The sequence below is a fragment of the Butyricimonas muris genome (assembly GCF_046365375.1).
Classification (GTDB): domain Bacteria; phylum Bacteroidota; class Bacteroidia; order Bacteroidales; family Marinifilaceae; genus Butyricimonas; species Butyricimonas muris.
Map to the genome: position 1 here is coordinate 115344 of NZ_JBKEIT010000014.1, position 44977 is coordinate 160320.

Genomic DNA, 44977 nt, shown 5'->3' on the forward strand with positions numbered 1-44977 from the left:
TCCATTTCATGATATCCCGGTTGGAAACACCCGGGTATTTTTTAGCTATACTCCACAAATTATCTCCCCGTCGAATCGTGTAATAAAAGAACTCTCCTTCAGCCAACGATTGGGTTTCCACTTCCGAGTTAGCGGCAACCCCCGCGTACCGGGTATTAACCTTTGACTGATAATGTGCCACTTTATCTTTAGGCACGTAAACCGTCAATTTCTGTCCTATATTAATACGGTCTTTTGTCATCCCGTTCCAATACTTCAAATCGGACAACCGTACGTTGAATCTCTCGGCAATCTTCCCGATAACATCCCCACTCTTCACAGTGTATATCAGTTTGGCTTTATTACTCGGGGCTGCATGAGCGTGAGCGTATTTCTTGAAACGGCTCTTCGGGTCGGCAGTACGGTCACTGTCATTAAAATAAGAATTACGGTTATAAGCAAAAATCGTATCCTGTTTGTCGATAAAATTCGCCACGTGATTATAAGGCATTCGCAAACTATAACTTTTCCCGAATCCGGCAGGTACAATATCCGAACGGTATTGTGGATTCAAATCCCGAATCTGCTCCACGGAAACATCCATCAACTTTGCCATTTGCTCAAAATGCAAGGCGTCGGAAATCATTATCGTGTCACACATGGTCGGCAACTCGTTCTCCAGAGGGAATATATTATGCTCCTTGTGATAATTAAACGTGTACATCGCCGCTATAAAAGCCGGCACGTATCCGCGAGTTTCCCTAGGCAAGTGGAAATAAATATCCCAATAATTCTTCTTGCTACCGGAACGGCGGATAGCCTTATTCACGTTGCCCGGTCCGCAATTGTAAGCGGCAATTACCAGAATCCAGTCCTCGTATATCTTGTACAAATCTTTCAAAAAACAAACAGCCGCCTCGGTCGACTTCACCGGGTCCCGACGCTCGTCAATAAAAGAATTGATTTCCAACTTGTACATCTTTCCAGTCCCGTACATGAATTGCCATAGTCCGCAAGCCCCTGCCCTTGAAAAAGCCCTCGGGTTCAAGGCACTCTCTATCACGGGCAAATATTTCAATTCTTGAGGTAACCCCTCCCGATCCAAAACTTCCTCGAAAATAGGAAAATAATAAGAACTCAAACCTAACATGGCACCCACTTGAGCCCTACGCCTCACGGTATAAAGTTCTATATAATTACGCACGATATCATTATATGACAACTTAATCGCGGAATTCAAAGCATCCAACCGGTTCAAGTAAACCGAATCGGGAACAGCCGGACCGCTCTCGTACCCCATAAGATAAACGGAATCCACGTAATTACCTTCCTCCAACCGTGTCACATACCATTTACCATACAAATCATCCAATCGCTCGATAAACGCTCCCGGGATAGAATCCACGAGTAAAACAGGAGCCGATAATTTCAATCGTGACGGCGGTTCAAGACGCACTTTCAATGAATCGCGATCACTTTCACCAAATACCGTGTTACAACATAAAATAGCACATACCCACAAAAATAAACAACGCATGTTTTTTCCTTTAAAAATTAAATGTTAGTGTTAATCCCACGGTACCCCCGCTGACAGGCGAGAATCCGGTAGAAGGTCGGACATTAAAAGATATATCATCATTTACCTCGAAATCATAGAAATGCGCGAATACCGTCGCATCAATAATCTGAATCAGATATATACCTCCCGAAACGATATATAGCAAATCCCGATTTCGTTTATAATTATCTTTCTTCGTTTTCAACTGTTCCTGCAAACGCTTCCGCTGACTGGAATTAAATGCCTCTGCCGTGCTACCGGGCCTCATTAATTTATCCCAACTGGCGTTCGCCGGATAGGGTGTTTCAGGATCTTTCTCCAGAGCATTCAAGTAATCCGTGTAATCCACGAAAGCATTCCGGTACTTTTTAAAATACTTCATGTTCCACGACAAACCGTAAACAGTAGCTCCAATACCCCCGTACAAGATTGGCACTTTCCACCACTGACCGTTATACACCTGAGCCGAACCCGGGAGTATCATTGCCATAATGGTTGCCTTCTTGGGAGAATGTGGCTTCTTATCTTCCTTCAACGAGGATTTTAAAATCTCCGTTCCCTCGAATGATAAAGAATCCGTCTGAACAATCGTATCTCGCGAAGTTGCAGGAAACTCCACGCGATAATACTCCGACGCTTTTATTCCCGTACCAATCAGCAAAACCGGGATGATCAAAACTATGTTCTTTAAAATCCTTCTCACTACAAATTCTATTTCTTATCCATCTTATCCAGTAACTCCACGATACGTTCCAGTTCGCTGTCGGACTTAAAAGATATAACTATTTTTCCCCGCCCTTTCTCGTTACGTTTCAAATCCACCTTCGTGTCAAAATAACGTGCCAAATGAGATTGCAACGCCATATAGTCGCCTATCGGTTCACGCTTCCGTTCAACCTTTTTCTCTTTCGCTTCCTCCGGTTGCATCAGTTCCCGAACAATCTCTTCCACCTTCCGGACGGAAAAATCATATTTCAGGATTTGCTCGAAAATCATATTTTGCGTTTCCGGGTCCTCGATATTAATAATGGCACGGGCATGTCCCATGCTGATCTTCCGGTCTTTAATAGCCAACTGTATCGGGGCAGGAAGTCTCAACAAACGCAAGTAATTGGAAATTGTAGTTCTCTTTTTACCCACGCGCTCGCTCAAGGCGTCTTGTGTCAAATTGCACTCGTCAATCAAACGCTGGTATGAAATAGCTATCTCGATAGCATTCAAATCCTCGCGTTGGATATTCTCTATCAACGCCAATTCCAACATCGACTCCTCTTCCACTTTCCGGATATACGCGGGGATAGTTTCCAACCCCGCTAATTTGGAAGCCCGGAAACGACGTTCTCCGGCAACAATTTCATATTTCCCTTCCTCGACCTCTCTCACGGTGATCGGTTGCACGATGCCGATAGCTTTTATAGAAGCGGCAAGCTCCTGTAAAGCCTCTTCATCAAAAATAGTTCTCGGCTGGTTCGGGTTCGGACGGATATCACTCAGTCTCAACTCTTCCTGTAAAGCAGAAGAACCGCCCCTCGGTTTAGCCTCCTCGGCAGCATCCTGCAACAACGCACCCAATCCCTTACCTAATGCACTCTTTTTCGCCATAACCTTTATAATTTTAGATTTATGATTTATGATTTTAGATTCATTCATTATCTCGCATTTTCAATCATAAATCGCAAATCATAAATCATCAATCTCTTAGTTTTTTTTATTCTTTTCCAGTAACTCGTTTGCCAAACTCAGGTAATTTACCGACCCGCGACATTCTGCATCGTACAGGATGACAGGCTGCCCGTAACTCGGGGCCTCGGCAAGCTTCACGTTCTGTTGAATCAAGGTCTCGAACACCATATCTTCAAAATGCTTTCTTACCTCTGCCACCACTTGATTGGACAAACGCACGCGACCGTCATACATGGTCAGCACGAATCCCTCGATTTCCAAAGCCGTGTTCAAACGTTTCTGGATAATCTTGATCGTGTTCAACAATTTACCCAACCCTTCCAACGCGAAATATTGACATTGCACCGGAATCATCACGGAATTAGCCGCCGCTAAAGAATTGACAGTCAACAATCCCAAAGAAGGAGAACAGTCTATTAATATATAATCATACTGATCTTTTATCCCGGCAAGCATCTTCGCCATAACGCTCTCTTTCTCGTCGAAATTCAGCATCTCCAATTCGGCACCGACCAAATCAATATTTGACGGTAATAAAAATAAATTCTCGATATCTGTTTTTAGAACGGCTTCCTTCGGGTCCAACCCGTCAACCAGACACTCGTAAATGGTCGCCTTCAGTTCTTTCAAATCATACCCAACACCCGTTGTCGCGTTTCCTTGAGGGTCTGCATCTACCAACAAAACTTTCTGTTCCAAGACAGCCAAACTAGCTGCCAGATTCACAGACGTCGTTGTCTTTCCCACCCCTCCTTTTTGATTCGCGATAGCTATTATTTTGGACATAAAATTCACTTTTTACGATTATGTGGTAAAAATACAATTAAAAAGAATACACACCCCTTTTTTCGTCAATTTTTTAATAACAACGGGCGCTTTTTTACTAACATTAATTACCTTTACACCGAGAATTAAAGACGAAGAGGGAAAATGAGAAATACCACGGAAGAAATTATAAATGAAATAAATAAATACCGGGATGAAGAGAAAGCAGCTTTCCTGCCTCGTTTCTTCAAAACGGGAAAAGGGCAATACGGGGAAGGCGATCAATTTATCGGGGTTGTCGTGCCCAACGTCCGCATCGTGGCGAAAAAGTACATGGACACAGATCACGATACACTCCGGGAACTACTGGCATCCCCCGTGCACGAGTATCGTTTGGCGGCTCTCCTGATATTGACTTATTATTACGCGAAACATAAAGACGATGCATCCAGAAAAGCGTGCGTCGACTTCTATTTAAGCCAAGTCGATGCCATCAACAACTGGGACCTCGTTGATTTGAGTTGTTACAAAATATTGGGACACTGGCTGCACAACAAAGACAAACAGCTCCTGTACGATTGGGCGCACACCGACCACCTCTGGAAACAACGCATTGCCATGATATCATGCATGCACTTCGTGAAACACGGTGAATTCAAAGACGCACTGGCTATCGCCGACATTCTCCAACACCATTCTCACGATCTCATTCACAAGGCGGTCGGGTGGATATTACGGGAAACAGGCAAGGAAAACGAACAACTATTGACGGATTACCTTATTCCCCGCTACAAGAGGATGCCCCGCACCATGTTGCGCTACGCCATCGAACGTTTTGAAGAACCCAAGCGCAAAGCCTTTCTCCTAGGGGAATACAAATGACAATCTCATTTTCAATCTTAAATCTAAAATCATTAAATCTAAAATTAATTCATGGTTAGTTTTTTACAAGTTGATAGTCTGAGTAAACGTTTCGGAGAACATCTATTATTTGAAAATATAACGTTTAGTATTGCCCAAAATCAAAAAGTTGCCCTAATCGCTAAAAACGGTATGGGTAAATCCACCTTGTTACGCATCATCTTCGGTCAGGAAACCCCGGACACGGGTACGGTTATTTTTAGGAATGATGTTTCACTCGGATTCTTGGAGCAAGATCCCGAATTAAATCCCGAGAATTATGTTTTCGAGGAAGTTTTCAACACGGAAAATACCACGCTAAAACTGATCAAAGCATACGAACAAGCTGTAAAAGATAACGACACATCAATACTGGAAGAATTAATTCCACAAATGGATGCTTTACAGGCATGGGATTATGACTCCCAGATCAAACAAATATTATCGGAATTAAAAGTTGACAAATACACCCAACGCATCAAGGAACTTTCCGGCGGACAAAAGAAAAGAGTCGGTCTGGCAAAAGTACTGATAAGCAACCCGGACTTCTTGATTCTGGACGAGCCCACCAACCATCTGGACGTGGAGATGACCGAATGGTTGGAAGACTATCTGGATAAGACCAAAGCCACCCTTCTCATGGTAACGCACGACCGTTATTTTCTGGATAGAGTGTGTGACAAAATTGTCGAGATTGATGATTTCGGTATCTTCTCGTATGACGGCAACTACTCGTACTACCTCGAAAAAAGAGAAGAACGCATTGAAGCCCGCAACGCGTCAATCGACAAAGCCAAGAACCTTCTGCGCACCGAACAGGAATGGATGCGCCGTATGCCGCAAGCAAGAAGCCACAAGGCAAAATACAGAATCGACAATTTCTATAAAATCAAAGAAGTCGCCTCGCAGAACATCTCCGAACAACAATTGGAACTGGACATCAAGGGGCAACGGCTAGGCAAGAAAATTCTGGAACTGGAACACGTCAATAAAAGCTACGGGAACCTAAGCGTACTGAAAGATTTCACGTACAAATTCGTGCGGGGTGAAAAAATCGGTATTATCGGTAGAAACGGCGTCGGGAAATCCACGTTCCTCGACATCATAACCCGCCAGATAGAACCGGACAGCGGAACCATCGAGATCGGGGAAACCGTGGTCTACGGGTATTACAAACAAGCGGGTATTACCTTTAAAGAAGACGATCGCCCTATTGACATCGTCAAAAACATATCCGAGAAAATTGACCTCGGCAACGGACGTATCATGTCAGCCTCCCAATTCCTCGAATATTTCCTGTTCCCGGACAAACTGCAATATTCACTCGTTGCCAAGCTCAGCGGGGGTGAACGCAGGCGGTTATACCTTTTGACCGTGCTTATGAGTAACCCGAACTTCTTGATTCTGGACGAGCCTACCAACGACCTCGACATCATGACCTTGAACGTGTTGGAAGAATATTTGCAATCATTCCAAGGCTGCCTGATCATCGTGTCGCACGACCGATTCTTTACCGACAAAGTGGTTGACCGGGTATTCGCTTTCGAGGGTGACGGTGTCGTGAAAGACTTCCCCGGGAATTATACCCAATATAAAAACAAAAAAGAAGAAGAAGAACTCCTTCGCAAACAAGCCGAAAAGAAAATCCCCGCCGCCCCCAAGCCCGTTCGGGAAAAAGAAAAAGTACGTAAACTGACCTTCAAGGAAAGGCAAGAAATGCAACAACTGGAAACCGATATGGAAAACTTGAACGCCGAGAAATCCAAACTGGAAGATGCTTTAAATTCCGGTACGCTAGGTGCGGATGAACTGGTCAAATCCTCCCAACGCATCGCCGAAATTATTGATATTCTTGACGAAAAAGAAATGCGCTGGCTGGAATTGAGCGAAATTGAATCGTAAATGTTTTCCCAATAGCTAAAAAAGGCTGTTCATTTTATTTTGAACAGCCTTTTTGTTTCCATGATTAAAACTATTTACTAACTTGCTTAACAGCCTCCGCCATAGATATCAAACTTTCATAGTGTACTCTATCATCGCGATTAGCAGCCCCCACTTTACTCTTCAATAAAGTAACTACCCGCTTCAACATCGCTTGATTGTAACCGAAAGTTTCATCAATCACACCTATTTCCACCTCTTCCTGGAAAGGACTGGCAGCCTGCCCGAACTGAACAGGTAACAATTGCCTAGCTACAGTTCCCAATCCACTCTCTTGTTCCATTTCCTGTAAATGACGATACATCTCATCCATGAAACTTTTGGAGAATAAATTGTATGCCATCATCTCCTCTAAAGAAGGATGTAAACTTTTAATTGCCCGCGTATTCTTAATATAGTCAGTGCAGGTAACACCCATTCTATTAAAAATATTCTTCTGCAACAATTTTTCCTCTTGATTCAATTTCTTTCCTTGTATAGTCGGAGCGAAAACACCGGCATACAAATCATCGTAATAATCGCCAATCGTGTAAAGATTCTTATCTTGTGAAACATGAGAAGAGAGAAGAACCATCGCCCTTTTGCTTTCAATCACCTTGCTCACGGCAGCAATAATCTTTGCAGACGGGTACACGGCTAACTTTGTTTTATTAATCAATTCCGGACGATCGATCCACGAGCTGTTTCTCAACTCTTTCAACACCCATGCCAACGCTTCTTTTTGTTTTGCGCGTGCTACCGATTTCACGGCTTCACCGGCTGTTCCGTCTTTCACTTGCGACAAGTAAATACCACCTACCTGATACAACGCGTTCAACAAGTAACGCATGTATTGCTCTTGAATTCCAGAATAAAGTTGCATCCGGTGAGAGAAATCCGGGTCATCTGAAATCCACTCGTTCAAGTGGTTCAAGATATACTTCAAGTTCTTTATCCCGTAGGTTCCTGCCTTTACGGGATCATCACCTAAATCTTCCTCCAACGCACTCGGGTCTATACGGAAAGCCAACTGTTGACGCCCGTAACGATAGCGAGGATCTCCGGCTTTCTCGTCAATCCATTTCTCGGCGATTTTAGATTCCTCCCACATATCCTTGGCTTCCGGAACAGGAGAATACAACCATTTAATCACGTAATAATCATACACGCCAAGATCAGGAGGAGTCAACTTCACCCCTTTATCTCCCGGTTGCGCTACATAATTGAAACGAGCGTAGTCCATGATAGAAGGAGTAGTCCCGTATTTTTGAGTGAAAGAAACGGAACGCAAAGAATCCACCGGAACGGAAGCCGAAGCAGACATGTTATGCAACATACCTAAGGTATGACCTATCTCGTGCGTGATAACATACGTGAGCGATTCATCAAAAACATCTTTCGGCATCTTAACGGCACGCACACGAGGATCTACTTGTGCCGTCTGAACGAAACGCCAGTTATTAATCAACTGAACAACATTATTATAAACAATCACCGAAGCGTTAATAATCTCCCCGGTAGTCGGGTCCACCCAAGACGGTCCCATGGCATTTGCCTCCGCGTTAGGACAATAACGGATACAAGAATATTTCAAGTTATCGGGATCAAAATTCGGGTCATCCTTCGGGAAATCCTTTGCCACCATCACGTTCTTGAAGCCGATTTTCTCGAAAGCTTTATTCCAATTCAAAACAGCCGCTTTAATCGGACCTCTCCACTCGTCCGGGAATGCGTCATCCACGTACCACACGATCGGTTTCACGGGTTCTACAAGCTCTCCGCGCTTCCACGCTTCCATGTCTTTCGGTTCTACCCTCCAGCGATTAGCCAAAACATAAGTATCGAAACCGTCTTTTTCTTGGGATATCTTCCGGATAGGGAACTGCATTCTTGCGCTCGCCGAATTCAACGAGTAAAAAATTCCAACACGGGAATCCTGCACACGAGGGCGCATTTTAGAATCCGGCAACAAAAGAAAAGTAATCACGGAACGAGTCGACACCTGTCCTAAAGGTATAGATCCGAACAACGTCATATATTGAGCCTCCACAGGCTGAGCCACTTCCAACGATGCGTTATCTTCAAACGCTTTCACGCCTTCAAAAGTAAATTTACTTGAAACCGGAGAAGAAGTGAGCAATCCGCCACTAACTTTCGGGGCAAGCTCCTTACTATCTTTTATAAATGAAGTCACTTCAATCACCACGGCAGAACTATCCGCATTATACGAGTGAACGGAGAACGATTTTGCCGGAATATCGATATAACTTTTCTCCATGGCTTTCTTCACCCACTCTTTATCCTCTCCCATCGTGGCAGCCAAATTAGGCTTGTTGAACACGATAGACGAATCTTTCTTCACCACGCGATAAAGAACAGGCTCATTGTATTTATACCCCACGTTAAGCAACAATGGTTCAGAGGTGGCAGACAATGTTCCTCCCACTAATATATCACGCCCCATGTACTTCAACGGGTATTCCAAATAAATCTTCTGATCTATTTTATGAATGGTCAAGAAATCACCTTTCGCGGTAACGATTCCCGGACTTTCCATCAACTTTTCGTACTTACTTTTCCTCTTAACAGGCTCTTTCACCTCTTCGGTTGACGCTTTTTTCTTCTTCTTTTTGAACAATTCCCCTGCATAACTCTCTCCGGTTGCAAGCACAAGCAAAGCCAACAACAATAAAAATGAAGACAATCTTCTCATTTTTAATAATTTTAAATTAAACATTATGATTACATAAAATACAAACTTCCATACTTCAAGACGCTATAAACAATCATCGCTTCTATTCAGATTCAGCATTCAACAACTCTTGCACTTTCTTACGCAACACATTTCGATGCAATTCTTTAGCCGCGAACTTACCCTCTCTGTCCAGAACCACCAGATAAGGTATCCCCTCAATTCCCAAATCTGTACGGATACCATCTTTTTTATAACCGCACGGATTCCGGTAACTCTTCCACGGGAGCTGTTCTTCCCGACAGGCTTTCAACCATTTCTCTCTAGAATCATCCATGGAAATACTCACGACACGTAACCCCATATGAGCGAAATCTTTATACAATCGCCGCAAACTTTTCATCTCACTCCGGCAAGGTCCACACCACGATGCCCAACAATCAATAACCGTAATGTATCCTTTCAAAGAATCCAGTCGAATTGTATCACCCGCTTCATTCTCCAAAAGATAATCCGGGAAATCTTGACCGATAGCACTCACGGAAACTCTTTCCAACTTGTCTTTTAAAGTTTTCCCGATACTCAACTGCTGTATTTCCGGCGACAGCAAATCATACATCTCTTTTCCCCACTCGTAATGCGACTTCATTTCTTCGCTGACTAAATAAGCGGCATACACGTTATCGGAATACTTTTTCACCAAATCACGAGCAATAGAAAAACGTAAATCATCAAACCACAACCTCTCAGACATCAAACTATCGAGCAACACCTGATCGTTCCTCGTGGAAGCCTGAAAAATACTTAACCCGGAGGCATTCTCTTCTACCACCTTATCGTAAAGGTCATTAAATGTCGCCAAACACGCTTTTCTTACCTCGTTGGCTCTCGAGCCTCTTAAACTATCACCACGAATTCCCTGCTGCGAAGAAACGGTTATACTCATCTCATTCCCATCTAAAAACAGATCTGCTTGCCGTTCGTTGATTTTCAAACGATATAACCCGGGCTCCTGAAGAATCCCTTCAAAAGCATATTGCCCGTCTACCAATTTTCCCGAATACAGCACTCTCGAGTTCTCCCCGGTAACAGCCAGAGTAACCTGTCCCGTATCCACGTCAGTAACATTTACTTTTAACCGGAACGATTTTCCTTCTTGAGAGGAACACCCCATCATTCCGGTCAATAACACGAATAAAACAAGTACTTTCATTTTTTTATTCACTTTCTCGCAGCCAAATCCTCTTTAACCGAAGCGACCAACTTTTTCATATACTCATATTTACTCAATATGATTGAATGCTCGGCATGAGTCTTTTGAAAGTTTACCTCATCATCTTTCAACACCTCCATAACAAAATCAAGTACATCCGCAGATTCTGTCGGGCAGACATAAGCTTCCCCCCAATATGAAGAAGGAGTAGAACTTAAAAAACCATATTCTTCTTTAGATTTCCAAGCAAATGTCGCACCCCATAAAGAATTTCGAATATCTTGACGGTGCATAGCTTTTAACTCTCCATTCAAATTAAAATTATCCGAAAGCCTATAAAAATCTTCCAACTGCTCCGGATAACTATTCACTAAAGCATGCGCCCATTCAGACCCCCGAACTCTCAAACCAAAAGCTTCTTTATCTTCCCGTGTCATATCCTTTAATTCTGCGATACGAGAGATTGCCGCTCCCGACATTCCATAATAAAGATCTACCGGCTCATCACTAAGTATCATATCTTCCACAAGCAAAAAGCATCTAGGTTTCATACCTGCTTGCTGGAAAGGAATAACATACTCTTCCAAAAACTTCACACCCTCCAGTATATCTTGACGCTGTTTCGAAAGAGTGTATTTCAAACTGGTCACATCTTCCTCTATAGAGTAACCTAACATCATGGTCTTATAATAAATAATCGAATCCCCGTTCGCATCCAAGCCTCTATACTCCTTTCCGATCGTGTCATTATAATAAACAGGCATTTGGTATTTACTATAAATTTCATAAATCAAATGATCCAATTCATCATTGGGATTATCCTTTATCACGTACCAATCCACATCCACGTTTGACGGAGATAACGTACTATTTTCATCATCATGACAACTTGCCAAAGCAAACAATGACAACAATAATATTCCAATTAAATTTTTCATCATCAATCACTTTTTCGATTACTATTCATATTCCACATACACGGGAGCAGGTCTTTCATTATTTACCATATTACCATCCGTAAACTGTAATTCATACGTAGGGATTGGCAAAACCCACCCACCGTTAGGATAGGCTTCCAGTTCATAATATCCATATGCTATACCAGAATCCTTAACGCGTACCTCATGTCTTATCGGCTTTGTTTCCGGGTATTTGGGACTCACTGAATAACGACGCAAATCGAACCAACGATGTCCCTCGAAACACAATTCCAAACGACGCTCATTCCAGATGAAATTCACCAAATCTTTCCCCGTTTTTGTTGCAATATCCGGCACACCACCAGCGCGATAACGAGTTGCTAGAAAAGAATGCATAACCTCTCTCGCACCCTTATCATCATCCAACATCGCTAACGCCTCAGCCTTATTCAAACAAACCTCCGCGTACCGCACCAAGTTACAATCAGACACTCCTCCATCCGACCATTTTTTAAATTTCGAAGGGTAATTCCCGTAGGAATTAATCTCAATCCCAAATTGATAACGCAAATCATTTGCTTGATTAGAAAAAGCATCTTCCAAATCGGCAGACATCGCATACGTCGGCTTCGAATTCCATCCCACCATAGCATTTAAACGATATTCTCCCATGGAAAAAATCGTTTCCGGAGATTTGGAAGAAAGCATGCTGGAACCCGATGCCAATGCATTCAAGTCCTGTAAACGATAAGCTGCCTGCATAATGGTATCGCATTGTTTATCACACTTTTCCCATTCTCCCATGTAAAGATACACCCTGCTCAACAAAGCTCTAGCCGCCGATTCATTAGCCCGATAAACCGAAGGTTGCACGACACCTTTTAAATTCGAGATAGCCTCTGATAAATCCTCCACCATCAAACCATAAACCTCTGCCACCGGATCACGGACAAAATCTTTGTCTTCCACCTCCGCGCTCACTTTAATAGGAACACCCAAATCCGTGGCGGCACTCCCCGCCACATAAGGTTCGGCATACAAATTCACCAACCAGAAATAGTAAGTAGCTCTCAAAAACAAGGCTTCCCCCTTAACCCGATGGTAGTCCGCACCGGCATCCTGAAAGGCTTCCACCTCATCCAATATCACGTTCAAAGAAGCTATATGCTCGTACAACCCACTCCACACTTCGTCATTCTCAACAGTTCCATTTTCACTCGTACTCGGTAACTTCAACCACTCGTAATACCCCAGATAAAGCGCATTCCCCATACTTCCCCAATAACTTGGTCTAGATGATAACTGCACATCATCATCCATCAAGTGAATCCACGAAGCTATCGTTGTTTCACCTTCATCTTCGTATTGACCTGTTTCTCGAGAGATCATGTAACCGTCTCCTACCAGCAACTCGCTTAAATCCGAAATTGAATTTACATATTGCAAATCTCTAGGATACTCTTCTAAAAAATCCCCACAAGCCACTAACAGTACACTCCACAGAATACCAAATATATTTATTATCTTTTTCATACGCTACAATTTAAAACGTTACATTTAAATTCATTGAAAAAGTCGGACAAAGCGACATATTAATCGACGGGGCAGAACCCGATTGAACAGCTGGATCCTGTCCCTTTAACTTCTTGTCACAAATCATAAATAAGTTCGTGCAAGAGAAACCGATATACGCCGACTTCATATACATTTTCTTCGCGAAAGCCTCCGGGACATTGTAACGTAATGACAAAGATTGCAACTTGAGATAATCACCGCTAACCACCCGAATATTGGAATTATCCCACATATTCCACAGGTTCTTCCCGAAATTATAAGGTTTTTCCACGCACCACATTCCCATCGTCTGTCCAAACCTTGCACCGGAAACGATACCCGGAATCGTCGTTTTGCGTTCATCACCGGGATATCTCCAACGATTTATAAACTCTTTCCTCGCGTTCGCTGTTGGCTGGGGAGCTATCGTTCCGTAAGTAGTTTCCAAATCCGGGTACATCTTTAACAAACGAACTTTAGAACCCAAACTATAAGCCAGATTAAACGATAAAGTAAATCGACGATAAGTAAAACTATTGGTCAATCCACCCTGAATAACGGGCACACGAGTACCGGAATGTTCTAACACGGTGGTAAACACATCATCACGATCCATTGCATCGTACAAAGCCCCCCTATCCAACACAACATTTCCCTCCTCGTCATAATCATACTGGTCTACATCATAAAACATCGGACACCCGTCAGTCGGATCCAACCCTTTAAACTTGTACGAATAGAAAGTATTCAAGGGACGTCCCACGATTTGGGCACTACCGTTCAAGTAATCTTCATAAGTATACCGGTCATGCATGGATTTATCTTTCACCTTCCGTCCTTTCGTCAACTGATTCAATACCTGCCCCAACTGAGGATCAAAAATCCACCGGAAACCATTAGGATTCTCCGCGGAAAGCGTGTTCACGGGAATAACTCTCAACGAGAACTCGAATCCCTTATTTTCCAAGGTTCCCTTGTTCAGCACGTAATCTTCTCGCCCGTTAACACGTGAAATTGTTTTCGTCAAGAATGTGTCATTCGTCTTCTTATAATAATAACTTACACTGGCAGATAATCTTCCTTTAAATAAATCAAAATCCAACTGCACATTGGTAGAAGCCGTTTTTTCCCATTTCAACGAGGGATTCGGGAACGTCTCAACAAAAGAAGCGTATTCACCCAAAGTAGAATTCATATCTCCCTTGCGTATAACCAACTTCGAACTTTCGGACTCTAACATATTTCCTTGATAACCAAAAGAAGCACGTAAAGATAAACTTCCCAACCAATTTACATCCTCGAACAAATCATTCTTAATATTCCAACGTCCGGATACAGACCATATAGGAGTAATTTTATCATTCGCCTTCGTTCCGAATTTATTAGACGTATCAAAACGCATATTCGCGTTAAACATATACAGCCCTTTGTAATCGTATGACAATGATGCGTAACCGGAAACCAAATTCGTTTTGGAATCAGAAAACACACCTCTAGCCTCACTCGTTTGACTCCATCTACGGAACGCTTGATAATAAGCCAAATCTATCTCCGCTACCAACAGACCTCGCTCCGGAGTATATCCCCTATACGTTTTACGCGCACTCGTGTAATGACTGGAAGAAGCCTCCGCACCGACTGTAGCCACAATCTGATGATTCCTCTCCGTATCCAAATACTTGTTGAAATCCAACTGGGCACGCAAAGTCCAAGACTCACTGTCGGAATTTTCTTTCTTCAACTCTCCTCCCACCGGACACTCGTTCACCTGATCCTCGTCTTTATCGGGATCTTTAAGTAAACTATCCGTCTGTCTTAACTTTCTCACGTAAAAAGACTCCTGACCATACCAAGTATCCACGTCCGTCGAAGAAGTGGAATACGAGAATGTCAAACCTAATTTCAAAGGCTCAATCATACGCCAATCAACAGTAGCGTTCACACTCATACTCTTGGAATCTACATCATAAGAGCTATTATTCATCTCATTAATAATACTATATGGACACCAATCATTAGAATAACCTCTACGTTTATAAAACCACAAACTTCCATCTTCATTAAAAGCGGGAAGAGCTCGGCTCGTGTTATATGCATATCCCAACACATTTACCTCGGAAGGAGTATAAGAGCGATCGGACACATTTCCATTCATACCAAAACGCAAAGTCACGTTATTCAAATTAGCCGTCAGATTCACACTTGTCGTGTAATTCTTCATTCCTTCCCCTTTCGTCGTTCCTTGGCTATCATTATATCCCAAAGAAGCGTAATATTTTAACGAAGACGATCCCCCGGAAATACCCAAAGTATGCCTATGAGACCAAGAATTCTGCAACAGCAAATCCAACCAATCCGTGTTCATCGACTCGTATCTGCCTACCTCTTTTTGGAACTGATTGAAATCAATCTTGTCATTCCAATAATCACGTAAAGCCCCCTCGTATCCGACCCACGAGTCAACCGTGTTATATACAATTCCTTTCTCTACCAATTCCCTCGACAAAGCGATTCTCTCCTTCGAATTCATCATATTCACACTTTTATCCCCGTAATGCGGACGACGCGTAAAAGTTCCCGCTACTGAATAATTAATCGTCGGGGGACCCTCCTTACCCTTTTTAGTCGTGATCACGATAACACCGTTTGCCGCACGAGCACCGTAAATAGCGGTAGCCGAAGCATCTTTCAAAACATCTATCTGCTCAATATCCTCCGGGTTCAATCCGGAAATCGCATTACCCAACAAATTCACGAAATCCAAATCATTAAGCTGCGAGGGATCAATATCCACCGGATCCTGTTGAATAATTCCGTCTACCACCCAAACAGGTTCCTGATTCCCTAAAATAGTAGAAGTCCCCCGGATTCTCAAACGTGGAACAGCACCCACTTGTCCCGAATTCTGCATAAAAATCATTCCCGGCACATGCCCTTCCAACATCTGGTCGATACTATTCAATCCCGGCACGATAATATCCTCCGCCTTGATCGAAGTCACGGCACTTGTCAGTTTCCGCTTGTCAATCGTCTGATACCCCGTACTCACGACAACCACCTCATCCAAGGCTACCTCCGATTCCTTCATCACCACGTTAATCGTATCCTTACCCGTGTAAGCTACTTCACGATTCTCCATTCCCACGAAAGAAAACAACAAGGTAAACTTTTCCATCGCCGGCAAATTCAAGACATACCGTCCCTCCACGTTCGTCACCGTTCCGAGCGTTAAACCCTTCACCAGCACTGTCACACCCGGAAGAGGAAGTTTCTTCTCGTCCGTTACCCTACCCACGATACGGATACTTTTCTTTTGTTCATCATCCGCGACTTTCACCTCACGCTTCACCACGATAATATTCCCCCTGAAATTGTAGACCAAATCCGTCCCTTCAAAAATTCGCTTCAACACGCTCTCCACTGTTTCACTCTCCACCTTGATTGATAACCTCCCCAATTGGTTTGTCTGCTCCGTGTTAAACAGGAAATGTAAATCCGTCTGTCGTTGAATCTCATCAAACAACATTTTCACCGTTACATTTTTCATGTCCAAACTCACTCTCTCCTGTTGGGCAAAACTACTTGCCGAAAGAGAAAATGTAAATCCAATCATTAAAACGAGAAACACTCTCATAATTTTCCAAAATTTGTGTCCACATCCCCGTAAGAATGGCGGACAATTTCCATTTTTTTGCATACATTTGTAGTTGAATAATTAACAATTATCAATAAGCTTCACGCCAATAAAGCTCAATGATGATTAAAACACACGGGAGGTGCTTCCAACGCCTTCCGTTTTTTATTATCGTGAAATCACTATTGTACGCCCCTTCACCGAGAACAACACACCAGTAGCCTCGGTTATAACATCAAAAATATTTTGTATCTCTTTATACCTTCCCAGATACCCGGAAAAATGCAATTGCTTCACGGATTCCGTCTGATAGAATACTTCCACGTCATACCACAAAGAAAGAGTAGTCATGATATTCTCCAAAGTTTCATCCTCGAAAGCAAAAACACCTTTCACCCAAGCCAAATACTGCCGGGGATCCACCTGTCGAATCGCCATCGAACCGTCTTTCGGATCAAAACAAGCAAGCTCTCCCGGCTTCAAAACACATTCATTCCCGGAACGGATAGCCTTTATCCCGACTTTTCCACTTTCCAAAACCGTTTGAATCCCTTCCGGTCGCCGTGTATTCACGTTAAACGAAGTCCCGTACACTTGCACCTGCACCTCGTCCGTCATCACGTAAAACGGTCGGGTAGAATCCGTTGCCACCTCAAAATAAGCCTCCCCGGAAAGAAAAACCCGACGTTCATTCTCGTCAAATATCACCGGGTATCTCAAATCCGTGGCTGAATTTAACGTAACCCGGGTCCCGTCGGATAAAGTTAAATGAAACTCCCCGCCCTTGGGAATTTGCAAGGTATTATATTTCAACTCAATTTTTTTCCCGTTCCCGCCGTCCTCGTACACCAAACCACCATCCGTCCTGCGTACCCTTCTCCCCTCTTCCAACCTTATCTCACTTTCTTCGAGCTTGCCCAAAGACACTTTCACTCCATCGGAAAGAATCAACGTCGCCTTATTCATCCCGGGATAAATCACCCCGCCAATCTGCTGTGGATCCAAAGTAACATCTTTACCCGCCAGCCAAACCGCCAAACCGATCGCAACCGGTATAACTACCGCCGCCACGTACTTCAATACACGTGTAAACAACTTAGATTTTCTCGCTTGAGTCCGATTCAAGAAACAACTCCACCCTTTTTCCATATCAATATCACGAAATTCCGGAAATTCCGAAGCAAAACGATTATCCCGCAACATCTCCTTGAAAAAACACCGATTTTCTTCCCGTTCCTCCACCCACGATTCCAACACGGCCTTCTCCTCATCCGAAATCGAACCTGCCAAGTAAAGACGGATCAATCGAACAATATTTTCATTATACACATTCATTATACATCTCTTTTTACTCCCTATACGACAAGAGTACCCAAAAGAGGTAAAAGAAAAATCACTTTTTTTACCGGAAAAACATCAACCAATTGATTTCAAGCAAGAAAAAAAAAAAAAAATTAAATCAACTTAAATAACAGAACCCAGAAAAACACATTCCCTAAACGCTCCTTCAAAAAACATACCGCATTTCTTTTATGCGCTTTCACGGTTTGAACAGACAATGACAACAACTCGGCAATCTCGTCATTCTTTTTGCCTTTTAAATGCAACTCGAACACCTCCCGACAACGTTCAGGCAACTCACTAACAGCTATATACAACTCCCGGTAAATTTCCTCCCTCATCAAGCCGAACTCACCATCTTCCCCCTCTTGTTGATTCTCCATCATGTAAACGACATACCGCTCCTCCACCGCCTTGTGTTTCAAATAATCCAAACACTTGTTATTCACTAAATCATATAAATACGCCCGAAATCCACGATAGGAATTAAACACCTTACTCCCCTCCCATATAGCGATAAAAACCTCCTGCACGATATCTTCGGCAACCTCCCTCTGTTGTACCCGACGCATCGCATACAACACCATGTAGCTGTAGAATCGTTTAAACAACTCCCGGTAAGCCGAAACTTGCTTCACATTAATTTGCCGAATAAATTCTCCGTCAACATTACACATACCAACAACTTATTCTGAATCAGTCCGTACAAAAATAATACATAATTCTATCTTTTTGAAGGGAAACTTAAAAAAAAGCATCCTCCCGATCATTACCGAGAGTATAACACCCGTGATTCTTATTTCTTTTTCTTCTCCAAATCATCCTCCAGCTCCGTTCCCAACGCTTCGGATTCCTCCTTGATTTCGTCCATGTAATTTGCCAGATTATCCCGTGCGTCGTCATCATCGTTTTCCAAAATCTCACCCAAAGCGTCAACATACGCTTCCCGTAATTTCTCATCCTCCTCCGGAGTCAAATGTTTTTTTACATCTACCTCTTCTTTCCCGGAAGAACCTTTTTTATTTTCTTTCTTTTCCATAATGCTTTATCTTTAATCTATATAGCATTGAAACGAAAGGAAAAGAAAAAAGTTCGGTACCCCAAATCTACCCCCGTACACGAGCTTTGAGTGATTTTTAGGCGGGTTTTAGGCGGCATCGCCTGATATTCGCCTACTGTTCGCCCACACTTAGCCCACGTTTTAACAGGAATTAAGTACCCCGGGTACACGTCAACAACCCTTTACCCGGGTGATTCGGCGGGTAAAAGATAATGTATTTTCACCCCACAACATAGTTTAAAGTTAGCACGGGGGATGATATTCCCTTGCTCATCCCCGTGCAGCACGGTTAATCACGCGGGCATTGCTTCATTGACAAACCTATCCGTTTCCGGGCTTTATCCACTTGCGTGATTTTCACCGTCACGTACTGATTCAACGAAAGCACATCCGCCGGGTTAGAAATATATTTATCCGCGATCTCCGAGATATGCACCAACCCGTCCTGCTTCACGCCTATATCCACGAATGCCCCGAAATTCGTCAGGTTCGTCACAATACCCGGAACCACCATTCCCAATTCCAAATCATCAATCGTGTGAATATTCTCGGCAAAGCTGAATACTTTCGCCACGGAACGAGGGTCACGCCCCGGCTTTTTCAATTCATCTATGATATCCTTCAAGGTAGGCAACCCGATCCTGTCGTCCACGTAACGGGACAAGTCTATTTTATTGCAAGCCTCCTCGTTACCGATCAACGAGGTCAACGGCAACCCTAAATCTTTCGCCATACGTTCCACCACCGCATAAGACTCCGGATGCACGGACGAGTTATCCAACGGGTTCGCCGCCCCCTCTATCCGCAAGAACCCGGCACATTGCTCGAAAGCCTTCTCACCCATTCGCTTCACCTTCTTCAACTCGTTACGACTCTTGAACGCACCGTTTTCCTTGATATAGGCTACCACGTTTTCGGCCAATGTCGGCCCCAAGCCCGAAACGTACGTCAACAGATATTTGCTTGCCGTGTTGACATTTACCCCAACACGGTTCACGCAGGACTCCACCACCCGGTCAAGACTCCCCTTCAATTTCGTCTGATCGACATCATGCTGGTATTGTCCCACCCCGATAGACTTGGGGTCGATCTTTACCAACTCGGCAAGCGGGTCCATTAACCGACGCCCGATAGACACGGCACCCCGTACCGTCACATCATATTGCGGAAATTCATCCCGGGCAATCTTCGAGGCGGAATAAATAGACGCCCCGCTCTCGCTGACCACGAAGACTTGTATCTCCCGATCATAACGCAGATTTTGTATGAAACGCTCCGTTTCCCGTCCCGCCGTTCCGTTCCCGATCGCGATAGCCTCTATCCGGTAAGAATTTACCAAATTCGCGATCTTATTGGCGGCTTGTTTCACCTCGTTCTGGGGCGGATGCGGGAATATCGTTTCGTTATGCACCAAATTACCTGTTTCATCCAGACAGACCACCTTGCACCCCGTGCGGAACCCGGGATCAATACCCAACACCCGTTTGTTGCCCAACGGCGGTGCCAAAAGCAATTGCCGCAGATTCTCGGCAAACACTTTTATAGCCTCCTCGTCCGCCTTTTGCTTACCCGACTGCAAATATTCCGTTTCTATCGACGACAGCAATAAACGCTTGTAACCGTCTTTCACTGCCATCGCCACCTGTTCGGCACTATCATTACGAGCTTTCACGAAAATCCGCTCCAACGACTCCAAGGCCTCGTCTTCCGGTATCCCGATGCTTACCTTTAACACGCCTTCCGCCTCACCCCGGCGTATAGCCAACATACGATGCGAAGGCACACGCCGCAACGGTTCGGAATAATCGAAATAATCGGCAAACTTCTCGCCCTCCTCCTCTTTGCCCTTCACCACTTTCGCTTCCACGACAGCTACCCGGTCAAAGAAACGGCGAATCGTGTTGCGGGCTCGCTCGTTCTCGCTCACCCGTTCGGCAATAATATCTCTTGCCCCTTGCAAAGCATCCTCCTCGCTCGCCACGTCGCCTTTCACGAAACGGGCTGCTTTTGTCCACACGTCCCCGTGTTCCTGACGTGTCAAAATATCCGCCAACGGCTCCAAGCCCTTCGCTTTCGCCTTCAACGCACGGGTCTGCTTTTTCGGCTTATAAGGCAAATAAATATCTTCCAATACCCGAAGTTCAGTACAATTCTCGATTTGCCCTTTCAGTTCCGGGGTTAATTTATCTTGTTGTTCGACACTTTCCAATACCGTTTTCTTCCGTTTTTCCAGTTCTTTGAACTGCTCGTACATCTCCTGCACCTGTCCGACCTGTACCTCATCCATACTTCCGGTCATCTCTTTCCGGTACCGGGATATAAAAGGAATCGTGGCTCCTTCGTCCAATAATCCTAACAAATTTCTTACAAATCTACTCTCGAAACCACTCTTCCGGGTCACGAAAGCTATCGGATCCATGTAATACTCCATACGTCATTTATTTTAGACGGCTAATATACGCACACTTTATTTTAATCACTATCTTTATCCGCGAAATTTATAATTTACGATTCGCGATTCACGATTAAAAAAGCGTTGATTGGCGGGAAGGAATCATGTAATCTGAAATCATAAATCAAAAATTAAAATGGAAAGATGATAGAGATTAAAAATATAGTCAAAAGCTACGGGGAACTAAAAGTACTGAAAGGTATCAATCTCTCGATAAAAGAAAAAGAGATTGTCACGATTGTTGGGGCAAGCGGTGCCGGTAAAAGTACATTGTTGCATATTCTAGGTACACTTGACAGCCCGGACGAGGGAGAAATCCTTTACGATTCCGTCAACGTGGCTCGCCTCGCCCCGAACAAACTATCCGTGTTCCGCAACAGTAACATCGGGTTCGTGTTCCAATTTCACCATTTATTACCGGAATTCACCGCTCTTGAAAATGTATGTATCCCGGCATGGATAAAGGGAACAGGCAAAAAGGAAGCCGAGAAACAAGCACTGGAATTACTGAAAATGCTTGGACTGGGTGACCGTACGACACACAAGCCCAATCAACTGTCCGGCGGGGAACAACAACGGGTGTCCGTGGCACGTGCCCTCGTCAACCACCCCCGCGTGATACTTGCCGACGAACCCTCGGGTAATCTCGATACCCGCACGAAAAGCGAGTTGCACCAACTCTTTTTTACCCTGCGTGAAGAACTCGGGCAAACCTTCGTCATCGTCACGCATGACACGGAACTCGCGACCATGTCGGACAGGCAAATAAAATTAAATGACGGTATGATTTGAGATTTCGCTCAATGTTCTTACATTTGCATCTTAATGAACAAAATATTTATTTATTAATTAAACCTTTCAATGAAATATACTGAAGAGTTAGACAAAGTGAGTTACTGTTTAGGACTAAGTTTCGCTAGCAACCTCCTTTCATCAGGTGTCAACACCATCAATCCGGAAGCCCTTCTCGACGCGCTGAAAACAGTTTATGCCGGTCAAATGCCGGAAATCAAACCGGAAGAAGCAAATAACATCTTGCAAGAATTCTTTACCAAGTTACAAGACGACAGAGGTAAAGCCGCTAAAGAAGCCGGAGAAAAATTCTTGAACGACAATAAAGGACAAAGTGGTGTAATCACCCTGCCTAGCGGGTTACAATACAAGGTAATCTCCGAGGGTAAAGGAGCTACCCCGAAAGCAAGCGATACCGTGAAATGTCATTACGAGGGACGCTTGATTAACGGTGCCGTGTTCGACTCTTCATATCGCCGCGGAGAGCCTGCCGAATTCCCAGTGAACGGGGTGATTCCCGGTTGGGTAGAGGCATTGCAATTGATGCCCGTGGGTTCAAAATGGCAATTATTCATTCCCTCCGATTTGGCTTATGGTGCCCATGGAGCCGGACAAGCTATCGGACCGAACGAAACGCTGATTTTTGATATAGAATTATTAGATATAGTATAATTTAATTCACGAAAAACTATGAACGCAAAAAATTTATTTTTTACTTTAGCAATAGCCACTTTAGGCTTATCCAGTTGCTGCAATTCCAATACCCAAACCAGTGTTTCCATGAAAACCGAAAAAGACACGGCTAGTTTCTACATGGGATGTTTCTACGGGAGAAACATGGTACAAAGCGGAATGGAAGATTTGGATATGAAGGCCGTTATCGCCGGAATGAACGCGATTCTTCAAAAGAAAGATGCTCCCAATGACATGGAAATTCGCATGTACTTGAATAAATACGCTCAAAAAGCGATGATGGCTAAAGCGGAAAAAACATTGAAAGAGGGACAAAAATTCTTGGAAGAAAACGCTAAAAAAAGTGGTGTAAAAACTACCGAAAGCGGTTTGCAATACAAGATCGAGAAAGAAGGTACAGGACCCATGCCTGCTGATACCAGCGTGGTGAAAGTACATTATAGAGGAACCTTACTTGACGGAACCCAATTCGATTCCTCGTATGACAGAGGCGAACCCGCTGAATTCCCCTTGAACCGAGTGATCAAAGGTTGGACGGAAGCATTGCAATTGATGCCCGTGGGATCAAAATGGACACTTTACATCCCGTCAAACTTGGCTTACGGACCTCAAGGCACCAGAAGCGGTATCGGACCGAATGAAACGTTGATTTTCGAGGTTGAACTACTTGAGATCGTAGACCCGAACGCACAAAAATAATTTATCTATTTGATATATAAACAGCTAACAAGCCCAAGGTTTCTTGGGCTTGTTCTTAATCAAAATAAAAATGAATTACGAAGTTACCGGTAAACTAATTTACAAAGAAGCCACCCAAAAGATCAGCGATCGTTTCCAGAAGAGAGAATTCGTGATAGAAGTTGAAAACGAGAAAAATCCGCAATGGAACGACTTCGTGAAAGTTCAACTAATCCAAGACAGATGCGATTTACTGGAAAACATCCAGTTGGAAGAAAATATTAAAGTGTATTTCAACTTGCGCGGAAGAAAATGGGAAAACAACGGACAAGTTTCCTATTTCACAAACCTCGAAGGTTGGAGAATAGAAAAAATACAGGAACAAGCAGCAGCAGGAGCTCCGGTTCCCGAATACCGGGTAGAGGACATCCCTCCCATGCCGGAAGCGGACGATCTGCCGTTCTAAGAAAAAAGCTAACCGAATTGGTTAGCTTTTTTCTTTATTATTTGCCAAGAATCTGTCCAAATCCCAATAACAAGGTAAGTAATAACGTGGTAATAGAAAGAAATTTCAACTGTGAATCCAACTCACGCCCCTCCCCCCTGTACACGTTTTTCAAATGAATGCCTAGCAAGGGTAAGACAATAACAAAAAGGTAAGCCGTCCACCCGGCAGGATGCAGGAAAGTGTAAATAAACAAACAGATCACAGCCGCGAGAATCAAGACGTAGTGATATATTTTAGCTCTTTTCACTCCAAGTATCACGGGTAAAGTACGTTTCCCACAAGCTGAATCATTCTCGATATCCCGGATATTATTCATATTCAACACTCCGGCAGATAGTAAACCGATAGCCGAAGCGGGAAACACGTATATCCACGGCAAGACTCCTGCCATGGCAAAATAACTTCCCATCACGCTGACCAACCCGAAAAAGATAAACACGAAAAGATCACCTAGTCCCCTGTAACCGTACGCGTTATCTCCAACGGTATATTTAATTGCCGCCACGATAGAAGCACCTCCGGCGACAAACAAACTGATACTCTTCCAATTCAGTAAATCCCGAAATGCCTCGTGAATCAATAAACTCCCGGTAATCACGGCTATTCCCCCGACAACGATCATTGCCCGAATCATCTCTCTCCCGCTTAAAGCTCCGCTTTGCGCACTTCGGATAGGTCCCAGACGATGCTCGTTATCAGTCCCCTTGCTCAAGTCCCCGACTTCATTTGCTAAATTTGACAGTATTTGCAAAGCGGTAGCAGTCAACATCACCCACGCGAAAGTACTTGTCTTAAAGTACCCGTCACTCGCCGCCAACAACGATCCTAACAGCACCCCGGACAAGGACAGCGGCAATGTTCTCAACCGAAAACTTGTAATATACGCCCGAACCTTAAACATGATTTTAGATTCCACAAAAAACACTTTTAATCGTAAATCATAAATCGTAATTCATAAATTATTTTAGTTTCAGTTCCTTCTCCCCGATCATCACTTTATGTTGCTTGAACAATCCCCCGACGGCTTTCTTGTAATTTTTCTTGCTACAACCGAAAAGTTGATAAATCTCCGCCGGATCGCTTTTATCGGACACTTGAAGTACTCCGCCATTCTCTTCCAGTTTCTTCAAGATTATCGCTGACAAACGATCGACCTGCTCGTGCCCGTCATTTTTCTGCAATATACAGTCGATCTTACCGTCTTCCCGAACTTGCTTGATATATCCCGTCACGTGTTGTCCGATAGACAAGGGTTGGAATATCTCGTTCCGGTAAATAACAGCTTCATGGCTTCCGTTCACGATCACGTTATATCCTAAATCCGTTCGGCGGGCAATGATCAACTGCACTTCCTCGCCGGGTTTATAATCTGCCGGAGTTTTATCCAGAAACCGATTCAATCGCGTCGAAGCCACGATACGATCCGTCGTCTTATCCACGTACACGTAGACCAGATACTCTCTTCCCATTTGCATTTCTTCCCGTTGTTCACGGAACGGCACCAATAAATCCTTGCGTAATCCCCAATCGAGAAAAGCACCCACACGGCTGGTTCCCACAACTTTCATCAAGGCAAAATCCCCCACGACAGCTTTAGGCTCCGTCATCGTGGCAATCACCCGATCTTCCGAATCAAAGTAAATAAATACCTTCAACTCGTCCCCCTCCTTGCACTCGGCGGGGGCTGTTTCTTTCGGTAATAAAATCTCGCCCCAGTAATCTCCACCATCCAGATACACCCCGAAATCAACCGTCTTCACGACTCGCAATATATTATATTCTCCTAACTTTATCATATTCTGTAATTTTGCTGCAAAGATAAAGAATATATCCGAAACAATATGTTCTCTATACAAAACAATCTTCACCAAATTAACTCATCAAGAGGCGAAATGAACTTACGATATTCCATAATACATGTAAAACGATAACGTAACCAAATCCCAACCGGATTCTTGTATATCCAAATATTACGGCTCCTGCAAAAATGGATAAAAAAAACAATACCGACATATTATAAACATGATATATTGTAAAAAGAACAGCTGATAGGTAAAAAATTACCATCGGATGTGTATTCCATTTATTTTCAAACATCGCAAGCTGTTTATTAAACAAACTCATGATTAAAAAAAGTACTATCGCAACGAAAAAAATAGTTCCATATAAAGAGAGAACATGTAAGACGAGATTAACTTCGCAAAGTTGATGAAATTTATAAAAATATAAAAGATAGGAGATATGGAACGAGAGTATCAGACTCAGTGAAATTTTAATTCTAGTGATATTAAACGAGCTAAGCGCATAACGATAGCTAAATTCTTCAAGAATCGGGGATAATAGAATTACATGAAATATGTTCCATGTTTTCCATTCGCTAGTAAGATAGATTAATCGGTTTATTGGGTTTGACATGATTGGCTTACTGACAATAACAGTTTGCAACATCATTACCAAAATGTTTGTACCAATTACTATCAAAAATAACCACAAAAATATAGTGAAAAATTTCTTTACCTTACTCCCGGAAACATCTTGAAAAGATTCGAAATTAGGCTTTTGCAGAAATTGTAAGATGTCTGTTATGGTATTCATATTTTTATAGCATATACGATTTATCAAATATAAAAATAGATTTTGAATTATAATAATAAAAAAAATAAAACTCACTATTTTGACACAAAGAGAAGAGTATTTATTCGTTTTTTATTACATTTCAATCAAATCTTCATCTTCTCGAGAGTAATATCGGCTATCTTTTCGATACCAGCTAAATCGAGCACTTTCGCAAAATTTTACAGTAGCAATACCGTTTCTTACGGCAACATATTGTTCTCTATTACCGGGAGAAGGATATAAACCATTAGGTAAATTAGTACGAAACTCCATACCAACAGCTAATGGGGGAACATTACAATATGGATCATCTTCAGGAGATATTATAATACCCGGACCGAAAAAAGGCATACAAACATAATCTATAACAGTCAATACTGACGCACCAATTACAACACAAAAAAAATTAACCATGGCTTCGTTAACTGATTGCCATGTACCAATAATCTCATTCCACAAATAATTTAGTTGCCCATATACCCATTGGTCATAATTACCGGAAGGAAAAGTTCTTGTTAATGGCAATTTTTCATCACCACTATTAATTTCCATATTTATTACTTTATTTTCAAACAGTTTTAGTTGTTCTCGATATTTTAATGATTGAGCAAGAACACTAAAGATGTTTTCACCAATTCCTATATCAGCACCTTTATTGATAGAGATTTTGTACACATTATTTTCATCCAAATAAACATATTCACTAAAACGCTTGGCTGCTTCAATAAAAAGTTGTAAATCTTCATTATTCAAATTATTAAAATCAATATTAATATAGCTTCCATAATGGTTATCAACTTCTTGTTTATCATCACATCTCACACTAAGCAAGTAAATTAGAACTAAACAAATAATTTTAGGTTTCATAGTTAGGCTTTTTTAAGTTAAATAACAAACAACTCTCCTCTTCATGTTTTATGTATCAAACCCAAAATTAAACAAAAAAAACACAACACACACTAATTAACAACAAATAAAATACCTTTACCTAAAAACTCCAGTTACACGATAGAATATATTTGAAAGAAGAATAGAAAATGTATATCCAACACAGTGATTAGAATCTGCAAAAGATTTATAAAAAAAACTTTCTCTACTCTTATTTCTGCATTTTATACACGGTCGGCGACACACCCGCCTGCTTTTTAAAATACTTCCCGAAAAACGATTGATCCGAAAAGTTCAAGTAATAAGCGATCTGTTGGACGCTCATATCCGAATATTTAAGCAAAGCCTTAGCCTCCAACACCACGTACTCGTCAATCCAGTCAGCAGCCGAACGACCGCTGACTTTCTTGATCAACGTCGTCAAGTACTTGGGGGTCAAGTTCAATTTGGAGGCGTAGAAACCGACGGAACGCTCGGACTTGTAATGCTGCATAAGCAAAGAGATAAACATCTTGAAATATTCCTCCCCGTGATTCAGACTCATCCGGTTGGCAGACAATTGAGCCAAGAAAAAATCTATAAAGATATTCAATATTTTATAAGCGAGCGAATGAATAAGTGCCTTCACCATATCGTGATAATAAGGCTTGGCGGATGAATGAACGATCTCCAAGGCAGCCTTATCCAGCAAATCTTTTATAAACGTACTTTCGTCTTGAGGTAGATCTATTAAAACCATTTCCTGCATGTACGGGTAGTATGGAAGAATCCGTTTCACGTCGATGTTCAGGTTTTTCAAGAACTCCTCCTCGAGAATAATAACTTGCAACTGGCAGGCTGTATATGATTTCAATTGAATGATAGCGCCGGAATGACAGAAAAACAAGGTATTCTTTTTGATCTCGCAGGAATTCAAATTACACGTCAATGATATTTCCCCCTCCGAACAAATGACCAGAATAAAGGCATTGATTTTACACGGGTATTTGAACAGCTCGATTTCCTTCCCCGGGTCGCAGGAAATAATAAAACACTCCCGATTATACACGGCTCCCACTTGACTCAAATCATTCATCGCGAACAATTTCTCCAAAGAGAAACTGCCAAAACGCTCTTGTTCCATCATTCAATTCTTTTTCTGACAAAAATAACAGATTTATTCAAAGAACCGGAACAAACCCGACAAAAATACCACGGCAAACGCATCAAAACGCTTTTTGCCCGGTTCATAAAGTTGAGCTTTTCAGCTCTTAAAGTTTATAAAGTTCATAAAGTAACGGGCGTCCTTCGGACAAGGTTTACCGGCAGCCATGCTGCCGTGGACAAAGCGCCCGCTAGGGTCCATAAACCTTATGAACTTTATAGACTTTATAAACTTTTGACTAAAAGGGCGAAAAGCGTTTTGACGCATTCGCACCGACAAAAAGACAAATAGACCAATCAAGACATAAAAACGACCTTTACAATGCGAAAGTAAAAGAAGATTTTTGTACCGGAAATTAAACGAAAAAATCATGAAACAACTCATCAGACAAACCTCACGATGCTACCTGCTTGTCATTATCATCGTTTTCACGGGCTGTTCAACACGAAAAGCCCCTACAAGTGTAACCCCTAAAAAAGTAACGACAGAAATCGTTACCCGTTCCGAAAATATCGTGCAACGCTCTTACGTGGGCGTGATAGAAGAGGAAGCCGGTGCCGCTATCAGTTTCGGGATAGCCGGAAAAATAGAAAAGATACATGTACGGGAAGGAGAACCCGTGCGCAAAGGGCAACTTCTGGCACAACTGGACGACGCTTCCGCCCGCGATCTTCTGGATGCAGCTTCTGCCACGCTGGAGCAAGCCAAAGACGCACATTCCCGTTTAAAACAAATGTACGACGGGGAGAGCCTTCCGGAAATAAAGATGGTAGAGATAAACACCAAACTGCAACAGGCTCTATCGACGTACAACATCGCCCGCAAGAACTATGACGATTGCATGATTTACGCACCTTTTGACGGGGTAGTCGGGAAAAAAAACTTATCAGCGGGAGAAACCGCAATCCCCGGACAACCTGTCTTGACGCTGGTGCAAATCAACCAAGTGAAAGCCAAATTTACCGTATCCGAAATGGAAATATCGAACTTGACTCCCGCCTGCCATTCCTATATACGGGTGGCAGCATTAAATAACCGGATATACGAGGGCGGCAACTTGGAAAAAGGAGTCGTGGCTAATCCCGTGACACGCACTTATGATGCCCGTGTCGTACTCGCGAATCCGGACAAAGAACTATTACCGGGCATGGTATGCTCCGTCACCGTGACGCCGGGTAGCGATACCCGAATAACACTCCCGTTGACAGCCGTGCAACGGGATGCCCGAGGACAACTGTTCGTGTGGAAAGTCGCAGCCGACAGCACTGCCTTCCGCGCACCGGTGACAACCGCGACAACCGCGGGCAACCGTATAGCGATCACCAAAGGGCTGACACCGGGAGAACGCGTGATTACCGAGGGATATCAAAAAATAAGTGAAGGCAATAAAATCATATTCTAATGAAAAAGAAATTTAATTTTGTTCATTGGACCATGGTGAATTACCGGATCTCCATGCTGATCGTTATCCTCATGTTTATTTTCGGAATCCTCGGGATCAACCGGATGCCTAAACAGGAATTTCCGGAATTTACCGTCCGGCAGGGCGTCGTGGTCGGGGTATACCCGGGTGCATCCGTCAATGAGGTGGAAGAACAATTGACCAAACCGCTGGAACGTTTTCTATTCACTTACAAAGAAGTAAAACGGGCTAAAACGATCTCCACGTCCCAACACGGGATGTGCTACATCATGGTAGAACTGAACGACAACGTGAATAACAAAGACGAAGTCTGGTCTAAAATCAAACACGGACTCTCCCTGTTCAAGTCGCAATTGCCCTCGGGAGTAGTGGCTGTCATTGCCAACGACGATTTCGGGGATACTTCCGCCCTGCTAATCGCTGTCGAATCAGACAAACGCTCTTACCGGGAATTACAGACCTATACCGATGAACTGGGTGACCGGCTGCGGCAAGTAGAATCCGTTTCAAATATCCGTTCATACGGTGCCATAAAAGAACAGATCACCATTTACACGGATCAGGAACGTATGGCAGTGTACGGTATCAACGAAAAGTTATTATCGGGCATCCTGTTTTCGCAAGGCTTCACGACAAGCGGCGGTTCTGTTGAAAACGAGGAAATAAATATACCTTTGCACATCTCTCCCGCCTTGTGTAGCGAAGAAGAGATAGCAAACCAGATTATCTATTCTGACCCGCGCAACAACGTGGTACGGATAAAAGATATTGCCCGTGTCACGCGGGAATACGATATGTCGGAAAGTTACATCAAAAACAACGGACATCCCTGTGTCATTCTATCCCTCGAAATGCGCGGCGGGTACGATATCGTGGAATACGGCAGAAACGTGGACAAAGTACTTGATGATTACCGGGAACACGTGCTGCCCGCCGACGTGTCCATCAGCCGTATCGCCGATCAGGCAAAAGTGGTCGGGGACTCCGTTTCCTCGTTCCTGCACGAGTTGATCATTGCCATGATTATCATTATTCTCGTGATGATGATTTTATTTCCATTCCGTTCCGCGCTCGTCGCCGCAATTACAATACCCTTTGCAACTTTTATTTCCGTGGGAATCATGTATTTGTGCGGCATACCACTCAACACGGTGACTCTCGCCGCACTTATCGTGGTGCTGGGAATGATTGTTGACGACTCCATTGTCATCATCGACGGTTATCTGGACTACCTCAATAAAGGATATTCACGCTGGTACGCCGCTATCACGAGTGCCAACCGGTATTTCCTGCCGATGCTGTTAGCCACGGCATGTATCTGTGCTATATTCTTCCCCATACTATTCACGCTGACCGGTCAGATAGGGGACTTTGTCACCTATTTCCCTTGGACAATCACGATTAATCTTATGGTTTCACTCGTGCTTGCCGTGACGACCATTCCGTTATTAAACACATGGATTATCCGAAAAAGATACATCAAAACCGACAAGAAAAGACTCACGGATCATGTACAGAGACTTTATGAACGTATTCTGGGATGGACATTCCGTCACCCGTGGTTGACTATCGGTTCGGGAATCGCCTCTGTCCTTGTTGCAATAATGATCATTCCCCTACTGCAATATCGTATGTTTCCCGTTGCCGATCGGGATCAGTTTGCCGTGGAGATCTATCTGGCTGAAGGTACTCCTTTGTCCCGCACGGAACAGGTGGCAGACTCGGTCTACGCTCTATTGAAAGAAGACGGGCGGGTTACTTCCATCACCTCTTTTATCGGTTGCTCCTCCCCGCGTTTCCAAACGTCATATGCGCCGCAGATGCCAGCAAAAAACTACGCTCAATTCATCGTGAACACGACTTCCATTGAAGATACCGAAGATATTTTGGATAAATACACGAACCGGTATGCCGATCTATTCCCCGATGCCCACGTGAAATTCAAACAACTGGATTTCCAACTGGTTCCGGAACTGGAATTCCGGTTCCAAGGGGAGAATATCGACTCTCTACATCGTGCTGCCGACCTGTTGATGTCCCGCATGCGCCTTATGCCGGAATTGGCTCGCGTCTACACGAACTACGACGTACCCCGTCCGGTAATGGAAATCACGCTCGATCCGGTTGCCGCGTCACAACTCGGGCTTACTCGTACCGCAATGGCTCTCAACTTGTCGATAGCAACCACCGGTATTCCCGTCGGTTCCGTTTGGGAAGGAGATTACGCCCTCCCGGTCATCATGAAAAATGCCCGCAAAGACAGCTTGACGACACAAAACATCAAGGATCTTTATCTCCCGGCAACGACCTCCCCAACCTCCGTTCCCGTGCGGCAAATCGCAGATGTAAAACCCGCGTGGCACGAGAGTAAAATCGTCCACCGCAACGGGATGCGCTGTCTTTCCGTGATAGCCGATTTACGCAGGGGAGAAAACACACTGGAGACCCTGTCCAAAATAAACAAGATGATTGACGGGGAATTGCAGGGGCAATTCCCGGCAGGCCTGTCCCCGGAAGTTGGCGGGGAATACGAATACGACATGGAAACACTCCCGCCCATCATGTCCGGTCTGGGGATAGCGATGGTCATTATATTCTTCTTTATTCTAACCAGCTTCAGGAAATTCGGGATTACCGCCGTTGCCATGCTCGCCATGTCGTTATGCCTGTTCGGCGCCATGATAGGACTATGGATTGCCGGGAAGACGATTAGTATCACTTCCGTGTTCGGTTTCATCACCCTGCTGGGAATGATCGTGCGAAATGTCATACTCATGTACCAGCACGCGGACGACCGCCGCGTAAATCACCGGGAAACAGCACGGGAAGCCGCTTACGACGCGGGCAAACGCCGTATGGTTCCCATTTTCTTGACAACGGCAACGACAGCCGTGGGAGTTATCCCGATGATCTTCAGCAACAGTACGTTCTGGACGCCTGTCGGTGTCACGATCTTTGCCGGGGGTATCGGTTCGCTGCTGCTGGTAATCACGATTCTCCCCGTGGTATATTGGAAACTCTATTCAAAAAACGATAAACGATTGAAATCATGAAACATATTTACCTTTTCCTGTTTTGTATGGTATTCCTGCCTTTCATCACGCGTGGGCAGGTGTACACGCTGGAAGAATGTCTGGCGGCAGCCCTAGAAAAGAACAATAGCATCAAAAACAGCTTGTTGGAAGTTGAAATGGCTCGCCAAACCCGTAAAGAGGCTTTCACCTTTTACTTCCCGCAAGTATCGGCCTCGGGTATGGTATTTCAAGGCAGCGAGAAATTATTGCAAGCCGATCTCGATCTGTTCGGTCTGGCGGAAATTCCCCTGTCTTTCATAAAAAAAGGGGCATTCGCGACAGCCACTGCCGTACAACCCGTTTTTGCCGGATTACAGATCATCAACGGCAACAAGCTGGCAAAACTGGGCGAAGAAGTCCGTGTTTTGCAACATCGCTTGACCGAAAATGACGTGAAACAAAAAACCACCGAATACTACTGGCTGATTGCCACGTTAAACAATCATCATTCCACGCTTGACGTGGTAGACAAATTGCTGGCGGAGATTTACCGTCAAGTAGAATTGGCCGTAAAAACCGGACTCACTACCCGTAATGATTTGTTACGGGTTGAACTCCGGCAACAAGAAATAGCCGGCCAACGCCTGAAAGTTGAAAACGGGCTGCGTGTCACCAAAATGGTATTGGCACAATATATCGGGGCTGATTTCACGTCATTTGATATCGCCACGAGTGAATTTACCCAACCTGAATCACCCCTTAATTATTATATCACCCCCCAAGATGCCGTACAACAAAGGATCGAATACCTGTTGGCACAGAAGAACGTGGATGCCCAAGGGTATCAAGTCCGGATGGAACGAAGCAAACATCTTCCGAAGGTAGGCGTCGGCGTGGGACACATCTATTACAACATCATGAAAAAAGACGTGAACACAGAACTCGCTTTCGCCAGCGTATCCGTCCCGATCTCTTCATGGTGGGGCGGCTCGCACGTGATAAAAAAAGCCCGCATAAAAAAAGAACAGGCAGAGAATGATCGTAAAAACGCGGAAGAATTACTCGCCGTAGAGATCGAACAATTGTGGAGCGAACTCACGGAATCCTACGCACAAATCGAACTGGCACGCAAATCCATCGCATCCTCGACCGAGAACCTGCGATTGAACAAACAACATTTCAATGCCGGAGCATCCTCGTTAAGTGACTTACTAACCGCAGAAACACTGTACACGGAAAGTTGCAACAACTACACGTCCGCCTGTGCCGACTACCAAACAAAGCTATCCAACTACTTGACACATACCAGACCATGAAATTTGCCTTCAGCAAAGTTGCAGGTTGCATTTGCCTGCGGCAAGTTGCAAGTTACTTTTCTAGCGTTTTAGACTGTATTCCAGCTCCTCCTCCGTTTATAGAGGAGGTGCTGTCACCCTCATCCTTATTTAAATGCTTTCTCCGATAATCCCGGACCATTCAGTTTCAACTTGTCAAAATATTCCGGTACCGGGCGTCCCATTAACTTATCGACATACATCTTGGCAAGATATTGCGACAGCATGAACCCATGTCCTCTCATTCCAACGAACAATCCCAATTCGGGATCAATGATATAACGGGGTTCCGTGTAATAACCGGACCACGTGGCTTGTATACTCACACCCGCCAACTTAGGCATCCAGTCCACGAAGAACTCACTGATAATCTCTATAAACTCCTTCGTGTTTAAGATCAGATTCTTGTCTGTCCGCAAGGCATCCACCCGCGGGGAAGCACATCCGATAATTTGTCCCGTGTGTACCAATTGTTGCCCGTACACGGCAGAGAATCCCTTGTACTCCTGACGGTCAATCAACATATCCAAACTATCGCCGTTCTTGCCCAACATCGGCAGACGGCGGGTAATAAACGCTTGGTGGCGCACAGGATACAATCCGGCGTGCATACCCAATCCCTCGCATATCTTCCCCGCTCCCGCACCCAAGGCGTTCACGAATACATCCGTGCGAAATTCCACGTATTTCTTATCATGCGTCAGCACCAGAATACTGTATGTCGATCCCTCTTTCATCACTTCGAGCACCTTGCAATCCTCCGCTACACGACCTCCGGCGTGGATACCCATGTTGCGAATCAAATCGACCACCTTACCCGGCGTCGCCTGCCAACAATCATTCGTGATCAAAGCCCCGAGATAACGTTTGGATTTCGTGTCAAAATAAGGAGAAATTTCTTTCTGGAAATTCTTCGGTTCGACCATATAGGCATCCGACCAAGCACGGCTGGCATCCAAAGCGTTGAAGGTAGCCTCGTCATGTGCCAGATTAATATATCGTGTTGTCTTGTAGTCAATATTGGAAAGTCCTTGCAACTCCTTAAATATCGCGTGATTATGCTCTGCAATTTCTGCCAGCTCCGGCAACGAGAATGCCGTCCGGCCTCCGCCGATGTTTCTCCACGAGGACCCCCTGTCCGCATTCACGAGCACGGGATTCAACCCCGCCTCTGCCATATAACGGAACAAAGCGCTACCCGCGATCCCCCCTCCGGCAATCAAAGCACCCACTTCAACTTTCTTGAAATCGGAACGATTGGCAACCCGGTATTCTTCCCCTCGCTTCGGCGGGTATAATTCACCAAGGTTCAATTGATTCGACAACGGGGCTCTCGGTGTGGCATCTCCCACGACTTCGATTCCTTTTGCCCGCAAAGCCGTTTTCAAACGAGGGATACAACGTTTGCCGCGGCACGGTCCCATCCCCAAACGAGTCGTGTGCTTGATCTCGTCGATAGAAATAAAGGTACGATCGCCCACGATCTGCATTACGTCGTCCAACATCACATCGTCACAATGGCAAATAAAAGTAGCACCCTTCTCGTCTTTCAGCAAAGGCTCCAATTCCAGACATTCCGGGTAATTCTCTTTCACCACGAAACCTCTTACTTTCACCAGCTCTTCACCGTGAATATCCAACGCTTTCACCCGCGCGATATTCGTCTTGTTCGGTTTATGCAACACTTTCTCGACGATACCTTCTCCCAACTTCTCCCCGTAATTGTTCACGAGATAAACCGTTTCTTTTTCTTTTACCTCGTACTCGATCGGCAGGAACAAACTGTCTTTCCGCAAGTCGTAACCGAATATGGCCAAACCCGGACACTGGTAAACACATTCCATACAACCGATACACTTATCGTAATCCACGTGCGGAACCGTTGAAGTAGAACTCTTCGTGATTGCCCCGTGCGGACACGCGAATGAACAAGGATTACAAGCAAAACCGTACAGGCAATCCATTTGCACGAAACCTCTCTTCTTCATACGCTCCGCGTCCGGCAGACGGGGAGCCTCCAGTATCCGGACCGGATGTTGTTGCGAGTCGATATATTCTTTGGACAAGACCAAATAATCATCATAACTCACCCGGGTACCCATATCCAACATGATCTCCGCGGCAGCCTGTTTCCCGCGTAACACGGCACTTGTTCCCTCGCCGATACGCACGGCATCCCCCGCCGCGTAACAACGTTCGCCAAACACGGCACGCCCTTTCGTCAACAATTGATTGTCAGGAATCAATCCCGTGCATATATTAATCACATCAATACCTTCCAGTATCTTTTCCGTACCCGGTACCGCTTTAAAATTCTCGCACTCGGCAATAACCGCACCCTTGATTCCGGTATGATCTTCATTCGGAATAGCCTTCAACAACATGTGCGAAGTCATGATCGGGATAGCCAAACGACGTACCCGGTTCGCCTGCACGGGGAATCCACCCTCTTTCGGCATCGCCTCAATGATCGCCTTCACGTGGGCACCCGCCTGCATCAACTGGTAAGAAGTCAGATACCCGATATTACCGGCTCCCACGGTCAACACGTTCTTACCCAACAACGTCAATTCATTGTTCATCATTTTCTGAACCACCGCTGCCGTGTACACACCCGGAAGGTCGTCATTCTCGAAAGCGGGCATAAACGGAACCGCACCCGTGGCAACCACCAGATAGTCGGCATCCACGAAAAAGACGGTATCCGTGTCCAGATTCTTCACGGCAATCCGCTTTCCCTCCAGCACATCCCATACCGTGGAATTCAAATATATACCCTCCATACTCTCCCCCGCCAAAGTTTTGGCTATATCGAAACCGCGCATGCCGCCAAACCGCTTCTCTTTCTCGAAAAAGAAAAACTGGTGCGTCTGCATATTAAACTGTCCCCCGATCTTGTCGTTATTATCGATCACGATGTTATCCACACCGTATTTATTGAACTCTTCCCGCACGGCTAAGCCCGCCGGACCGGCACCAACGATAACTACCGTGGTGCGAAGTATTTTCCGGGTATCCTGCCCGTGCGCGTCACAACGTTCGGGCATTTCCCCCTGTGCAAGCTCCCTCACCTCTTTCACCCCGTCCACCTTCGTCACGCAAATACGCCGCACCTTGCCGTCTACCAGCATTTCACAAGCACCGCATTTACCGATACCACAAGCTAACGAACGTCCGCGCCCGTCAATGCTATGGCTATGCACGGGATAACCCGCTTGATGCAACGCAGCCGCGATAGTATAACCACTTTCTCCCTCTATTTTTTTCCCGTTAAAAGTGAAAACCACTTTATCCCGCTTCGGTACATCCAGAATTGGATGCGAATTAATTTTCGACATAAGTATATTATTAGTTAGGTTATTAGATTCTTCTGCAATATAGAATATCGAACAAAAAAAAAAGCTGACTTTTGTCAGCTTTTCCAATTTATTGTTTTTTTAACATCTAATTCTTCTCTCGTGCGAACGTAAATTTACCCTCGATACCCTGTCCGTCCTTGCTCAGACCGACAATTGTATCATCATCCACGAGTACCCCGAACCAACTGTCCAACTCGTAATCGATCTCGTGTTCGGAATGAATAATATCAAATTCCTCGGCATCCAGCTTTACCTTATGCCCCTCCAACGACCCGATCAAAAACTCTTGAAGCATATACGCTTCATCATCATTCAATTTGTCCGTAAAAATAATCCTACCGGACAGCTCATCTCCTTCCTGTTTCAAGAATAATTCTCCCTCGGCCACACCGTAACCGTAATCCTCCTTGTATTTCCACTTACCCGTTAAATCCACCTTATTAATTTTAGATTTTAAATTTTAGATTCCAGCCACACGAAGCCGATACTCATTCAAAGATTTCATGATTTCCGATTCCAGATTAAATGCTCCCCACCGAACCATGCTTTTTTTTAATCGTAAATCGTAATTCATAAATCGTGAATTAATTAATTTCTAACCGCTTCTTGTCTTTTCGCTTCATTCCAATACACGTCCATTTCCTCCAATGTCATATCATTCAGCTTCTTTCCGGCAGCATTTGCCTGTTCTTCCACGTAAGAGAAACGACGAATAAACTTCCGGTTCGCTTTTTCCAAAGCATCTTCGGGATTAATCCCGTACAAACGTCCGGCATTAATCATCGCGAACAAGAAATCCCCGAATTCCTCCTCCATGTGTTCTTGGTCAGCCTTCGCGACCTCTACTTCCAACTCCCCGAGTTCCTCCCGTACTTTAAGCCACACGTCTTCTTTTTGATGCCAATCGAACCCCACGCCTCTCACCTTATCTTGTATTCGATAAGCCTTCACCAATGCCGGAAGTGCATCCGGTACTCCTTCCAACACCTTATGATGCCGTCCTTTTTCTTTCAATTTCAACTGTTCCCAATTGCGGGTAACATCATCCGCGTTCTCCACTTTCACCTCGCCATAGATATGAGGGTGCCGGTAACGCAACTTCTCACAAATTTCCTCCAACACCCCGGTAATGTCAAACTCTCCCCTCTCCTCCCCTATCAAAGCATAAAAAGCAATATGCATGATTAAATCCCCCAACTCCTTTTTCACCTCCTGCATATCCCCTTTCACGATCGCGTCACCTAACTCATACACTTCCTCCACGGTCAGCGTCCGCAACGACTCCAACGTCTGTTTATGATCCCAAGGACATTTCTCCCGCAAGGTATACATGATATCCAGTAACTCGGCGAAAGCCTCTTTTTGCTTGCTAAAATCCTTCTCCATGACTAACTCTACGTTAATGAAAAAATTTCAATTCTCAACTTTCAATTTTCAATAGTTTTCCCTACTTTGCACCTGCAAAAATAAGCTATTTATTTTAAGTTTCATGATAGAGAAAAGAATTAGTATTGGAAACATTGATCCTATTGACTTTTACGGCATTAACAACGCAAAATTCATCACGTTAAAAGAATTTTTCCCGAAATTGAAGATCACCGCCCGCGGAGATGAAATCATTATTCAAGGCGAAGAGAATGATATTGACGTGCTCGTTGCCAAAATTAATGCCCTTCTGGAACATTATAATAAATACAATATGCTCACGATAGCAAACCTCAAAAGGATCATCCTCGAGGACGATATCGTGGAAGATCCCGAAGACCCGGCGTCGATTATCGTCTTCGGGAATAACGGGAAAACCATACGGGCCAGAACCCCCAACCAACGTAAATTAGTCGATCTGGCGAAAATGAATGATTTACTTTTCGCCACGGGACCCGCCGGATCGGGAAAAACCTACACGGCAATAGCCCTAGCGGTCAAAGCCCTGCGAAACAAAGAGGTAAAACGCATCATACTCAGCCGCCCTGCCGTGGAAGCGGGGGAAAGTCTGGGATTCTTACCGGGTGACATGAAAGAGAAAGTAGACCCGTACCTGCAACCCTTGTACGATGCCCTTTCCGACATGATTCCTCCCAAGAAACTAACGGAATATCTGGAAACGGAAATTATCCAAATCGCCCCGTTGGCATACATGAGAGGACGCACCTTGAACGATGCGTTCGTCATCCTCGACGAGGCACAGAACACGACCAAAAATCAATTGAAAATGTTCCTTACCCGCATGGGTATTAACGCGAAGTTTGTTATCACCGGCGACATGAGCCAGATAGACTTACCCAAACGCGGTGATTCGGGACTCATACATGCGTTTAAATTACTGCAAGGCATCAGAGGGATCGCCTTCGTTGAGTTTGATAATAATGATATCGTGCGCCATCGGCTGGTAAAGGATATTGTCAACGCGTATAATAACGAAGAAAAAACTAAATAACGGATCTTAAAGCAAATAACATGGAAGCGATTGTAAAAACAAATTTCAAATTTCCGAAACAGAAAGATGAATACGTCGGTAAAGTACGCGACGTGTATAACATCAACGACGAATACCTCGTTATGCTGGTATCCGACAGAATTTCCGCTTTCGACGTGGTACTCCCGAAAGGAATACCTTACAAGGGACAAATCTTAAATCAAATTGCTGCAAAATTTCTGGACGCAACGGCTGACATCGTGCCGAACTGGAAAATTGCAACCCCCGATCCGATGGTAACCGTCGGTCACAAATGTGAACCTTTCAAGGTGGAAATGGTTATCCGCGGTTATTTGGCAGGAAGTGCATGGAGAGAATACAAAGCAGGAAACAGAACGCTTTGCGGGCTGCCTTTACCCGAGGGTATGGTAGAGAACCAGAAGTTTCCCACCCCGCTTGTCACTCCTACCACGAAAGCTATGGAAGGACACGACGAGAATATTTCAAAAGAAGAAATCATCGCTTCCGGCTTAGTTAGTAAAGAAGACTACGAGGCCATCGAAAAATACACGATTGCCCTTTTCCAAAGAGGTACGGAAATTGCCGCGAAAATGGGATTGATACTGGTTGATACCAAATACGAATTCGGTAAAAAAGACGGAAAGATTTACTTGATCGACGAAATACATACGCCCGACTCTTCCCGTTATTTCTATGCTGACGGCTACGAGGAACGCCTTGCCAAAGGTGAAAAACAACGCCAGTTATCCAAAGAATTTGTACGCGAATGGTTAATGGATAACAGTTTCCAAGGGAAAGCAGGACAGCAAGTACCCGAAATGACACCTGAGGTTGTAAACAACATTACCGAACGTTACATAGAATTGTACGAGCATATCACCGGAACAAAATTCGAGAAGGCAGAGAACAACAACGTTCTTGCGCGTATCGAAAAGAACGTGAACGACTGCTTGGCAACACTGCTAAAATAATAAATAAAGCCCGCCGAAAGGCGGGTTTTATTTATTTTATCTCTTCTGCCAATTTCATTGCCTTGTACCCGTTCAACATCCCTCCGCTAATACTCATATCGCTGAATTTTATCGACTGTTTGCCGAACTTGCAAACTTGATCACTAGGCGTCACCGTTTTCATTAGCACCTCTTTCACCTGTGCCGCGGTCAGACGAGGGTAATACATCCGGATAAGAGCCGCCACTCCCGCGCATACCGGGGATGCCATACTTGTTCCCGACTCTTGACTATATTTTCCATAAGGAACTTGACTATATATACTATGTCCGGGTGCGAACAAATCAACAGTCTTTTTCCCGTAATTGGAAAAACTCACGAACTTATTATTTGCATCCTCTGCCCTTAAGTTAGAGCCATGCGCACCGACACATATATAACAAGCCTGTGTTTCCGGCTTTGAGGGACGCAAGGGGTAAACATTCACTTGATCCGTATTCCTGCCATTATTCCCGGCAGCACGAACAATCAAAACATCATGGGCGGCGGCATAATCCATAGCCTCTTCTATCCACTTCTGTGTTTTACCGAGAGCCGTGTATTTCCCGAAACTCATGTTTATCACCTTAGCCCCGTTATCCACGGCATACCGTATAGCTAAAGCAATATCCTTATCCTCCTCGTCGCCTCCCGGCGGTACGACTTGCAACAACATAATCCGTACCCCTTGGGCAATACCGTACACTCCCGATTCGGGTTCCGTTACCCCACCGATAGTAGAAGCGACATGAGTACCATGCTTACTGCTCAAAGCGAGAGGAAAATAAGGATTACCGTACTTCCGGTCATTAATATTATACGGATCGTCCCCGATCTCTTTACGAATATCAAAAGCTATCGTGAATAACTCCTCGGCATTCTTTATGTTATGCAAGAGTTGTTTCTCTTTAGAAAGAATCTTTTCTACCGTATCCGGTTCTGTCCGAGGTAACTTTCCGGCTCTAAACAATTCAAACCTTTCTTCCTCCGTCAACACCGGCTCCGCCGCCTTTTTAGCCAAATGCTCCTTATAAGCCTGTTTAAACCAAGCTTGTTTCTTTATCTGTTTAATCTCCTTCAACTCCTCTTGAGCCTCGATACTCTTTCGTTCGTACTCGACCTCTCTGATTCCGTAGGTTTTATGCAACGTCACGAATAAATCCCTCTCTTCCGGGGACATCTTTTTCATATTCCCTCTATAAGTCTTCAGCAACCAGCTATATGTCCGCAATTCTTCGGGCACACCGCGTGATAAGGATTTTCCATCCCGCGTACCCATAAAATTCCAACCGTGGATATCATCCGCGTACCCGTTACGATCGTCGTCTTTCCCGTTTCCGGGAATCTCCCCGGAATTACGCCATAACACGGGAGCCAACATTTGGGCTGTCGTGTCAAAACCCGAATCTATCACCGCGACAATCAAAGGTACAGGCTTCTTACCCGATAACAACTCTTTGTAAATACGGTGTACCCCCGTACCGAACATACTGTCTTGCTCTACATCCCGCAAAAACCAATCTAAAGGATATTTCTCCCGCTGTGCCATACTTATTTCCGGCAGTACGAAGAGAAGTAAGAACACCAACATTTTCATTTTCTTCATCATTCCGTTTTAAAAAATTATCTTGATATTCCCCAATACCTCTTTTATCTCCTTTTCAATCTTTCAACTGTTCCAATAATCCCTCCACGGCATCTTCCAATAAATCCAACACCAATTCAAACCCCGCAGCCCCACCATAATAAGGATCCGGTACACTATCCCGGTAAGAGAAACGCCGACAGAAATCCGTCATTTTATAAATCTTTCCTCTCTCTTCTTCCGTAGTTGTCATACGTCGCAAATCCCGCACGTTCTGGTCATCCATTCCGATAATCATATCAAAATTCTCAAAATCCGCATCAGGATAAAACTTTCGGGATAAACTGGTCAACTCGTATCCCCGCCGGATAGCATGTGCCTGCATCCGTTCATCTGCCGGATCACCCGAATGATAACCGCTAATCCCGGCCGAATCAATATAAAATTGCTCCTCTAGTCCCCGTTTCGCCACGTAATGCTTCATGATCGCCTCCGCACTGGGAGAGCGACATATATTTCCCAAGCAAATAAATAATATTTTTTTCTTCATAGTAAAATAGTCCGTAAAGTCTATAAGGTCCGTAAAGTCACAAGTGTCCTTCGGACAATATTTATCGGTAACATAAGCTGCCGTAAACAAAGCGCCCGCAGTGTCCATTGACTTATGGACGTTATAACTTTATGAACCTTACAGACTCAATTAAATAGAGAATCCACGAATTCTTCCCGGTTGAACACCTGCAAATCGTCTATCTTTTCTCCAATACCTATATATTTCACCGGAATCTTGAATTGATCCGAAATACCTATCACCACTCCACCTTTTGCAGTACCGTCCAATTTGGTAATCGCTAAAGCGTTCACCTCCGTTGCCAGAGTAAACTGCTTCGCCTGCTCGTAGGCATTTTGTCCGGTAGAACCATCAAGAACAAGTAATATTTCATGAGGTGCATCAGGAATAACCTTCTGCATCACTTTCTTGATCTTGGTCAATTCGTTCATCAAATTAATTTTATTATGGAGTCTTCCGGCCGTATCAATCAACACGACATCAGCATTCTCTGCCTTGGCCTTACTTAACGTATCAAATGCCACAGATGCAGGGTCTGCACCCATTCCCTGTTTCACGATAGGCACTCCTACTCGTTCCGCCCAAATCACCAGTTGATCGACCGCCGCGGCTCTAAAAGTATCTGCAGCTCCCAACACAACCGATTTTCCGGCTTCTTTAAACTTATGAGCCAACTTTCCTATTGTCGTCGTTTTCCCGACGCCATTCACACCAACTACCATGATCACGTATGGTCCGTGTCCCTCGGGTAAACTCAAAGAATCATAATCTGTCGAATTATTTTCTTTCAATAAATCGACTATTTCTTCTTTCAACACCCGATTCAACTCATCCGTGCCGATATACTTGTCGCGCTGTACTCTTTTTTCTATTCTCTCTATTACACGAAGAGTAGTATCCACCCCCACGTCAGAGGAAATTAACACCTCTTCCAAATTATCCAGTACTTCGTCATCAACCTTTGATTTTCCGACAATTACCCTGGATAGCTTCTTGAATACACTTTCTTTCGTTTTCTCTAACCCTTTATCAAGGCTCTCTTTCTTGTTCTTATTAAATAAACCGAATAATGCCATTTTCACATAAATTGATTCAGAGCACTAAGGTAGAAAAATAAATTGAGAATGTAGAATTTACAATTGAAAATTGAAAAAATCGAAAATGGAATACCATTTACATCATAAAAAAAGAGCGACTCTTTTCAGAATCGCCCTTCTCTAAATCTGGCATCGACCTACTCTCCCACCTCTCGGCAGTACCATCGGCGCTAACGGG

Annotated in this window: 35 protein-coding genes (1 of these 35 running past the window's edge); 11 read left to right on the forward strand and 24 right to left on the reverse strand. The window is 44.2% G+C overall.

All coding sequences use genetic code 11. The features are described from left to right. The 4 genes from ACK8P8_RS20055 to ACK8P8_RS20070 all read right to left on the reverse strand — a co-directional run. Window positions 1-1516, reverse strand: the 5' portion of a protein-coding gene (locus ACK8P8_RS20055) for a lytic transglycosylase domain-containing protein (RefSeq protein ID WP_186978528.1). It extends 65 nt beyond the left edge of the window; only the first 1516 of its 1581 coding nucleotides appear in the window; it begins with the start codon at window positions 1514-1516; the stop codon falls past the left edge of the window. Window positions 1517-1526: 10 nt separating this feature from the next. After that, on the reverse strand, window positions 1527-2240 hold the full coding sequence (locus tag ACK8P8_RS20060) for a DUF5683 domain-containing protein (protein WP_303181174.1): 714 nt from the start codon (window positions 2238-2240) through the stop codon (window positions 1527-1529). An 8-nt stretch (window positions 2241-2248) separates the two neighbouring features. Beyond that, entirely contained in the window at window positions 2249-3139 is an 891-nt protein-coding gene (locus ACK8P8_RS20065) for a ParB/RepB/Spo0J family partition protein (protein WP_186978527.1), read from the reverse strand. A 96-nt stretch (window positions 3140-3235) separates the two neighbouring features. Beyond that, window positions 3236-4006, reverse strand: a complete 771-nt coding sequence (locus ACK8P8_RS20070; RefSeq protein WP_186978526.1) for a ParA family protein — start codon at window positions 4004-4006, stop codon at window positions 3236-3238. A gap of 144 nt (window positions 4007-4150) precedes the next feature. Between ACK8P8_RS20070 and ACK8P8_RS20075 the strand changes: the two genes are divergently transcribed. Together ACK8P8_RS20075 and ACK8P8_RS20080 are read left to right on the forward strand one after the other, a co-directional pair. Continuing rightward, window positions 4151-4867, forward strand: a complete 717-nt coding sequence (locus ACK8P8_RS20075) for a DNA alkylation repair protein (RefSeq protein WP_186978525.1) — start codon at window positions 4151-4153, stop codon at window positions 4865-4867. A gap of 51 nt (window positions 4868-4918) precedes the next feature. Further along, window positions 4919-6787: an ABC-F family ATP-binding cassette domain-containing protein gene (locus tag ACK8P8_RS20080; RefSeq protein WP_186978524.1), complete on the forward strand. Its 1869-nt coding sequence runs from the start codon at window positions 4919-4921 to the stop codon at window positions 6785-6787. Between the two features lie 70 nt (window positions 6788-6857). Here the strand turns inward: ACK8P8_RS20080 and ACK8P8_RS20085 are convergent, their stop codons facing one another. From ACK8P8_RS20085 to ACK8P8_RS20125, 9 genes are all read right to left on the reverse strand, one after another. After that, window positions 6858-9518 carry a zinc-dependent metalloprotease gene (locus tag ACK8P8_RS20085; protein ID WP_410026172.1) on the reverse strand — a complete coding sequence of 887 codons (2661 nt, stop codon included), beginning with the start codon at window positions 9516-9518 and terminating at the stop codon, window positions 6858-6860. An 82-nt stretch (window positions 9519-9600) separates the two neighbouring features. Beyond that, complete coding sequence (locus tag ACK8P8_RS20090; RefSeq protein ID WP_410026173.1) at window positions 9601-10710, reverse strand: redoxin domain-containing protein; 1110 nt, start codon at window positions 10708-10710, stop codon at window positions 9601-9603. An 8-nt stretch (window positions 10711-10718) separates the two neighbouring features. Next, the gene (locus tag ACK8P8_RS20095; RefSeq protein WP_099291912.1) at window positions 10719-11651 is read right to left on the reverse strand and encodes a hypothetical protein; all 933 of its coding nucleotides are present in this window, start codon (window positions 11649-11651) and stop codon (window positions 10719-10721) included. Between the two features lie 18 nt (window positions 11652-11669). Continuing rightward, a complete protein-coding gene (locus ACK8P8_RS20100) occupies window positions 11670-13163 on the reverse strand; it encodes a RagB/SusD family nutrient uptake outer membrane protein (RefSeq protein ID WP_410026174.1) in 1494 nt (497 codons plus the stop codon). Window positions 13164-13173: 10 nt separating this feature from the next. Then, complete coding sequence (locus ACK8P8_RS20105; RefSeq protein WP_369860866.1) at window positions 13174-16818, reverse strand: SusC/RagA family TonB-linked outer membrane protein; 3645 nt, start codon at window positions 16816-16818, stop codon at window positions 13174-13176. Window positions 16819-16986: 168 nt separating this feature from the next. Next, window positions 16987-18153 (reverse strand): FecR family protein, encoded by a 1167-nt coding sequence (locus tag ACK8P8_RS20110; protein WP_369860865.1) that lies wholly within the window; start codon window positions 18151-18153, stop codon window positions 16987-16989. Between the two features lie 119 nt (window positions 18154-18272). Continuing rightward, window positions 18273-18836 carry an RNA polymerase sigma-70 factor gene (locus ACK8P8_RS20115; protein WP_099291908.1) on the reverse strand — a complete coding sequence of 188 codons (564 nt, stop codon included), beginning with the start codon at window positions 18834-18836 and terminating at the stop codon, window positions 18273-18275. A 119-nt stretch (window positions 18837-18955) separates the two neighbouring features. Continuing rightward, window positions 18956-19198: a hypothetical protein gene (locus ACK8P8_RS20120; RefSeq protein WP_369860864.1), complete on the reverse strand. Its 243-nt coding sequence runs from the start codon at window positions 19196-19198 to the stop codon at window positions 18956-18958. A 310-nt stretch (window positions 19199-19508) separates the two neighbouring features. After that, on the reverse strand, window positions 19509-21638 hold the full coding sequence (locus ACK8P8_RS20125) for a Tex family protein (RefSeq protein ID WP_410026185.1): 2130 nt from the start codon (window positions 21636-21638) through the stop codon (window positions 19509-19511). Window positions 21639-21815: 177 nt separating this feature from the next. On the opposite strand from ACK8P8_RS20125, the gene ACK8P8_RS20130 reads away from it, so the two are divergent. From ACK8P8_RS20130 to ACK8P8_RS20145, 4 genes are all read left to right on the forward strand, one after another. Next, window positions 21816-22463, forward strand: a complete 648-nt coding sequence (locus ACK8P8_RS20130; RefSeq protein ID WP_186978516.1) for an ABC transporter ATP-binding protein — start codon at window positions 21816-21818, stop codon at window positions 22461-22463. A gap of 69 nt (window positions 22464-22532) precedes the next feature. After that, window positions 22533-23135: a BamJ family beta-barrel-assembly machinery protein gene (gene bamJ / locus ACK8P8_RS20135; protein WP_099291904.1), complete on the forward strand. Its 603-nt coding sequence runs from the start codon at window positions 22533-22535 to the stop codon at window positions 23133-23135. 18 nt (window positions 23136-23153) lie between these two features. After that, window positions 23154-23855, forward strand: a complete 702-nt coding sequence (gene bamJ, locus ACK8P8_RS20140) for a BamJ family beta-barrel-assembly machinery protein (protein ID WP_410026175.1) — start codon at window positions 23154-23156, stop codon at window positions 23853-23855. 70 nt (window positions 23856-23925) lie between these two features. After that, window positions 23926-24300: a DUF3127 domain-containing protein gene (locus tag ACK8P8_RS20145; protein WP_099291902.1), complete on the forward strand. Its 375-nt coding sequence runs from the start codon at window positions 23926-23928 to the stop codon at window positions 24298-24300. A 37-nt stretch (window positions 24301-24337) separates the two neighbouring features. Here ACK8P8_RS20145 and menA read toward each other — a convergent pair whose 3' ends face one another. The 5 genes from menA to ACK8P8_RS20170 form a co-directional block, all read right to left on the reverse strand. Continuing rightward, window positions 24338-25258 (reverse strand): 1,4-dihydroxy-2-naphthoate octaprenyltransferase, encoded by a 921-nt coding sequence (gene menA / locus ACK8P8_RS20150; RefSeq protein WP_366483029.1) that lies wholly within the window; start codon window positions 25256-25258, stop codon window positions 24338-24340. A 43-nt stretch (window positions 25259-25301) separates the two neighbouring features. Next, complete coding sequence (locus ACK8P8_RS20155; protein WP_099291900.1) at window positions 25302-26138, reverse strand: CvfB family protein; 837 nt, start codon at window positions 26136-26138, stop codon at window positions 25302-25304. Between the two features lie 76 nt (window positions 26139-26214). Continuing rightward, window positions 26215-26937, reverse strand: coding sequence for a CPBP family glutamic-type intramembrane protease (locus ACK8P8_RS20160; protein WP_410026176.1), 723 nt, complete (start codon window positions 26935-26937; stop codon window positions 26215-26217). Window positions 26938-27051: 114 nt separating this feature from the next. Then, the gene (locus ACK8P8_RS20165; RefSeq protein ID WP_227217721.1) at window positions 27052-27825 is read right to left on the reverse strand and encodes a hypothetical protein; all 774 of its coding nucleotides are present in this window, start codon (window positions 27823-27825) and stop codon (window positions 27052-27054) included. A 232-nt stretch (window positions 27826-28057) separates the two neighbouring features. Further along, the gene (locus ACK8P8_RS20170; RefSeq protein WP_099291899.1) at window positions 28058-28972 is read right to left on the reverse strand and encodes a helix-turn-helix domain-containing protein; all 915 of its coding nucleotides are present in this window, start codon (window positions 28970-28972) and stop codon (window positions 28058-28060) included. A 388-nt stretch (window positions 28973-29360) separates the two neighbouring features. Between ACK8P8_RS20170 and ACK8P8_RS20175 the strand changes: the two genes are divergently transcribed. Genes ACK8P8_RS20175 through ACK8P8_RS20185 form a run of 3 tightly spaced genes read left to right on the forward strand, consistent with a single transcriptional unit; the run spans window position 29361 to window position 34743 of the window. Beyond that, the gene (locus tag ACK8P8_RS20175; protein WP_369860861.1) at window positions 29361-30392 is read left to right on the forward strand and encodes an efflux RND transporter periplasmic adaptor subunit; all 1032 of its coding nucleotides are present in this window, start codon (window positions 29361-29363) and stop codon (window positions 30390-30392) included. Then, window positions 30392-33466 (forward strand): efflux RND transporter permease subunit, encoded by a 3075-nt coding sequence (locus ACK8P8_RS20180; protein ID WP_369860860.1) that lies wholly within the window; start codon window positions 30392-30394, stop codon window positions 33464-33466. Before ACK8P8_RS20175 ends, ACK8P8_RS20180 begins: the two co-directional genes overlap by 1 nt. Continuing rightward, entirely contained in the window at window positions 33463-34743 is a 1281-nt protein-coding gene (locus tag ACK8P8_RS20185) for a TolC family protein (RefSeq protein ID WP_410026177.1), read from the forward strand. Before ACK8P8_RS20180 ends, ACK8P8_RS20185 begins: the two co-directional genes overlap by 4 nt. A 125-nt stretch (window positions 34744-34868) precedes the next feature. Here ACK8P8_RS20185 and ACK8P8_RS20190 read toward each other — a convergent pair whose 3' ends face one another. From ACK8P8_RS20190 to mazG, 3 genes are all read right to left on the reverse strand, one after another. Then, window positions 34869-38099 carry an FAD-dependent oxidoreductase gene (locus ACK8P8_RS20190; RefSeq protein ID WP_410026179.1) on the reverse strand — a complete coding sequence of 1077 codons (3231 nt, stop codon included), beginning with the start codon at window positions 38097-38099 and terminating at the stop codon, window positions 34869-34871. 106 nt (window positions 38100-38205) lie between these two features. Continuing rightward, window positions 38206-38556, reverse strand: a complete 351-nt coding sequence (locus ACK8P8_RS20195) for a hypothetical protein (RefSeq protein ID WP_099291897.1) — start codon at window positions 38554-38556, stop codon at window positions 38206-38208. 152 nt (window positions 38557-38708) lie between these two features. After that, window positions 38709-39506: a nucleoside triphosphate pyrophosphohydrolase gene (gene mazG / locus ACK8P8_RS20200; protein WP_099291896.1), complete on the reverse strand. Its 798-nt coding sequence runs from the start codon at window positions 39504-39506 to the stop codon at window positions 38709-38711. A 103-nt stretch (window positions 39507-39609) separates the two neighbouring features. On the opposite strand from mazG, the gene ACK8P8_RS20205 reads away from it, so the two are divergent. Further along, window positions 39610-40557 (forward strand): PhoH family protein, encoded by a 948-nt coding sequence (locus tag ACK8P8_RS20205; protein WP_227217717.1) that lies wholly within the window; start codon window positions 39610-39612, stop codon window positions 40555-40557. Window positions 40558-40577: 20 nt separating this feature from the next. Continuing rightward, on the forward strand, window positions 40578-41528 hold the full coding sequence (locus ACK8P8_RS20210) for a phosphoribosylaminoimidazolesuccinocarboxamide synthase (RefSeq protein WP_410026180.1): 951 nt from the start codon (window positions 40578-40580) through the stop codon (window positions 41526-41528). 31 nt (window positions 41529-41559) lie between these two features. Here ACK8P8_RS20210 and ACK8P8_RS20215 read toward each other — a convergent pair whose 3' ends face one another. From ACK8P8_RS20215 to ftsY, 3 genes are all read right to left on the reverse strand, one after another. Continuing rightward, entirely contained in the window at window positions 41560-43155 is a 1596-nt protein-coding gene (locus ACK8P8_RS20215) for a S8 family serine peptidase (protein WP_410026181.1), read from the reverse strand. Between the two features lie 52 nt (window positions 43156-43207). Further along, a complete protein-coding gene (locus ACK8P8_RS20220; protein WP_410026183.1) occupies window positions 43208-43681 on the reverse strand; it encodes a low molecular weight protein-tyrosine-phosphatase in 474 nt (157 codons plus the stop codon). Window positions 43682-43827: 146 nt separating this feature from the next. Next, the gene (ftsY, locus tag ACK8P8_RS20225) at window positions 43828-44778 is read right to left on the reverse strand and encodes a signal recognition particle-docking protein FtsY (protein ID WP_099291892.1); all 951 of its coding nucleotides are present in this window, start codon (window positions 44776-44778) and stop codon (window positions 43828-43830) included. Window positions 44779-44977 lie beyond the last annotated feature (199 nt).

What these genes read in the sequence shown, in the direction of transcription:
- ACK8P8_RS20165 (WP_227217721.1), bottom strand. Translation starts at nt 27,825, where the DNA reads ATGAAACCTAAAATTATTTGTTTAGTTCTAATTTACTTGCTTAGTGTG.
- ACK8P8_RS20175 (WP_369860861.1), top strand. Translation starts at nt 29,361, where the DNA reads ATGAAACAACTCATCAGACAAACCTCACGATGCTACCTGCTTGTCATT.
- ACK8P8_RS20210 (WP_410026180.1), top strand. Translation starts at nt 40,578, where the DNA reads ATGGAAGCGATTGTAAAAACAAATTTCAAATTTCCGAAACAGAAAGAT.
- ACK8P8_RS20110 (WP_369860865.1), bottom strand. Translation starts at nt 18,153, where the DNA reads ATGAATGTGTATAATGAAAATATTGTTCGATTGATCCGTCTTTACTTG.
- ACK8P8_RS20090 (WP_410026173.1), bottom strand. Translation starts at nt 10,710, where the DNA reads ATGAAAGTACTTGTTTTATTCGTGTTATTGACCGGAATGATGGGGTGT.
- ACK8P8_RS20085 (WP_410026172.1), bottom strand. Translation starts at nt 9,518, where the DNA reads ATGAGAAGATTGTCTTCATTTTTATTGTTGTTGGCTTTGCTTGTGCTT.
- ACK8P8_RS20130 (WP_186978516.1), top strand. Translation starts at nt 21,816, where the DNA reads ATGATAGAGATTAAAAATATAGTCAAAAGCTACGGGGAACTAAAAGTA.
- bamJ (WP_099291904.1), top strand. Translation starts at nt 22,533, where the DNA reads ATGAAATATACTGAAGAGTTAGACAAAGTGAGTTACTGTTTAGGACTA.
- ACK8P8_RS20065 (WP_186978527.1), bottom strand. Translation starts at nt 3,139, where the DNA reads ATGGCGAAAAAGAGTGCATTAGGTAAGGGATTGGGTGCGTTGTTGCAG.
- ACK8P8_RS20215 (WP_410026181.1), bottom strand. Translation starts at nt 43,155, where the DNA reads ATGATGAAGAAAATGAAAATGTTGGTGTTCTTACTTCTCTTCGTACTG.
- ACK8P8_RS20070 (WP_186978526.1), bottom strand. Translation starts at nt 4,006, where the DNA reads ATGTCCAAAATAATAGCTATCGCGAATCAAAAAGGAGGGGTGGGAAAG.
- ACK8P8_RS20190 (WP_410026179.1), bottom strand. Translation starts at nt 38,099, where the DNA reads ATGTCGAAAATTAATTCGCATCCAATTCTGGATGTACCGAAGCGGGAT.
- ACK8P8_RS20220 (WP_410026183.1), bottom strand. Translation starts at nt 43,681, where the DNA reads ATGAAGAAAAAAATATTATTTATTTGCTTGGGAAATATATGTCGCTCT.
- ACK8P8_RS20100 (WP_410026174.1), bottom strand. Translation starts at nt 13,163, where the DNA reads ATGAAAAAGATAATAAATATATTTGGTATTCTGTGGAGTGTACTGTTA.
- ACK8P8_RS20170 (WP_099291899.1), bottom strand. Translation starts at nt 28,972, where the DNA reads ATGATGGAACAAGAGCGTTTTGGCAGTTTCTCTTTGGAGAAATTGTTC.
- ACK8P8_RS20205 (WP_227217717.1), top strand. Translation starts at nt 39,610, where the DNA reads ATGATAGAGAAAAGAATTAGTATTGGAAACATTGATCCTATTGACTTT.
- ACK8P8_RS20145 (WP_099291902.1), top strand. Translation starts at nt 23,926, where the DNA reads ATGAATTACGAAGTTACCGGTAAACTAATTTACAAAGAAGCCACCCAA.
- ACK8P8_RS20105 (WP_369860866.1), bottom strand. Translation starts at nt 16,818, where the DNA reads ATGAGAGTGTTTCTCGTTTTAATGATTGGATTTACATTTTCTCTTTCG.
- ftsY (WP_099291892.1), bottom strand. Translation starts at nt 44,778, where the DNA reads ATGGCATTATTCGGTTTATTTAATAAGAACAAGAAAGAGAGCCTTGAT.
- ACK8P8_RS20185 (WP_410026177.1), top strand. Translation starts at nt 33,463, where the DNA reads ATGAAACATATTTACCTTTTCCTGTTTTGTATGGTATTCCTGCCTTTC.
- ACK8P8_RS20180 (WP_369860860.1), top strand. Translation starts at nt 30,392, where the DNA reads ATGAAAAAGAAATTTAATTTTGTTCATTGGACCATGGTGAATTACCGG.
- ACK8P8_RS20125 (WP_410026185.1), bottom strand. Translation starts at nt 21,638, where the DNA reads ATGGATCCGATAGCTTTCGTGACCCGGAAGAGTGGTTTCGAGAGTAGA.
- mazG (WP_099291896.1), bottom strand. Translation starts at nt 39,506, where the DNA reads ATGGAGAAGGATTTTAGCAAGCAAAAAGAGGCTTTCGCCGAGTTACTG.
- ACK8P8_RS20095 (WP_099291912.1), bottom strand. Translation starts at nt 11,651, where the DNA reads ATGATGAAAAATTTAATTGGAATATTATTGTTGTCATTGTTTGCTTTG.
- ACK8P8_RS20160 (WP_410026176.1), bottom strand. Translation starts at nt 26,937, where the DNA reads ATGAATACCATAACAGACATCTTACAATTTCTGCAAAAGCCTAATTTC.
- ACK8P8_RS20080 (WP_186978524.1), top strand. Translation starts at nt 4,919, where the DNA reads ATGGTTAGTTTTTTACAAGTTGATAGTCTGAGTAAACGTTTCGGAGAA.
- ACK8P8_RS20075 (WP_186978525.1), top strand. Translation starts at nt 4,151, where the DNA reads ATGAGAAATACCACGGAAGAAATTATAAATGAAATAAATAAATACCGG.
- ACK8P8_RS20115 (WP_099291908.1), bottom strand. Translation starts at nt 18,836, where the DNA reads ATGTGTAATGTTGACGGAGAATTTATTCGGCAAATTAATGTGAAGCAA.
- bamJ (WP_410026175.1), top strand. Translation starts at nt 23,154, where the DNA reads ATGAACGCAAAAAATTTATTTTTTACTTTAGCAATAGCCACTTTAGGC.
- ACK8P8_RS20155 (WP_099291900.1), bottom strand. Translation starts at nt 26,138, where the DNA reads ATGATAAAGTTAGGAGAATATAATATATTGCGAGTCGTGAAGACGGTT.
- ACK8P8_RS20120 (WP_369860864.1), bottom strand. Translation starts at nt 19,198, where the DNA reads ATGGAAAAGAAAGAAAATAAAAAAGGTTCTTCCGGGAAAGAAGAGGTA.